The organism is Paraclostridium bifermentans (assembly GCF_964259345.1).
In the GTDB taxonomy this organism is placed as follows: Bacteria; Bacillota; Clostridia; order Peptostreptococcales; family Peptostreptococcaceae; genus Paraclostridium; species Paraclostridium bifermentans_B.
In genome coordinates, this window is sequence record NZ_CAXVJR010000002.1 from 57,672 (window position 1) to 115,342 (window position 57,671).

Annotated in this window: 52 protein-coding genes (2 of these 52 cut by a window edge); 43 read left to right on the forward strand and 9 right to left on the reverse strand. The window is 26.2% G+C overall.

Features of this window, described 5'->3' with window-relative positions; translation table 11 throughout:
* Together hpf and ACEXNK_RS04390 are read left to right on the forward strand one after the other, a co-directional pair.
* Positions 1-380: the 3' portion of a ribosome hibernation-promoting factor, HPF/YfiA family gene (gene hpf / locus ACEXNK_RS04385; RefSeq protein WP_373600996.1), read on the forward strand. The gene continues 160 nt to the left of window position 1, outside the view; 380 of the gene's 540 nt are visible here — the last part of the coding sequence; the start codon falls outside the window, past its left edge; the stop codon is at positions 378-380.
* Positions 381-506: 126 nt separating this feature from the next.
* Positions 507-1,397 (forward strand): potassium channel family protein, encoded by an 891-nt coding sequence (locus ACEXNK_RS04390; protein WP_373600995.1) that lies wholly within the window; start codon positions 507-509, stop codon positions 1,395-1,397.
* Here ACEXNK_RS04390 and ACEXNK_RS04395 read toward each other — a convergent pair.
* Complete coding sequence (locus ACEXNK_RS04395) at positions 1,387-2,703, reverse strand: HdeD family acid-resistance protein (protein ID WP_373600994.1); 1,317 nt, start codon at positions 2,701-2,703, stop codon at positions 1,387-1,389. The genes ACEXNK_RS04390 and ACEXNK_RS04395 overlap by 11 nt on opposite strands.
* Before the next feature lie 181 nt (positions 2,704-2,884).
* Between ACEXNK_RS04395 and ACEXNK_RS04400 the strand changes: the two genes are divergently transcribed.
* The 6 genes from ACEXNK_RS04400 (at position 2,885) to ACEXNK_RS04425 (ending at position 7,243) form a co-directional block, all read left to right on the forward strand.
* Positions 2,885-3,187 (forward strand): hypothetical protein, encoded by a 303-nt coding sequence (locus ACEXNK_RS04400; RefSeq protein ID WP_373600993.1) that lies wholly within the window; start codon positions 2,885-2,887, stop codon positions 3,185-3,187.
* Between the two features lie 136 nt (positions 3,188-3,323).
* Entirely contained in the window at positions 3,324-4,385 is a 1,062-nt protein-coding gene (locus ACEXNK_RS04405; RefSeq protein WP_373600992.1) for an efflux RND transporter periplasmic adaptor subunit, read from the forward strand.
* Positions 4,386-4,511: 126 nt separating this feature from the next.
* A complete protein-coding gene (locus ACEXNK_RS04410) occupies positions 4,512-4,970 on the forward strand; it encodes a hypothetical protein (RefSeq protein ID WP_373600991.1) in 459 nt (152 codons plus the stop codon).
* Between the two features lie 339 nt (positions 4,971-5,309).
* Entirely contained in the window at positions 5,310-5,495 is a 186-nt protein-coding gene (locus tag ACEXNK_RS04415) for a hypothetical protein (RefSeq protein WP_373600990.1), read from the forward strand.
* Positions 5,496-5,530: 35 nt separating this feature from the next.
* Positions 5,531-6,223 carry an iron-sulfur cluster assembly scaffold protein gene (locus ACEXNK_RS04420; RefSeq protein ID WP_373600989.1) on the forward strand — a complete coding sequence of 231 codons (693 nt, stop codon included), beginning with the start codon at positions 5,531-5,533 and terminating at the stop codon, positions 6,221-6,223.
* A gap of 21 nt (positions 6,224-6,244) precedes the next feature.
* Positions 6,245-7,243, forward strand: coding sequence for a GGGtGRT protein (locus ACEXNK_RS04425; protein ID WP_373600988.1), 999 nt, complete (start codon positions 6,245-6,247; stop codon positions 7,241-7,243).
* 90 nt (positions 7,244-7,333) lie between these two features.
* Here the strand turns inward: ACEXNK_RS04425 and rbr are convergent, their stop codons facing one another.
* Entirely contained in the window at positions 7,334-7,927 is a 594-nt protein-coding gene (gene rbr, locus ACEXNK_RS04430; RefSeq protein WP_373600987.1) for a rubrerythrin, read from the reverse strand.
* A 361-nt stretch (positions 7,928-8,288) separates the two neighbouring features.
* On the opposite strand from rbr, the gene ACEXNK_RS04435 reads away from it, so the two are divergent.
* The 3 genes from ACEXNK_RS04435 (at position 8,289) to ACEXNK_RS04445 (ending at position 10,775) form a co-directional block, all read left to right on the forward strand.
* A complete protein-coding gene (locus ACEXNK_RS04435) occupies positions 8,289-9,491 on the forward strand; it encodes a nitrogenase component 1 (RefSeq protein WP_373600986.1) in 1,203 nt (400 codons plus the stop codon).
* Positions 9,492-9,756: 265 nt separating this feature from the next.
* Positions 9,757-10,311, forward strand: a complete 555-nt coding sequence (locus ACEXNK_RS04440; protein ID WP_373600985.1) for a hypothetical protein — start codon at positions 9,757-9,759, stop codon at positions 10,309-10,311.
* Positions 10,312-10,556: 245 nt separating this feature from the next.
* A complete protein-coding gene (locus ACEXNK_RS04445) occupies positions 10,557-10,775 on the forward strand; it encodes an MATE family efflux transporter (RefSeq protein WP_373600984.1) in 219 nt (72 codons plus the stop codon).
* 61 nt (positions 10,776-10,836) lie between these two features.
* Here the strand turns inward: ACEXNK_RS04445 and ACEXNK_RS04450 are convergent, their stop codons facing one another.
* Positions 10,837-11,712, reverse strand: coding sequence for a vanadium-dependent haloperoxidase (locus ACEXNK_RS04450; RefSeq protein ID WP_373600983.1), 876 nt, complete (start codon positions 11,710-11,712; stop codon positions 10,837-10,839).
* A gap of 196 nt (positions 11,713-11,908) precedes the next feature.
* On the opposite strand from ACEXNK_RS04450, the gene ACEXNK_RS04455 reads away from it, so the two are divergent.
* The gene (locus ACEXNK_RS04455) at positions 11,909-12,730 is read left to right on the forward strand and encodes an N-acetylmuramoyl-L-alanine amidase (RefSeq protein WP_373600982.1); all 822 of its coding nucleotides are present in this window, start codon (positions 11,909-11,911) and stop codon (positions 12,728-12,730) included.
* Between the two features lie 113 nt (positions 12,731-12,843).
* On the opposite strand, the gene ACEXNK_RS04460 is transcribed toward ACEXNK_RS04455, so the two are convergent.
* Positions 12,844-13,263, reverse strand: coding sequence for a flavodoxin (locus ACEXNK_RS04460; RefSeq protein ID WP_373600981.1), 420 nt, complete (start codon positions 13,261-13,263; stop codon positions 12,844-12,846).
* A gap of 438 nt (positions 13,264-13,701) precedes the next feature.
* Here ACEXNK_RS04460 and ACEXNK_RS04465 point away from each other — a divergent pair, with 438 nt between their 5' ends.
* From ACEXNK_RS04465 to ACEXNK_RS04505, 9 genes are all read left to right on the forward strand, one after another.
* Positions 13,702-14,949, forward strand: coding sequence for a chloride channel protein (locus ACEXNK_RS04465; RefSeq protein ID WP_373600980.1), 1,248 nt, complete (start codon positions 13,702-13,704; stop codon positions 14,947-14,949).
* A 76-nt stretch (positions 14,950-15,025) separates the two neighbouring features.
* Positions 15,026-15,745, forward strand: coding sequence for a ribonuclease H1 domain-containing protein (locus tag ACEXNK_RS04470; RefSeq protein ID WP_373600979.1), 720 nt, complete (start codon positions 15,026-15,028; stop codon positions 15,743-15,745).
* 346 nt (positions 15,746-16,091) lie between these two features.
* Positions 16,092-16,454, forward strand: a complete 363-nt coding sequence (locus ACEXNK_RS04475; protein ID WP_373600978.1) for a DUF2089 domain-containing protein — start codon at positions 16,092-16,094, stop codon at positions 16,452-16,454.
* An 18-nt stretch (positions 16,455-16,472) separates the two neighbouring features.
* Positions 16,473-16,877 carry an SHOCT-like domain-containing protein gene (locus ACEXNK_RS04480; protein WP_373600977.1) on the forward strand — a complete coding sequence of 135 codons (405 nt, stop codon included), beginning with the start codon at positions 16,473-16,475 and terminating at the stop codon, positions 16,875-16,877.
* Positions 16,878-16,889: 12 nt separating this feature from the next.
* Positions 16,890-17,153 carry a hypothetical protein gene (locus ACEXNK_RS04485; RefSeq protein WP_373600976.1) on the forward strand — a complete coding sequence of 88 codons (264 nt, stop codon included), beginning with the start codon at positions 16,890-16,892 and terminating at the stop codon, positions 17,151-17,153.
* A 21-nt stretch (positions 17,154-17,174) separates the two neighbouring features.
* Positions 17,175-18,437 (forward strand): MFS transporter, encoded by a 1,263-nt coding sequence (locus ACEXNK_RS04490; protein ID WP_373600975.1) that lies wholly within the window; start codon positions 17,175-17,177, stop codon positions 18,435-18,437.
* Between the two features lie 44 nt (positions 18,438-18,481).
* Positions 18,482-19,744 (forward strand): MFS transporter, encoded by a 1,263-nt coding sequence (locus ACEXNK_RS04495; RefSeq protein WP_373600974.1) that lies wholly within the window; start codon positions 18,482-18,484, stop codon positions 19,742-19,744.
* Positions 19,745-19,881: 137 nt separating this feature from the next.
* Positions 19,882-20,103: a small, acid-soluble spore protein, alpha/beta type gene (locus ACEXNK_RS04500; protein WP_373600973.1), complete on the forward strand. Its 222-nt coding sequence runs from the start codon at positions 19,882-19,884 to the stop codon at positions 20,101-20,103.
* A 161-nt stretch (positions 20,104-20,264) separates the two neighbouring features.
* Positions 20,265-22,226: a sensor histidine kinase gene (locus ACEXNK_RS04505; RefSeq protein WP_373600972.1), complete on the forward strand. Its 1,962-nt coding sequence runs from the start codon at positions 20,265-20,267 to the stop codon at positions 22,224-22,226.
* A 52-nt stretch (positions 22,227-22,278) separates the two neighbouring features.
* Here ACEXNK_RS04505 and ACEXNK_RS04510 read toward each other — a convergent pair whose 3' ends face one another.
* The gene (locus ACEXNK_RS04510) at positions 22,279-23,631 is read right to left on the reverse strand and encodes an MATE family efflux transporter (protein WP_373600971.1); all 1,353 of its coding nucleotides are present in this window, start codon (positions 23,629-23,631) and stop codon (positions 22,279-22,281) included.
* Between the two features lie 213 nt (positions 23,632-23,844).
* Here ACEXNK_RS04510 and ACEXNK_RS04515 point away from each other — a divergent pair, with 213 nt between their 5' ends.
* The 8 genes from ACEXNK_RS04515 (at position 23,845) to ACEXNK_RS04550 (ending at position 36,125) form a co-directional block, all read left to right on the forward strand.
* Complete coding sequence (locus ACEXNK_RS04515) at positions 23,845-24,483, forward strand: nitroreductase family protein (RefSeq protein WP_373600970.1); 639 nt, start codon at positions 23,845-23,847, stop codon at positions 24,481-24,483.
* 1,165 nt (positions 24,484-25,648) lie between these two features.
* A complete protein-coding gene (locus tag ACEXNK_RS04520; RefSeq protein ID WP_373600969.1) occupies positions 25,649-26,362 on the forward strand; it encodes a LytR/AlgR family response regulator transcription factor in 714 nt (237 codons plus the stop codon).
* Positions 26,356-27,663 (forward strand): ATP-binding protein, encoded by a 1,308-nt coding sequence (locus tag ACEXNK_RS04525; RefSeq protein WP_373600968.1) that lies wholly within the window; start codon positions 26,356-26,358, stop codon positions 27,661-27,663. Before ACEXNK_RS04520 ends, ACEXNK_RS04525 begins: the two co-directional genes overlap by 7 nt.
* 119 nt (positions 27,664-27,782) lie before the next feature.
* On the forward strand, positions 27,783-28,364 hold the full coding sequence (locus ACEXNK_RS04530; RefSeq protein ID WP_373600967.1) for an accessory gene regulator B family protein: 582 nt from the start codon (positions 27,783-27,785) through the stop codon (positions 28,362-28,364).
* 182 nt (positions 28,365-28,546) lie between these two features.
* Positions 28,547-29,590 (forward strand): calcium/proton exchanger, encoded by a 1,044-nt coding sequence (gene cax, locus ACEXNK_RS04535; protein ID WP_373600966.1) that lies wholly within the window; start codon positions 28,547-28,549, stop codon positions 29,588-29,590.
* Positions 29,591-29,803: 213 nt separating this feature from the next.
* Positions 29,804-31,975, forward strand: coding sequence for an EAL domain-containing protein (locus ACEXNK_RS04540; RefSeq protein ID WP_373600965.1), 2,172 nt, complete (start codon positions 29,804-29,806; stop codon positions 31,973-31,975).
* 138 nt (positions 31,976-32,113) lie between these two features.
* Positions 32,114-34,324 (forward strand): EAL domain-containing protein, encoded by a 2,211-nt coding sequence (locus ACEXNK_RS04545; RefSeq protein WP_373600964.1) that lies wholly within the window; start codon positions 32,114-32,116, stop codon positions 34,322-34,324.
* A gap of 853 nt (positions 34,325-35,177) precedes the next feature.
* Positions 35,178-36,125 carry an SH3 domain-containing protein gene (locus ACEXNK_RS04550; protein WP_373599292.1) on the forward strand — a complete coding sequence of 316 codons (948 nt, stop codon included), beginning with the start codon at positions 35,178-35,180 and terminating at the stop codon, positions 36,123-36,125.
* A 52-nt stretch (positions 36,126-36,177) separates the two neighbouring features.
* On the opposite strand, the gene ACEXNK_RS04555 is transcribed toward ACEXNK_RS04550, so the two are convergent.
* On the reverse strand, positions 36,178-36,753 hold the full coding sequence (locus tag ACEXNK_RS04555; RefSeq protein WP_373599291.1) for a manganese efflux pump: 576 nt from the start codon (positions 36,751-36,753) through the stop codon (positions 36,178-36,180).
* Between the two features lie 309 nt (positions 36,754-37,062).
* Between ACEXNK_RS04555 and ACEXNK_RS04560 the strand changes: the two genes are divergently transcribed.
* The 6 genes from ACEXNK_RS04560 (at position 37,063) to ACEXNK_RS04585 (ending at position 39,745) form a co-directional block, all read left to right on the forward strand.
* Positions 37,063-37,194 carry a DUF3955 domain-containing protein gene (locus tag ACEXNK_RS04560; protein WP_373599290.1) on the forward strand — a complete coding sequence of 44 codons (132 nt, stop codon included), beginning with the start codon at positions 37,063-37,065 and terminating at the stop codon, positions 37,192-37,194.
* A gap of 122 nt (positions 37,195-37,316) precedes the next feature.
* On the forward strand, positions 37,317-37,595 hold the full coding sequence (locus tag ACEXNK_RS04565; RefSeq protein ID WP_373599289.1) for a hypothetical protein: 279 nt from the start codon (positions 37,317-37,319) through the stop codon (positions 37,593-37,595).
* A gap of 89 nt (positions 37,596-37,684) precedes the next feature.
* Entirely contained in the window at positions 37,685-37,834 is a 150-nt protein-coding gene (locus ACEXNK_RS04570; RefSeq protein ID WP_373599288.1) for a hypothetical protein, read from the forward strand.
* 275 nt (positions 37,835-38,109) lie between these two features.
* Positions 38,110-38,817 carry a TVP38/TMEM64 family protein gene (locus ACEXNK_RS04575; protein ID WP_373599287.1) on the forward strand — a complete coding sequence of 236 codons (708 nt, stop codon included), beginning with the start codon at positions 38,110-38,112 and terminating at the stop codon, positions 38,815-38,817.
* Positions 38,807-39,619 carry a sulfurtransferase gene (locus tag ACEXNK_RS04580; RefSeq protein ID WP_373599286.1) on the forward strand — a complete coding sequence of 271 codons (813 nt, stop codon included), beginning with the start codon at positions 38,807-38,809 and terminating at the stop codon, positions 39,617-39,619. The genes ACEXNK_RS04575 and ACEXNK_RS04580 overlap by 11 nt, the downstream gene beginning before the upstream one ends.
* A gap of 3 nt (positions 39,620-39,622) precedes the next feature.
* Positions 39,623-39,745, forward strand: a complete 123-nt coding sequence (locus tag ACEXNK_RS04585) for a hypothetical protein (RefSeq protein WP_373599285.1) — start codon at positions 39,623-39,625, stop codon at positions 39,743-39,745.
* An 86-nt stretch (positions 39,746-39,831) separates the two neighbouring features.
* On the opposite strand, the gene ACEXNK_RS04590 is transcribed toward ACEXNK_RS04585, so the two are convergent.
* Together ACEXNK_RS04590 and ACEXNK_RS04595 are read right to left on the reverse strand one after the other, a co-directional pair.
* Complete coding sequence (locus ACEXNK_RS04590) at positions 39,832-41,070, reverse strand: peptidoglycan-binding protein (RefSeq protein ID WP_373599284.1); 1,239 nt, start codon at positions 41,068-41,070, stop codon at positions 39,832-39,834.
* Between the two features lie 108 nt (positions 41,071-41,178).
* On the reverse strand, positions 41,179-42,381 hold the full coding sequence (locus tag ACEXNK_RS04595; RefSeq protein ID WP_373599283.1) for a DUF819 family protein: 1,203 nt from the start codon (positions 42,379-42,381) through the stop codon (positions 41,179-41,181).
* A gap of 240 nt (positions 42,382-42,621) precedes the next feature.
* Here ACEXNK_RS04595 and ACEXNK_RS04600 point away from each other — a divergent pair, with 240 nt between their 5' ends.
* From ACEXNK_RS04600 to ACEXNK_RS04615, 4 genes are all read left to right on the forward strand, one after another.
* The gene (locus ACEXNK_RS04600; protein ID WP_373599282.1) at positions 42,622-44,595 is read left to right on the forward strand and encodes a sensor histidine kinase; all 1,974 of its coding nucleotides are present in this window, start codon (positions 42,622-42,624) and stop codon (positions 44,593-44,595) included.
* Positions 44,596-44,785: 190 nt separating this feature from the next.
* Complete coding sequence (locus tag ACEXNK_RS04605; protein ID WP_373599281.1) at positions 44,786-46,081, forward strand: alpha-glucosidase/alpha-galactosidase; 1,296 nt, start codon at positions 44,786-44,788, stop codon at positions 46,079-46,081.
* 600 nt (positions 46,082-46,681) lie between these two features.
* Complete coding sequence (locus ACEXNK_RS04610) at positions 46,682-47,800, forward strand: WG repeat-containing protein (RefSeq protein ID WP_373599280.1); 1,119 nt, start codon at positions 46,682-46,684, stop codon at positions 47,798-47,800.
* Positions 47,801-47,920: 120 nt separating this feature from the next.
* Positions 47,921-48,268: a hypothetical protein gene (locus ACEXNK_RS04615; RefSeq protein ID WP_373599279.1), complete on the forward strand. Its 348-nt coding sequence runs from the start codon at positions 47,921-47,923 to the stop codon at positions 48,266-48,268.
* A 73-nt stretch (positions 48,269-48,341) separates the two neighbouring features.
* Here the strand turns inward: ACEXNK_RS04615 and ACEXNK_RS04620 are convergent, their stop codons facing one another.
* On the reverse strand, positions 48,342-49,220 hold the full coding sequence (locus ACEXNK_RS04620; protein WP_373599278.1) for a hypothetical protein: 879 nt from the start codon (positions 49,218-49,220) through the stop codon (positions 48,342-48,344).
* Between the two features lie 314 nt (positions 49,221-49,534).
* Here ACEXNK_RS04620 and htpG point away from each other — a divergent pair, with 314 nt between their 5' ends.
* From htpG to ACEXNK_RS04640, 4 genes are all read left to right on the forward strand, one after another.
* On the forward strand, positions 49,535-51,394 hold the full coding sequence (gene htpG / locus ACEXNK_RS04625; RefSeq protein ID WP_373599277.1) for a molecular chaperone HtpG: 1,860 nt from the start codon (positions 49,535-49,537) through the stop codon (positions 51,392-51,394).
* A gap of 436 nt (positions 51,395-51,830) precedes the next feature.
* Complete coding sequence (locus tag ACEXNK_RS04630; protein ID WP_373599276.1) at positions 51,831-53,873, forward strand: methyl-accepting chemotaxis protein; 2,043 nt, start codon at positions 51,831-51,833, stop codon at positions 53,871-53,873.
* Between the two features lie 500 nt (positions 53,874-54,373).
* Complete coding sequence (locus ACEXNK_RS04635; RefSeq protein WP_373601558.1) at positions 54,374-56,416, forward strand: methyl-accepting chemotaxis protein; 2,043 nt, start codon at positions 54,374-54,376, stop codon at positions 56,414-56,416.
* A 191-nt stretch (positions 56,417-56,607) separates the two neighbouring features.
* Positions 56,608-57,671, forward strand: partial view of an alpha-glucosidase/alpha-galactosidase gene (locus ACEXNK_RS04640; protein ID WP_373599274.1) — the 5' portion only. It continues 277 nt past the right edge of the window; the window shows 1,064 of its 1,341 coding nt (coding positions 1-1,064); it begins with the start codon at positions 56,608-56,610; its stop codon lies off the right edge, out of view.

Sequence of the window (57,671 nt, forward strand, 5' to 3'; positions counted from 1 at the left end):
TAGCACCAATAAAAGGACCTATAATAAGAGCTGAAGATAGTCAAAAGGACTTATACACAGCTATAGATGTAGTTTACGATAAGCTGTATAAACAACTTAGAAAGTATAAAACTAGAACTAAAAATAAAAGACATCACCATCAAAGTATAAGATTTGAAAATATTGAAGATTATAATTTTGATGATATAGTAGAAGAAAAAGATATTCACATAGAGAGAGTTAAAAAGTTTTCAATAAAACCTATGAGTAGTGAAGAAGCAATACTTCAAATGGAGCTATTAGGACATGACTTTTACATGTTTAGAAATTCAGAAAATGATAAAATAAGTACTGTATATAAAAGAAATGATCTAGGATATGGAATAATTGAAGAAGAGTAGATGATAAAGAAGCTGTATAAAATTATACAGCTTCTTATTTAATTTTACAAAAACAAAGTTTACATTTGACATTAATTATAAAATAAGTAATATAGTAGATAGTAATAAATATACTATGGAGGAATTATGGGAAGATTTATATTAACTATAGTAACAATACTGGCTTTAAGTGTTCTGTTAATTAGAAATAGAAAATTTGACAAGAGACTAAAAAAGTTAATTATTAAAACTATAAAAGAAATAAATAAAACATATATATCTTTGTTTACAGAAAAAAGGATGTTAACAAAGGTTATACAAATTATATTTATTGGATTTGCAGAATTTTCGAGTTTTATCACCATACATGCTAGCATTGTTAATAATTTGAAGTTGAATTTAATATCAAATAATATAGAATTTATATTGAAAATAGTTATTAGTATAGGGTGCTTTATAATAGTTCATTACTCTATTGGATATCTATTATATGTTAGTTCTAAGATACAAAGCTTTATACATAATGTTGAACATAAGAATTTAAAGATAGATTTTATATTGAGTTATTTTATGATAAGTACATATTTAACTGTACTAATATTATTTCCAGAGGAATTTACAGATAATGTTTTTATAGGATTAGTAGGAATGTTAATTTGTTATTACTTGAATATAAAGACTTTAATAACAATGATAGCCAATCCACACAATGTAAAATCTATAAAGAATGAAGATAATAGTTACTCAAGACTCATTATTGCATCTATACTTATATTAATAATGCTAATTATAAATTTATATTTAATAGTTTGTTTAGTGAATGGATTAGAAACTGGTGCGTTTTTGAATGCAAAAAATAACTTTGATTTATTCTATTACACTGTAATAACATTTACTACAATAGGATATGGTGATATAATTCCAAACACTATATTAGCTAAGACTACATCTATGCTAATATCAATTACAAGTGTTATATGCTTAAGTGTATTTTTAAGTAGTGTATTATCCTATAAAGATGAGTTGTCTAGAAAGTAGACAACTCATCCTTTTCATTAGAAGTATTTTTTAGATATAATCTTTTTTCAATAACAATAGTATTTTTTCTTTTAAATAATTCATCTAGATAGTTGTAATAAGTACCTGGTGTTATTATTCCGTTTATAGCTACTAAGTCTAGTCCGGCAGAACCCACTATTGTATCTGCTAATCTAACACAGTTAGAAGTTAAGGTGTAATATGTTTTAAAATAACCTGTCTTAAACTTATAAAAAGTACAGTTTGTAGCTAAATAAAGCAGGTTAGTTTCATCTGTATATCTTGAATTAGGATGCTTTTGCTGATCACATTTCCATTCATAGCAATTTGCTTTAATTTGATTTATTTTTGATTTTATAGAATCATATTGGTTTTTATTTAAAGCTAAAGTAAATCCTATCAAAGATCTATTGCACGTAGTATTTAAAAATTGTATATATTCTTTAGTATTAGCTTCAACTAATACTCCATCACTTATTAAAGTAAAAAATCTATTTGAATTACTATCATAAGTTCCGTAAGAATAAGTAGTATTATCAATAGATATATCTATATGGCCAAAACCATTAGCACAATCAGGTGCTAAATGAATAAATATTTCTACGGTAGAATAGTATTTATCTTCTAAAGAACTCTCCTTATTTTCTATAAATATGTTTTTTTCTGGGTTTAGTTTTATAGACTCATTTATTTTTTCTAGTAAGTGCTGAGGTATAAAAGCTGCATATAATAAAGGTAATCCTATTCTTATTTTTCTTTTTACTTTATCAGAAATTACATTAGTATACGATATCTCTTTAAAGAAATCAGATAATAGTGTAAGAGCGTATAATAATATATATATGCCTGAAATTTTAGCAACTGCATACATATATTGTTGTGGATGGAATAATAAAATTAGACTAAATATTAAAGATACAATGCTAACTATTATACCCATAAACCAACCATTTACTTTATTTTTATAAAGAACAATAGCGGCTATTATTCGAGCAATAAAGTTTAAAAAAGCATATATACCAATTATTCTAACTATAGATATACCTAAAAATATTGGATTAAACTTAATAAAAATAGCTAAAGCTAAGTACAATAACCCTATAATTAATTTACTTAACAATCGTTTTTCTTTATTAAAGATATATGTAATTATATCTGAAACTCCTAAAATCATAAATACGATAGATACCGTACTCAAAGTTACATTAGCTACAAAAGTAAAATTAAATAGCATTAATAATCCTAATAATAGAGATGTAAGAGCTGAAAATAGTATTGAAAATGGCGAAATAGTTTTAATAGTCATAAAAAAGTCTCCTTTGCTAGTTGATACATATGAATAAATTATAACATCAAATTGAAAATTATTATAAAAATATAAAATTATTAGTTAAGGTTTATTTAAGATAAATTTAAAGTTTAGTTTATAGACTATAAGTTGATATACCCATATAATAAATACATAATCATATATAGGAGGTAAGAAAATGACATCAAGATTTGAAGGTAATTTATTAGGATTAATAGGAGTTAACATATTAGCGGCAATAATAAGTTTTATTACATTAGGGATAGCTACACCATGGGCTATGTGTATAAAATACAGATGGGAAGTAGAAAATAGTATAATTGAAGGCAAAAGATTAAAATTTGTAGGGAGTGGAACGGATTTATTTTTTAAATATATAAAATGGTGGATACTTACTATAATAACTTTAGGTATATATGGATTTTGGTTATATATAAATTTAATAAAGTGGAAAGTTGAAAATACTGAATTTGAAAATTAGAGGATATTAAATATTCTCTTTTTTTATTTGATTAAAAATTATATTAAATTAAAATGATAGTTATATGACAACGTATACCTATATGATATATAATTAACTTATATGAGACAAAATAAGGTAATATGGGGGGATTTTTTTGAAAAAAAAGATTAAATTCAGCAAAAATAATATTATTATAGGGGGAATGATATTATTATTTGTTTTTATATTATTTTTTGTTGCGAAAAATAACATAAAAATAAATAAAAAAGATGATGTGGCATCAACTCATGATATATATATAGTTCCAGAAAAAGAAAAAATATCTATAAATGGGAAGGTTAAACCTATAAAGTCTGAGGATTTATTTATAGATATTGACAATGAAAAAATAGAGGGGATATTAGTAGAAGATGGACAAGTAGTTGAGAGTGGAACTCCACTTTTTAAATATATGAATGAAAAACTGATATTAGAGATTGAAACTTTGAAAGAAGAAATAGAGAAGAAAGAAGAGGATAATAACATAGAAAATGAAATAACTAATACAGATAATGAAAAAGAAAAAAAAGATATAAATGAAGAAATAGAAAGGTTGAATAATAAAGTAGGAAACTTAGAAAGTTTAGCATATACAACGACAAATGCACCTTTTACAGGAAAAGTATATTTAAATAATGAAAAACAAAATGAAAGTAAAAATCTTATTATGACTATAGAATCACAAGAACTAGAAATAGAAGGGCAAGTTAGTGAAAATGAGTTGTCAAAGATATGTATAAATCAAGAAGTAGAAGTGTTAGTAAATTCAACGAAGGAAAAATTAAAAGGTAAAGTTACATACATAGGAGAAAGACCATCAAAAGAAAAAAGTAAAAAAGATATGTCTTATTACGATATAAAAATAGGATTTTTAGAAAATCAAGACTTGCAAAAAATTAAAAATGGATTCCATGTGAAAAATACAGCAGAAGCTATAAATCAACAGATAAAAGTTCCGTATACAGCTTTATTACAGACAGATGAAAAAAGATTTGTGTATAAAATTATTGATGGAATTGTTTATAAACAAGAAGTAAAAACTGGTGAAACTAATGAAAAATATGCAGTTATAACTGAAGGTGTTGGAGAAAATGACAAAATTATAAAAAATGCAGATAATAAGAACATAAAAGAAGGAGAAAAAATCATTATAAATGAAGAATCAGAAAATAAATAGTAACAAATAAAATATAAGTAAAAAATTTGCACGAAATATAACACTTTGTAGAAAACATGCATATATATTATTAAGATATTGATATTTAAACATATCATATCAAAAATAATATAAAGGGTGAGATTTATGTCATGCAATTACAAATATAATAAATATAAAAAAATTAATCAAATATGCAATAAAGAAACATCAAATGATTGCTGTGAATGTAATAAATACCAACAATTATCACAAGAAAAATGTGAACAAGCTAACTATATTATAGAAAGAGCTAACAAAGTAGCACAACAAGCAAAACAAGCAGAAAAAAGAGCTGACAATTATAAGCAACAGGCGTTAGAAGAATGTTCAAAAGCTAACTGTTTATGGGATGAATATAAAAAACTATCTAAACAAGGCGAAGAACTTATGAAACAGGCAAAAGACTATATGGAAGAAAGCGTTAAATGCTACAAAGAATGTTATAGTGATGATTATGGATGCAATATGAATGATTATGGATACGAAAAAGATAAATGTGAGCAAAATAAACATTCATGTAATTGCAATCACAATTGTGGCTGCAATAAGTGTTGTGGGTGTTAAGACAACAAAAAAATAATAATGAATAGTTAAAAGTAGTATCTTATTTAGTTAGATACTACTTTTAAATTTATAAAAATAAATTTGAATAATGGATATATGAGGTATTAAATTAGAATGAAGAACTATTTTTTTATTAAATTTTAGTTAATAATATATTTTAAATTTAATAAATATATTAACGATAAGTCTTAAAAATAAGAAAAATTTGAATATTTAATATTATAAAACTAGGATTGATTTATTTTTAACGTAAGAATATAATAAGGTCATAATACATTTTCCTATATTTAACTTTTAATATTTATTTATATGGTAATCCTAAATATGAGGTGATTTAATATGAAGGAAAACAGTATCAAAAATAATATTAAAAGCAAGGATTTGCAAGAGAAAAAACAACGAATAAATTCAATTGTAAGTTCTATACTAGATGAAAGCACTAGTAAGTCTGATCCAGATGGACATTATACAGGATGTCCTAAAGGAAAACAAATAAGACCTATACAAGATGCGGATGATTTATAGGAAATAAAAAATTACACCTAGGAAGGAGCTTTCTTATGATTTACACAACAGAAATCACAAATATGTGTAAAATAAACAAAGGCCCTAATCATGGACCAGCACCAATACCTGAAGAAGGTAAGTGGGTAAAAGCAACACAAATAACAGATATATCAGGACTAACTCATGGTGTGGGTTGGTGTGCACCTCAGCAAGGAGCATGTAAACTTACATTAAACGTTAAAGATGGAATAATCCAAGAAGCATTAGTAGAAACAATAGGATGTTCAGGAATGACACATTCAGCAGCTATGGCTTCTGAAATATTACCTGGAAAAACTATACTTGAAGCATTAAATACTGACTTAGTATGTGATGCTATTAATACTGCTATGAGAGAGTTATTCTTACAAATAGTATATGGTAGAAGTCAAACTGCATTTTCAGAAGGTGGTTTACCAATAGGTGCTGGACTTGAAGACTTAGGAAAAGGACTTAGAAGTCAGGTTGGTACTATGTATGGAAGTCTTGAAAAAGGACCAAGATACTTAGAAATGGCAGAAGGATACATAACTAAAGTAGCTTTAGATGAAGATAGTGAAATAATAGGATATGAATATGTTCACCTTGGAAAAATGATGGAAATGGTAGCTAAGGGTATAGAAGCTAACGAAGCACTAGAAAAAGCTAAATCTACATATGGTAGATTTGATGAAGGTGTTAAAGTTATAGACCCAAGACATGAATAATAAAAAGGACGGTGAACTTAGATGGCTTTATTTGAAAGTTATGAAAGAAGAATAAATCAAATAAATCCTGTACTTGAAAAATACGGATTTAATTCTATAGAAGAATGTAGAGAACTTTGTAATTCTAAGGGATTTGACCCTTATCAAATAGTAAAAGATACTCAAAATATAGCTTTTGAAAATGCTTGCTGGGCATATACTTTAGGAGCAGCAATAGCTATAAAGAAAGAGTGTAAAAAAGCATCAGATGCAGCTGAAGCAATAGGAGAAGGATTACAAGCATTTTGTATACCAGGCTCTGTTGCAGATGATAGAAAAGTTGGACTTGGACATGGTAACTTAGCTGGAATGCTTTTAAGAGAAGAAACTAAATGTTTTGCATTTTTAGCTGGACATGAATCTTTTGCAGCTGCAGAAGGTGCTATAAAAATAGCTGAAAAAGCAAATAAAGTTAGAAAAGAAGATTTAAGAGTTATACTAAATGGACTTGGAAAAGATGCTGCATATATAATATCTAGAATAAATGGATTTACTTATGTACAAACTGAGTTTGATTACTACACAGGGGAATTAAAAGTAGTAAGAGAGAAGGCTTTTTCAAAGGGTGATAGAAGTAAAGTAAGATGCTATGGATGCGATGATGTTAGAGAAGGAGTTGCAATAATGCATTCTGAAGGTGTAGATGTTTCAATAACAGGAAACTCAACAAATCCAACAAGATTCCAACATCCAGTAGCAGGAACTTATAAAAAGGAATGTGTACAACAAGGTAAAAAATATTTCTCAGTAGCTTCAGGTGGAGGTACAGGTAGAACACTTCATCCAGATAATATGGGAGCAGGACCTGCTTCTTATGGTATGACTGATACTATGGGAAGAATGCACTCTGATGCTCAATTTGCAGGTTCATCTTCTGTTCCAGCTCACGTTGAGATGATGGGACTTATAGGAATGGGTAACAATCCTATGGTTGGAGCTACAGTTGCTACAGCAGTTGCAGTAGAAGAAAGTTTTAAATAAAATTAAGCTAAATTAGAAATATAAAATAAAAATGTGGTAGCTAAATTTAGCTATCACATTTTATTTTATATATAAATTCTATATTGATTACTAATTTTCAAATGGAGAGTCTGAATATAGTATGAAATATCCTTGAGGGTATTGACACACAGGGCAAGCTTTTGGAGCCTCTATTGAATTATGAACATGCCCGCAATTTAAACAAATCCATTTCTCTTCAGAAACACTTTTAAATAAGGTATTAGATTCAACTTTACTTGCATATCTAGAAAATCTATCTCCATGAACTTTTTCTATTTCAGCAATTTTATCAAAACTATTAGCTACAGCTATAAAGCCTTCTTCTCTTGCTGTTTTTCCAAATTCTTTATAAATTTTATCATGTTCTTCATACTCATGTTCCTTTGAAGTTTTAAGTGTTGTAAATAAATCATTATATACATCTACGGGATATCCTGCATCTATTGTTATGCTTTGACCAGATAATTCTTTTAAGTGATTGTAAAATATCCAAGCATGTGCTTTTTCTTGATCAGCTGTATAATTAAATAACCTATAAAGAACTTCTAAGTTTTGGTTCTTAGAAAGTGATGCACCAAATGTGTATCTATTTCTAGCTTGACTCTCGCCAGCAAAAGCCCTCATAAGATTATCTTTGGTTTTACTATCTTTTAATGAATTCATAAAAAATCCTCCTAAATTATATGTTAAAATACAACATTATTAATATTGTGTACTAAAATATATAATGTATGTAATAGAAATTATTGAGTAGTTATTTTTATATAGTTTAAATATATTGTCATCGTAAAAGTAGTTAAAAAAATATAAAGAAAATAAGTACAGTAAGACTAAATATTGTTAAAAATATGATGAAAAATAATATTTGAAATTTATGATAGAGTAAGAGCAATATTGGGTATAAATTAAAATAAACACTTAAATGATTAAAGAAAAGAATTTGATTATACGTAAATAAATAGCTATTATGAAAGATTTAATAAAAGTATTTGAAATTAAAACAACAATGTGGGAGGTATGGCACATGGAGGTTTATAAGTATTTCCCAGTAGCCAATGACAGAATGGGTATAATATGGACATTATCCTCTATAAAGGATGCCTGTGTTATCGAGTTTGGGCCAGCTGGAACTACTCACTATACAGTAGAAGGTATAAGAAGTTTAAATGGTAAATATGAAGCTAAAATATATTCTACATACATGGATCAAAATGATATAAACTTTGGGAAATATGATACACTTGAAGAAGTTATATTAGAAATAGATAAAAATATATCACCTAAGTATATATTTGTAACGGTATCGTCTAGTATAGGGGTAGATACAATAGATATATGTGAAATGTTAAAAGAGGATATAGATGCAAGATTAATACCTATAAACACAGGGGGATTAAAAGATGATTACAATATTGGTATTGAATATGCATTAGAAATGATAGTGAAAGAAATTGTAAAAGAAAATGCTAAAGATGAAAGTAGATATAATATATTAGGATTTAATATCGATAAATATAATTACCTATCAGATTCTCTAGAGCTAGAAAGAATAATGAAAGAACTTTTTAATAAACAATTAAATACAATATTTACAACAAATACTAGTATGGAAGATATTGAGAATGCAGCGAAATCATCATTAAATATAGTGGTAAGGAAAGAAGCCTTAAAAGCTGCTAAATATATGAAAGAAAAATATAAAATACCATATGTGTATCAGAATTTATATGGAATTAAAAATACTATAAAATTTGTAGAATCTGTAAAAAAAATTGATGGATATGAATTAGATGAAGATAAATATAATAAGGAAATACACTTTGTTAAGAAAAATTTATTTAATATAAAGAGAAAGCTGTATCTTTACGAAAAAACTAAAGATTGTGCTGTATTTGGAGATTACGATACAGTGGTTGGAATGAGTGACATGCTAAAGGAACTAGGGTTAAATGTAGATAGAAAGGAAATATTATATAAAACAACTTGTAATGATGAGTCTGTTTTAATAAATACTTCAGAGTTAGATAGGGTTAATTATTTAAATCATAAAGAACTATTAATGCTTTTAGGAGATGGACCAAGTATAGATATGTATCACGATTCTAAGATAGACATTCAAGTAAGTAACCCAAATTTAGAAACTATAAATATATATCCGTATACTCCTTTTATAGGATTTAGAGGGTGTGTATATATGATAGAAAAAATATTAAATATAAAGGCTTAGGAAATTTGACATGATGGAATCTTTATTAAAAAAGGAAGAGTAGTTAAAAGATTTGGTGAAGAATTTGAGCTTGTTCAAGTAATAGGAACAGATCATAAAATGAAATAATTTAGATAAAGTAGAAACTTACTGAAGGTTTCTACTTTTTTATTAAAAAAACAAATAAGAATCTTAAAAAACATGTCAACAAATACTATATTAAATCATAAATTATATTACAGAGTATAAATTCTCTGTAATAATAAAAGGAAGGATGATTAAATTTATGAGTTGTAAAAATCACGGATGGCATGATTGCGGAGACATGAATGACAAAAAATGGGAAAATGTATGCTTTTATAAATGTAAAGACCATGGCTGTGGTCATAAAAAATGCGGAAAAGAAATAGCTAAGACTAAAGGTCTTATTGATGATATAAAAGATAAAAATGATAAATTAGGGGACGATTTAAAATCTGCAAAGCAAAATCAAAAAGAAGCTAATGATGCTGTAAAATCTATAGAGGATAATGCAGATAATTTAGCTAAAAATCTAAAAGAAATAAAAGATGGATTATGTAAAGCATTTGAAGATTTACGTAAAATAATGAATGATTTAGATAACGCTATACCAGCTCAAGATAGAGCGTTAGATGATATAAAAGATGCTAAAGAAAAACAAAAAGATATAAAAGGACTTATAGATGAACTTGATAAAGAATTTGAAGATACAGTTAAATGCTTAAAGAGAAAAGAAAGTTATCCTGTATTAATACCTTGGGATGATTGTGATGGAAAACCAGAGAAACCATGTAAATATGAGCATGGATGCGATTGCTAATTGAATAAATATTAATTAAATTAAAACATGTATATTTAAAATATACATGTTTTTTTATTTTGAGAAATTTAAAGTAAAATAAACTATGCAATTTTAAATTATTTAATAAAAAAATTTTAGAAAAATTAAAATAAATATAGACTAAATTGTAAAATCCAAATATTATTATATAGCGTTATTTTGAGCTAAAGAAAATCAATAAATGAAAGGGGGAAAATAAATTGTAAGAGGTACTAAATGATAATATGTATAAAGTATGGTCAAAGTTTGTTATATCATCTGTTGTAGGTCAGGGGGGAGAAGCAGGCTTAGCTAGTATTAATGTTTGGTCATCAATTACTATTATTATAGGCATAGGACTTATGATAGGTATGGGAGCTAGTAATCTAATGGCTGTTTATATAGGTAAAGGAGAAAAAGAAAATGCACAAAAAATTTTAGGTACTTTTATAAAGTATTTCTAATATGGAAAATTTAAGCTTAGAAAATACTTAATTAAAAATAGAGCCGTTATCGGCTCTATTCTTAATTAAGCGTTAAAGAACTACACTTTGAATCTCTAGCAAAAGGAATGTATTGCTCTAGTGTATGAGGTATTATATTGGCATCTTTAAATATAGTGTAAGGTATATCAACTTGTAACCTATTTAAATAAGATTGATATTGAACTTCTCTTAATATAGCCTTAGCTATAGATCTACCAAGCTTTAAGCCCTCATCACAATCAAATCTATAATGAACGCCAGCGTATACTCTAGAATAAGAACATTGCTCAGCTAAGAAATCTAACTTTTCTTTTTCAGCAGGGAAGAAGTAAGATAATATTTCAGCCATACATGCAGCAAAAGTAGAATGACCAGATGGGTATGAAGGATGTTTAGGTGTACAAATAAAAGATGCGAAAGATCTATCATATTGATTAGGTCTTATAATATTCCATTTATATTTTAAATACCAGCAAATTATACAACTATCATTTAAAGCGCCATTTAATATATAATAGATTCTATTAGCTCTACAAGCGCTAACTCCATAAGTATCTATTAATATATCAGCTATTGGCATAAATTGTTTTGAAGGTGGACCATCGCTCCAATATTTTGCAATTTTTGCTTGGCGACAAGTAAGATTATTTAATGTATAATATAAAAAATTTACTTCACCTTCAAAATCAAATGACATATTAGGTTCTTTTATATCAAGTGGAATTATATTTCCAAAGGAATCTGTAAATAAATTATCATCATTTCTTTTAAGAAAGCATAGCGGCCAAAAAGAGGCGAATGGTTCTTCTCCTATAGGTGGTCTACACTCTCCAGCATAAGGAATTTTATCCCAACTCCTAAAAAAATTAAAATTACAATTGAAGTTAAAGTTATTATAGTTATATTGTGAATTCAAAATTATACCTCCTAAAATGTGATATTTAATATATACTATTAAAATATTTACAAAAAGTTGCTTTAAATAATAAAATTTATTTGAAGTTTATGTGAAGAACTGTTGTTTTGTGGAAACACATGTTGAAAAAAATAAAAAAACATGTATAATAGTCATTGAACAAAATATTACATAAAAGTTAAAAAGGAGGAATATTTTGAAAATTAAAACTATTAAAAGTACAGTAGCAGCATTAATTTTATCAGCTACATTTGCATCTAGTGTAAGTATAGCAAGTGCTCAAAGTTATACAGTATTTATAGATGCTGGGCATGGTGGGAGAGATAATGGTTCATCATATAGTGATAGAATAGAAGATAGAATAAACCTTCAGATAGCTAATAAAGTAGAAGAAAAGCTTGAAAAGCGTGGAATAGATGTAATAACTAGTAGAGAAGAAGATAAGTATGTATCTTTAAAGGAAAGAACTAGAAAATCAAACTTATCAGATGCAGATGTATTTGTATCAATTCATCAAAATGCAGCTGAAGATACAACTGCAAAAGGTATAGAAACGTTTTATTATAATGAAAGTGATAAAGATTTAGCTAAAGAAATGCAAAATAGCGTATTAGATTTAACTAATGGTCATGATAGAGGCTATAAAAAAGGAAATTTACAGGTCTTAAGAGATAATAAAGTTCCAGCTGTACTTGTTGAGTGTGGATTTATATCTAGTACAGATGAAGGCCATAAACTAAATACTAGTGAATATCAAGATAGTGTAGCAGATGGTATAGTTGAAGGGATAACTAATTATTTAAATATAGATAATAGTGTAAAGCCTAAGGTAGATAAAAATACTGCTATAGTTTTAGAAAATGGTGTAAATGTAAGAAGTGGTAGAGGGTCTATGTATAATTGTATAGGAAAACTATCAAAAGGTGAGACAGTTGAAGTTGTAGGTACAAAATTTGACTGGCACAAGATAAAATATAATGGTGGATACGGATATGTATCTAATGTATATGTAAAATAAATTATATAATAAAAATGGAGCTATTACAGTAGCTCCATTTTTTGAACATATTACTTTTAGGATACATATTATTGGCTTATAAAATTTATGACTTAATTTTATAACCTAAAAATTTATAATTTAGCGATAGTTTCGCCGTATTTAACACATCTATCTTCATCATCACCTTCAGGGGCTTCATTTACTATTACAGATTCTAAAGGAAGCTCAAAACCATAGCCTTTCATTTGTTCTTCCCAGTTTCTCATCCATTCTCCATCTCCCCATCCGTAAGAACCGAATAAACAAGCTTTCTTTCCAGATCCAATATCTTTTAAAGATTCTACAAAGGGTTCAAAATCAACTTCTTCTAAAACTTCATTACCCATTGATGGGCAACCTAATACTAATATATCTTCATTTTTTAAATCATCTGCACTTACTTTTTCGACGCTTAATATTTCAGCAGAATTTCCAGTGTTAGCCAATCCTTTACCTATAAGATTAGCCATTGCCTCTGTATTTCCAGTACCACTCCAATATATAACTTTCATTTTAATTACCTCCAATGTGAGATTGAAAATTGTTATCAATTAACTTTAATTTAATGATAATGGTTTTCAATAAAGATGTCAATAGGAAATTTAAAAAACTTAAAAGGTTATTTATAAAGAAGAACATACTATTAATTGAAAGTTGTTTTTTATGTTTATTTAATTGAAAATAAAAAAACAAAAAGGACTGTAATTTTGGGAGACAGTCCTTTTTGCTGCTTGTATGTTTTTAGGAAATATACAATATTTAATAATTTTAGGTTCATTATGAAATTACGTTGTTTGTACAAGTGATATTGATAATTATTTTCCCTTGCCTGATTTAATGATAATAGTTTTCAATTAAAAAGTCAATAGGTAAATTAAAAAATATTATAGAATATAAAATGATACATAGAGGAAACATGTATTTAACAGCTATACTAGGGAGGCGATGTATTGAACAAACTTGTAAAAATAGATTTTAAACTTATAGTATATAGTGCTTTTATGGGCGTATTTGTTGGATTTTTTACATGGTTATTTTTAGCTGTAGTTAATATAGGAATAAACTTTATATGGCATGATTTAAATAATTATTTTAATATGAAATATTGGACATTAATAGTAGCTACTATTGGTGGAATACTAGTGGGACTTACCCAAAAATATTTTGGAGAATATCCTAAATACATGGATCAAACGCTAGAAGAGTTTAAAGAAAATAAAAGAGTGGAATACCAATCGGTTAAAAAAGCTATAATAAATGCTCTTATAATTTTATTTTTTGGAGCAAGTGTAGGACCAGAAGCAGCTCTTACAGGAATTATTGGAGGAATAATAACATTTGTTGGAGATAAGATAAAGAACCGATTTAAAAGAAAAAATATAATAGATGAATACTCAAACATATTAATAGAGTATAGTATGCAAGCTAGTGCGGGAATTATATTTAATGCTCCTCTATTCGGATTATATACATTAAGTGGAGATAGTGAAAAAGATAAAAATATATTAAAAAAGATAAAGGTTATAGTTTATACTGTAACTACAGTAGCTGGTTTTTTAGCATTTACCTTATTATCTAAAATAGATAATAGAGAGTCTTTTATTGTTAAATTTGGAGAAAGTAATATAACTTTTATTGAAGTAGTTTGGGCAGTGCCATTAATATTAATAGCTATTTTATTTTCATATATATATAAGGTTTATGGAGTTGTATTACATAAAACATTAAAACCAATTGAAAATAAAAAATTACTAAAAGGAATAATAGGTGGATTATCAATTGGAATTATAGGGACATTTTATCCATATACTTTGTTTTCAGGAGAGCATCAGCTAAAAGATTTAGTAAATGAATGGAGTAATATGTCAGTTTATATGCTTATATCTTTATCATTATTAAAGTTATTATTAACAGAAATTTGTTTATCAACAGGGCATAGAGGTGGTCATATTTTTCCTATAATATTTTCGGGTAGTTGTTTGGCATATGGACTATCACATTTATTTTCAATAGATCCAGTATTTACTTTATCGATAGTAGTTACAGCTCTTACAAGTAAAATTATAGGTAATATGTTTGTAGCTATGTTTATACTTATATTCTTTTTCCCAGTAAATACCATATTACCGATGATATTATCAGCAGCTATAGGCAAAATGTTTAATGACTTTGAAAGTAATAAAGATAAAGAAATTTAAATTTATTTGATAAATATACTAATTCATAATAATATTAAAGTATAATATATGAAACTAAAGATAGGAGAATATAACTTTGAGTAAGAAATATTATGCAGTTAAAATAGGCAAAGAACCTGGGATTTACAGTACTTGGGATGAGTGTAAAGAACAAGTTAATAAGTTTCCAGGAGCTATATATAAAAGTTTTAAAACATTAGAAGAAGCTGAAAAGTTTGCAGGTATTAAATCAGTTAAAAATATTAATAGTGAAAAGAAAATAACAAAAATAAAAACTAGTACAAGTTGTAAAGATGGAGAATTAAAACCTATAAGAAGCAAAGCCAATGTAAAATATTTTGAAAATTACATAGACCCTGAAGATATAAAAGAAGATTTTGATCTTGTAGCTTTTGTAGATGGGAGTTATGATAGAGTATCAAAAACATTTGGATCGGGAATTGCTGTACTTGATTTTAAAAATGACAGTGTAGAGGAATTTAAAGTTGCAGGTCATGATAAATGGGATCAATGGAATATTGTGGGTGAAATAGAAGCTTCTAAACATGCGATAAAGCTTGCTTATGATAAAAAGCTAAATAAAGTTTGTATATATCATGACTTAAAAAACATAGCACTTTGGGCTAGTGGAAGCTGGCAGGCTAAGAATGAATATACACAAGATTACGTTAGATATGTAGAAAAATATAGCAAAGATATGGAAATTACCTTTGTAAAAGTAAAAGGTCATAGCTGCAATAAATATAACGATATTGCAGATAGATTAGCAAGAGAAGCAATAGAAGAATATTTATAATACCTAAAAGGTTTTTAAATGATAATAACAAAGATAAACTTATAAATTTAAAAAGCTATATCAATATGTAAAGAGAATGGTAATTTACCATCTACTTTATATTTGATATAGCTTTTTATTATTAAAGAATTTATAAAAGACTTATCTGTATATCGAATAATTAAATTAGATTTTGCTATATGAAAAACATTATATATAAAATTAAAGATATGTAATGTTGCAATTGAATAAATGAATAAAAATAAAGAATAAAATTAATAATATTAAAATAAAAATTAAATATTTTAAAATATATAGTGCCAAATATTAAAAATATGTATATACTTATATTAAAGGACGTGATAGAGTGTATAAAGTTTTAACTAAATGCCCAGTGTGCAGTGAAGAACTAAAGATTACTAAGTTAGAATGTAGTAATTGTAGTACTAAAATTGAAAATGATTTTTCTTTTTCAAAATTTGAAAAGTTATCTAAGGAGCAATTAAACTTTGTAGAGGTATTTTTATCTTGCAGAGGGAATATAAAAGATGTTGAAAAAAAACTTAATATATCTTATCCAACAGTAAGAGGAAAATTAGATGAAATTAATAATGTACTTGGATTAAATGCTAAAAAAGATAGTGAAAAAGAAAAACAACATATAATGGATATGTTAGAAAATGGAGATTTATCTTCAGACGAAGCTATAAAATTATTAAAAAATTTATAATAAAAAGGTGGTATTTATATGGAAGATAAAAAAAGAATTTTAAAGATGGTTGAAGAAGGTAAAATTAGTGCTGAGGAAGGCATAAAGTTATTAGATGCATTAGACAATAATAATTCTACACATGAAATCAAAAAAGTTCAAAGTATTAATGCGGATGAATTTTTCAAAATTGAGAAAGATTCTTCAAAAGGTAAAATGTTATATGTAAGAGTTATAAGTAGTGATGGAGAAAGAGTTAAGGTTAATATACCTGTAGAATTTTTAAAGATACTAGGTTCAAATAATTCTGTTGGGGGTGTTAACTTAGAAAAACACAATATAGATATGGATAGTATTTTAAATGCTATAGAAAATGGATTTGAAGGAAGAATAGTAGAAGTTGATAGTAATGATGGGGATAGAGTAATTGTAGAGATAGGTTAGGGGGAGTAGGTATTGAAAATACTTGTTAAAAGCAACGACCTTAAAAAAGATATCAACATAAGCTTGCCAATGTGCATAATAACCACTGTATTAAAATTTGTAAATGTATCAAGTACTAAACATTTTGATGATGAAAAAGTAGTAAATGAACTATTTAAAAATTGCGATAAAGATAATCTTATAAAAGGACTTAAGTACTTAAGAAAACATCATAAAGGACTTGTGCTTGTAGAAGTGGATAGTCCAAATGGTGAAGTTGTAAAAATACAAATTTAATATAAAAAGGTGGTATTAAAATTGGAGAATACAGAAAGTTTAAAAAGGGATAAACTTTGGAACAAAAACTTTTTTCTTTTATGGCAAGGTCAGTTAGTATCTTGCCTAGGAGATGCACTTTATTCTTTGGCATTAGGGTTTTGGGTGTTAGATAAAACAGGATCAAGTGCTATAATGGGAATGCTAATGGCAGCTGTTAGCATTCCAAGAATAATATTAGGACCATTTGCAGGAGTTTTAGTAGATAGGTTTAATAGGAAAAAGTTAATACTTTTAGGAGATTTTATAAGAGGAATAGGTATGTTATTTATAGGTTATGCAGCCTATAATAACTTTTTAGAAGTATGGATGGTAATGATAGTTGGTATAATATGTGGAATATGTTCAGCATTTTTTAACCCAGCTATAAGTTCAGTTATACCAGATTTAGTTTCAAGTGATAATATCGTAAAAGCAAATTCAGCTCAACAAATGGCAACGTCAACTACAAATCTGTTAGGTAGCATGTCTGGAGGATTTTTTTATTCAATTCTTGGTGCATCATTTATGTTTATATTCAATGGAATTAGTTATATAGTTTCAACTATAACGGAACTATTTATAGATATTCCAAAAGTAGAAAGAAAAGATACTAAAGTAACATTAAAAGAAGATTTTAAAGAAGGTATAAAATTTAGTTTTGGATTTAAGGGGCTTGTTATTTTATTATCAGTAGCTTTTGCATTGAATTTTTTATATGGAATATTTTTCTTACTTCTTAGACCTTTGTTTTTAATGGAGGAATCTTTAGGAGTGGAAAAATTTGGAGTTATATTAGCATTTCAAAGTGTAGGGATGATAGTAGGGAGTATAATTTTAACTAAAGTTACTATAAAGGCAAAAGACAGATCTAAAGTTATGCTACCATCAATATTTTTACAAAGTGTATTTTTCTTTTTAGGAGTTCTTGTAAATAATTTTTATATAATGTGTATATGCTTTTTTATGGGGAGTCTTTTAAATACTGCATCAAATACAGTAAGTATGTCTTCTATGATGGTTGTAATACCACAGGATATGAGAGGAAAGGTTATGAGTATTGTATTTACAATATCTATGGGGATTTATCCTATAGGAACTTTAATTGGAGGTATACTAGGAGATATATTTTATCCAAGGACTATAATGCTTGCATGTTTTTTGATAGGAATAATAGGAAGTATACCTATACTTTTTAATAAAAGTGTTAAAAAAGTATTAAATTACGACCCAGAAATACAAACTTTAGAAGATATAAAAGGTTAGTATTTTAATAGATAAAGCAATAAGCTAATAAAGGGGAATAAAATTTGGATAATACAAATGTGTTAAAAATAAATAAGTTATGGAATAAAAATTTCTTTTTATTATGGCAAGGTCAATTAGTTTCTTGTTTAGGTGATGCATTTTATTCTATGGCATTAGGATTTTGGGTATTAGATAAAACTGGTTCAAGTTCTATAATGGGGATATTAATGGCAACAGTAAGTCTTCCGAGGATAATATTAGGACCCTTCGCGGGGGTATTAGTGGATAGGTTTGACAGAAAAAAATTAATACTTATAGGTGACTTTATAAGAGGAATAGGTATGTTATTTATAGGGTATGCGGCCTATAATAATTTTTTAGAAGTATGGATGGTAATGATAGTTGGAATAATATGTGGAATATGTTCAGCATTTTTTAATCCAGCAATAAGCTCAGTTGTTCCAGACTTAGTACCTAGTGATGATTTAGTAAAAGCAAATTCAGCACAAGAGGGGGCTACCTCAACAATACATTTAATAGGTAGTATGTCTGGCGGATTTATATATTCTATTCTTGGGCCGCCATTGATGTTTATATTTAATGGAGTAAGTTATATATTATCCATGATAAGTGAGGTATTTATAGAGGTTCCTAAAGTTAAAAGAAGTAACACTAAACTTACCTATCGTGAAGATTTTAAAGAAGGTATAAGTTTTACTTTTGGATTTAGAGGTTTGGTAATATTATTAAGTTTAGATTTAATAGCAAACTTCTTATATGCTATATTCTTTATTTTACTTAGACCTTGGTTTTTACTGGATGAGTCTTTAGGAATTAGTCGCTATGGATTTTTAGCAGCTTTTGATAGTATGGGGATTATGGTAGCTAGTATTTTGATTACTAAGATTGATATAAAGTGTGAAAATAGGTCAAATGTAACATTGGTAGCATTAGTACTTCAAAGTGTATTTTTATTAATAGGAGTAATTACAAATGATTTTTATATAATGTGTATATGCTTTTTCATAGGTGGTTTTTTTAATGCTATATATAATTCAATAAGTTCTGCTGCTATTGTACTTGCAACTCCTCAAAATATGAGAGGGAAAGTTATGAGTATTGTTATGACTTTTTCTATAGCTATATTTCCTATAGGGGCTTTAGTTGGAGGTATACTAGGAGATATATTGAATCCAAGAAATGTAATTATAGTATGTTTTACAATTTGTATAATAACAAGTATACCTGTAGTTTTTAGTAAAAGTGTAAAGAAGGTATTAAATTATAATCCAGAAACACAAACTTTAGAAGATATAAAAGGTTAAATAAACTATTTCAAAATAGTTGAGGAAAATTACTGTTTTGAAATAGTTTTTATTTTGTAAAATTAACATTAAATACATAATAATAAAACTTTAATTCGTAAAAATTATAATTAAACATATATTAAGGAGGAATTAAAGTGGCAAAAAAACCTTTAGTGAATAATGCAAAAGAAGCTTTAAATCAAATGAAATTAGAAATGGCAGGAGAACTAGGAATACCAAGTTCTCATGTAGATGGAGCAAATAAAACTGCATATAAAAATGGAATGATGGCTGGAAGCTTAGGTGGAATGATGAGTAAAAAGTTAGTACAAATGGGAGAAGAACAGTTATTAAAAGAATATAATAGCAAAAAGTAAGTAAAAGCATTGAATGAAAAATATCATTCAATGCTTTTTATGATTGATAAATATATATAATTAATAAAATTTAGACAAATTAAATAAAAAAATTGATATAATCATATATATAAGGTAAAAAATGGATAAAACATTAGGAGAAATAATATTTGGGGGGAATTATGCAAAGATATTGTCATAAAATAATAGCAATATTTTATATTATAGTGTTCTGCTTTATACCCTTTGATAAAGCAAATGCACATAATTATGAAGATCGGGAACAAGTTTTGTACATAAGTTCATATAGTCCTAATTACGAAACATTTTCTGACCAATTAATAGGAATTAAAGACGGTATTAAAAAAGATGTAGATATACAAATGGAGTATATGGATTCAAAACAATTCTTTGATGAAGAAGATAATAGTAATTTTTATGAATTAATTAAATATAAGCTTAAAAATGATAAAAGATATGATGCTGTAATATTAGCTGATGATCAAGCCTTAGAGTTTGGGCTAAGATACAGAGATGAGTTATTTAAAGATACACCTATTGTATTTTTGGGCGTAAGTTCTGAAGAAAGAATTAAAGCTGCAATGAAAACAGAAAATGTATATGGAATTACAGAAAAACACTCTATGGTAGAAAACATAGACTTAATAGATAAGCTACATAAAAGTAAAAATATAAAAATTATAACAGATGCATCATCCCAACATTTATATGAACATTATAAAGATGAATTTATAAATGAAAAATATAATGATTTAAATATTGAAAATATTTCGCTAAGTAATATGACATTTAATGAATTTGAGCAGAAACTAAAAAGTTTAGATGATAATAATGTTATATTAGTTGTATACTCATATCTAGATAAAACTGGGAATCTAAAAACAATAAAACAATCTTATAAACTGATAAGAGAAAGTACTGATTTACCAATATATTCAGTTATGGATTATGGTTTAGAAAGTGGATTTATAGGAGGAAAAGTAGTTAGTCACTACATTCAAGGACAAAAATCTGGAGAAATAGTAAAGAATCTATTAGAGGGCAATACTCCCAAAGATAAAATTATCCGTGGAGAAGAACTAAATAATTTTGTTTTTGATTATGATAAATTAAAGGATTACAATATAAAAAGCAGTGATTTACCTAAAAACTCTACTATAATAAATAGACCGATGGATACATTATATAAATATAAGGAAATGATATATGCAAATGCATTATTATTAATTAGTTTATTGATAGCATTAATTACGCTTACAAGCTATACTATAAAAAAGCTACAATATGAAAAAGAGTTGATAAAGGCAAAAGAGTTTGCAGAAAATATGAATAAATCTCAGAGTAATTTTATATCAAATATAAGTCATGAATTAAGAACACCTGTAGCTGTAATAATGTCTTCTAATCAGATGCTAGATATTAATATAAATAGAGTTGAAAATGAATACACAGAAAGTAATAGCGAAAAAATAGATATAATAAAACAAAACTGCAATAGATTACTGAGACTTATAAATAATATAATTGATATAGCAAAAGTAGAATCTGGGTTTATGAACCTTAAATTAGTAAATATAGATATTATAAACTTATTAGAAAGTATAACAACATCAGTAATTCCTTATGCAACTAGTAAAAACATAGATATAGTATTTGATACTAGTCATGAGGAATTAATAATGAGCGCAGATCCAGATAAAATAGAAAGAATTTTATTAAATTTGATATCGAATGCTATTAAATTTTCAAAGGATAATATGTCTATATATGTAAATGTTTATGCGGATGAATTAAGTAATATATTAACATTTTCAGTAAAAGATACAGGAATTGGAATAGAAGATAGTTATTTAGAAAAAATATTTGAAAAATTTACTCAAGTAGATGATGTTATGGTAAGAAAAAATGAAGGTAGTGGAATTGGGTTATCTTTAGTTAAAACTTTTACAAACCTTCATGGAGGAGAAGTAGAAGTAAAATCTGAATTAGGAAAAGGCAGTGAATTTATAATAAAGATTCCTATAAAAATAGTGGATGAAGAAAATATACAAAACTCTCAACTAGATAAAGACGAGTCAAAAGGATTAAAAGCTGCTCTAGAATTTTCGGACATAGATTTTTAAAAACAAACAGTGTAGTTTAAAATAAATTATTTATTTTAAACTACACTGTTTTTTATATATTCATAGAATAACAATTAGAATTATCTATTGTATTTATTTTTTTATAGAACGTAATCATTAATGGAACTGATGCTGCTATCCAAGCCATAGGACCAGCAAGACAAACTCCAGTATATCCAATTACTAGAGGGAGAGTAAATGAAACTATAGTTCGTGCTAAAAGTTCATAAACTCCAGCCATCATAGGTACAAATGTATACCCCATTCCTTGAAGTGCATTTCTATATATAAATATTAAGCTAAGTGGTATGAAGAAAAATGATACTGTAGTTAAATATTTCATAGAATAGCCTATAACCTCAGGATTTACATCAGATATAAATAGTTTTACAAAATATTTTCCAAACAATACTAGTACAATTCCTCCAATTATACCTATACCTATGTTTATCATAGTGCATTTTTTAACTCCTTCTTTTATACGGTCAATATTACCAGCACCAAGGTTTTGAGCACAGTAAGTAGCCATAGTAACTCCAAAAGTTACACTAGGTTGCATAACAAGTTGCTCAACTTTAGATGCAGCAGTGTGGGCAGCTACAACTGTAGAACCAAAAGCATTTACAGCTCCTTGAAGAATAATAGCGCCAATAGCTGTTATAGAAAACTGTAGTGCCATTGGTATTCCTATATTTAAATGCTTTTTAAAATAAATAACATCATATTTAAAATGTCTTTTTTCAAGTTTTAGTATAGGGAATTTTTTAGAGGTATAAACTAAGCACAATAGCCCTGATATTCCTTGAGCTATTACTGTAGCATATGCAGCTCCAGCAACTCCCATTGAAAAATTAACTATAAATACTAAATCTAATATTATATTTAATATAGATGCAATAATTAAAAAATATAATGGCGTTTTACTATCTCCAAGTGCACGAAGCACACTAGAAATCATATTATAAAAAAATGTTGCAAAAATTCCTCCATATATAACTATTATATATGAGTAAGAATCATTTATAATATCACTAGGTGTATTTACTGCTTTTAAAAGTGGTTTTGCAGTAATAATACTAATTATAGTTATAATTATGGTCATTATAAATGATAAAACAGTAGCACTACCTACTGCATATTTTACCCCCTCGATATCGTTAGCTCCAAATTTTTGAGAAACTAACACAGAAAAACCTGATGTAAGTCCTAGAACAAATCCAATTATTAAAAAGTTCATTGAACCAGTAGATCCAACAGCAGCTAGAGCTTTTACCCCTAAAAACCTTCCTACTATTATAGTATCTACCATACTATAAAACTGTTGAAAAATATTCCCAATAAGTAATGGAATAGAAAAATAAAGAATTAGTTTTACTGGATTTCCAGTAGTCATGTCCTTTGTCATAAATTCCCCTTTCAAATATATAAAATTTAGTTATCTGCATATGATAGCATTATTTAAATTTGCATACAATACATTATATAAAAATTAATAAAAAATGAGATGAGATAAAATAAATTGATATAAAAATAGTTTGACATAAAACTATTTTTTATATATAATAAATTTCATAAGATTGACTTATAAAATATATAGCTTATAAAAGGAGAATGTAAAATGGCAAATTTAGATTTTATATATAATCGTCAAAGTATAAGAAAATTCAAAGATGCACCAGTTCCAAAGGAAGATATAGTTGAATTATTAAAGGCAGCTACTCAAGCTCCATCTCCAAAGCATCAACAAAACTGGCACTTTGTAGTACTTCAAAATAAAGAAATGATAGATGAAATGGCCGATATTGTAACTAAGAGCCATGAAAAAATAGGAGAGTTAGCAAAAACTGAAAAAGATAAAAAAATACATATGAGTGTTATAAACTATTATACATGTTTTAAAAATGCTCCAGTAGTAGTATTGGTTTATGGATGCCCGTATAAGATGATAGAGTATAAAATATTAAAAGAAAATGATGCTCCTAAAGAGGTACTAGATGTTTTAGAATCACCACAATCAGGAGCTCAAGGAATAGGGGCTGCTGTAGAAAACTTCTTATTAGCAGCAACTGAAATGGGATATGGAGCATGTTATATGACAGGACCTACTCATGCTAAGACTGAGATAGAAAAGCTTATAGGATTTGAAAAGCCTGGATATGAATTAATGTCTATGATAGCTTTAGGTGTAGCTGAAGATAATCAACCACCAAGTCCTCCAAGAAAACCATTAGAAGATGTTACTACTTTTATAGATTAATAAAATATATGAAATATATAAACACCAAGTGAAAAAATCGCTTGGTGTTTTTGGATGTAAAAAGTTATATTAAATTAAATATTGTTGTTAAGTTAAATAATATGGGTATATTAATACTAGGTTATAATTTGGAAAATTGATGTAGGTTATATTAATTGAGGTATAGTGTTTTTTATATTTAAAAATAAAATTATATATTAAAAAATATTATAAAAAATAATTTTTATATAAAAAAACAATTATAATCTAGATTTATAAAAATAAAAGTGTTATATTGTATACATAGACAACAAGATTAGACAAAAGATAACAAAGCATTAGGTAATTGACATAAAATAAAAAATACTCACTTATAAGATAAAGACATAAAAAAGAGGAGTTTGAAGACTCCTCTAATCCCCTTATAAACCCTATTAAAGTAAATTAAATATTCTAATGTAAAAGGCTATTAACAAGATAGTCTTTTACTAATTTAGTGAGAAAAATGAAAAAATATAGAATATTTTGAAAAAATAAGTTTTAACGGATTGTATATGGGTAAATAATTAATATAAATAATTACAATTAAGCCCTAAAAATATAAAATTACTAATTGTAATTATAGCACTTAAAAAGTGTTGAGTAATAAGAACTAAGTTGTTCTTATAAATACCATAACAAAATACTATCCCCTAAATAGTATTTTAAAATCTCCCCTTAAAGGACTGTGTATCGGAAACACAGTCTTTATTTTTAGGTTTATATAAAATTCAAATAATATATAAAAAATAATTTTTATTCTAGATTTGTATACAAAATTATGTTATATTGTATACATAGACAACAAGATAAGACAAAAAATAACAAGACATTAGGAATTGACATAATAATAAAAATTAAAGCACTTTAAATAAATATATTAAAATTTGAGTAATTTATTTTATAGATTACTCAAATCCCCTTTAAAATACTATCCCCTAAAAAGTATAAAAAATATTCCCTTAAAAAGACTGTTGAGAAAACAGTCTTTTTTGCGCTATTAAACTATATGATACTTTCGGTTATAGATAAAAAGTGAATTTTTGTAAAAATATTTGTTTTTTGAAAAATATTAGAATTAAATATATAATATAGATAGTAAAAATTACCAAAACATATAGGTGGTTTACCTAGGGAGGAAATAAATATGGTTTTATATGTAGGTGTTTGTGAAGATGATTTAATACATTCTAATATTTTAGTAAATCATATAAAAGATATTTTAATATTAAAAGAAATTAATTTTGAAATATATACGTTTAAATCTGGTGAAGAAATGCTTAGTAAATATCCAAATAGATTAGATATTTTATTTTTAGATATACAGATGAAAAATTTGACAGGTATGGATACAGCTAGAAAACTTAGAGAATTTGATAAAAATGTAGAAATATTATTTACAACTTCAGTTAGCGATTATGTATATGAAGGGTATGAAGTGAGGGCTTATAGGTACTTACTTAAGCCTTTAAATTATGAAGTTATAGAAAAGCACCTTGGTGAGTGTATTTCTAATATAATAGAAAAAGAAGATAATTATCTAATAATTAATAATAAAAATAATGTAATTAAAATTATGTTAGAAGATGTTTTTTACATAGAAACGCAAGGGCGAGAACTTATAATACATAAAAAGGAATCAGAGTATAGAGTGAAAATGAGTATGAGAAAAATTGAAAGACTATTAAAAGGTAGAAAGTTTTTTAGATGCCATAATAGTTTTATGATAAATTTAAACAAAGTTGATAGTATAGATAAATCTATAGTATACATATGTGATAATGAAATACCTGTAAGCAAACACAGGATACAAAGCTTAAAAAAAGAACTAACTAATTTATTAGGAGCTATAATATGTTAGAAAACTACATGTTTTGGGATCTAGTACACTTATTTACGCTAGGAATAGAACTAATAACTTTTTATATCTTATTTAATACAGTAAGCGAAAAAAGGACTTCTAAAAAAGTAAATAGAATAAGTTTCATAGTAATAATATTTATATTTTTTGCTTTTAATATGATAGAACTTAAAACTAATGTAAGATTTTTTATAGGTTTATTCATTAGCTATGCATTTTATAAAATAAACTATAAGGTGAGTTTTATTAAAAGTATAATAATTCCATTGATATTTATAACTATATTAGGTGGAGTAGAAGTTTTAAGTGCTAGTTTAGTTGCAGTTATAAACTCTATAAGTATATCTGAAGTATTATTATATAATGTATATAGGTTAGAGGCTATAATTTTATCAAAGTCGGTAGCATTTATTTGTGTACTTTACTTTAGCTATTTTAGATTAGCAGGTGAATTGAGTAAAAAAGAATATATTTATATATCTATACCGGTTTTTAGTAATATATTAATATTACTTACTATATATACCTATGCTATAGATTACATACCTAGTAAAAAAACGAGCAATTATATAATTATTTTTATTTCTTCATTATTAATGGTATCTAGTATATTTTTGATTATAATAATATATAAAATTTTAAGAAATAATAAAATGAGATTAGAACATAAGCTTATTAAAGAAAGAATAAATATGGAATGCAATTATTACATGAATGTAGAAAGTAATCAAGAAAAAATTAAACGTTTATACCATGATATGAAAAATCATATGATTTGTATAGCTAACTTAGATGATATAGAAAAAGTACACGAGTATGTAAAAAATATAAATTTAGAAATTAATAGTATGGATAATCATTTTAATACTGGAAATAAAATAGTTGATATTATAATGAGTGATAAGAAGTATTTATGTATAGAAAAAGATATAAGTTTAAATTCATTTTTAGACTTTTCTAAATTAAATTTTATAGATATGACAGATATGTGTATTATATTATCTAATGCATTAGATAATGCTATACAAGCATGTGAAAAAATAAAAGATGATAAAACTCCTAAGTATATAAATATAAAAGTTACATATGTAAAAAACTTTTGTGTTATAAATATAGAAAACAGTAAAGTTAATAATGTTTTAAGAAAAAATGGACGTATAATAAGTGATAAAAAAAATAAATTTATAAAAGGGATTGGAATTAAAAATATAAAAGATGTAGTAAGAAAGTATGATGGAGAAATAGATATAAATTTTGATAAAAATAAGTTTTTATTAACGATAATGATTCCTCTTAAATAATGCTACATTTTCCGATAATAATTTCCAATTATGTACATTTAATGACCAGTTTTGAAATATATATTGAATAAATAAATATAAGATGTTACTTTAAAATAAAAGGCTTTAAGGAGGACGGGATGGTTGAAGCACTTACTGATAAAGTAGCATCTTTTTTTATCTCTAAAAATTTCATAAATGAAGATAAACATAAAAATTTAAAAGTAAGAATTAGTTCTTTTATATATTTAGTAATTAGTGTTATAAGTGTATACATAGTAGGGGAAATATTTAATAGAGTAATTCAAGGCATGATACTTTTAGTATGCTATGTATCAATTAGAAAATTTGCAAGAGGGTATAAACCTCAAAAATACATTATACGATTAACAATGTTTATTAGTATGTTTTTGCTGACTATTTATCTATCAAATTATGACGACTTAATAACATATAAGGCGTTAGTTACAATATTTTCAATGTTAAGCTTTGGTGGAATATACATGTTAGCTCCAGTAGAGGATAGGAAAAAAATATTATCGTACAGAACTATAAAAAAACAAAAAATTATATCAAGAATAATATCTATAACTATATTAATTGTGACAATTGCATCTTTAAGCAATCAGCAATTACATGAATATGCAGCATATACATCTTCAGCTTTATTTTGGAGTGCAATACTATTAGTTATAGGGACAATAAAGAATTGTATAATATGAATAAATAAAAAGTAACTTATTAGATATAATAATATTTTTAAGTTACTTTTTTTATTGTTAAAAAGAATAAGAATATTTAAACTAAAAAATAATATATATTGAATCTAGACAAAAAAATATCATAGGAATATAATAAGTTAGAAACGAAACTATCAAAAATCTAAATATATAAGAGGTAGAATATGAAAATTTTAAAGTATTTACTGATTTTTATACCTATAAGTATTATAGGTGAATTTATACATTTACAACCTACGGTAATGTTTGTATTGGCTGCGTTATCTATAATACCCCTAGCTGGTATTATGGGAGAAGCTACAGAAGAAATATCTTTTTATACGGGGCCTAAGATAGGTGGATTTCTAAATGCTACATTTGGGAATGCTACAGAGTTAATAATTTCATTTTTTGCTCTTAAAGCGGGATTGTTTGATGTAGTAAAAGCCTCTATAGCAGGTTCTGTTATAGGAAATATACTATTAGTTCTTGGAGCTAGTATGCTATTTGGAGGTCTTAAGCATAAAACTCAAACTTTTAATAAAAAAGTTATTGAAGTATCTTCAAGTATGCTATTGTTTGCTGTTATAGGTCTTTGCATACCTGCAATATTTACACATACTATAAATCCAAATTTATTAAATACTAGATATGAAGGACTAAGCGTAGTGGTTGCTGTAATCATGTTTACTATATACATATTGAGTTTGGTATTTTCTTTTTATACTCACAAAGATATATATTCAGTTGAGCATGAAGAAGAGGGAAGTGCTAAATGGACTTTAAAAAAAGCAATATCAATACTGGCAATTGCTACTGTGCTAATAGCGATAGAAAGTGAGTTTTTAGTTAGTGGTGTAGATGCTATAACTGATACATTAGGATTAAGTGAATTTTTTGTAGGTATAATCTTAATACCTATTATAGGAAATGCAGCAGAACATTCTACGGCTATTGTTATGGCAATGAAAAATAAAATGGATGTAGCTGTTGAAATTGCAGTTGGATCAAGTTTACAGATAATATTATTTGTTGCACCAGTTTTAATTTTTTTAAGTTTATTATTTACTCCGATGAGTATAGTGTTTAACCCATTTGAGTTAGTATCTTTAATAGTTTCAGTACTTATAGTTAATAGGGTTGCTAGTGATGGGGAATCAAATTGGCTAGAAGGTGTACAACTATTATCCGTATATTTTATAATAGCAGCAGGATTTTTTATATTATAATGATAAAATAGGGTCTATATAGGCCCTATTTTGTGTTATCAAGGACCTTAAGTGAGGTGGATTTTTAAATATTTAAACAATTAGCATATATATTTACAATTAAATATTTTTAATATAATATGATTAATATCTATAAAATAAGGTCGGAGGCGGATTAGTATAAAGCGTACAATAAAAAATATTTTAATTGCTATAAGTGGATTAATAATAATTTTGATACTTATAAACTTTAGAAATAAAGATACTGGTTTAATCATAAACAGTATAGAAAAAAGCTATGAAAATGATTATAAATTAAGTACAGAGTTTATTGAGGAAGCTAAAGTGAAAGCCAATTATAATAAAAATAAAAATTCTAATGATTATTTTATATTAGGATATATCAATTTAAATACGTACAATAATGAAAAATTAGCTAGTAGCTATTTTAAAAAAGTTATAAAATATGCTAATGATAAAACTTATGATTTTGCAATGTTATATAGTTACAATTATTTAAGTAATTATGAAATCGATAACAAAGATATAGACAAAGCTATATATTATGCAAATAAAAGTTTCGATAGCATAAAGCCTATTGCATATGGAAGGTATAAAAAAATTATATGGCATAGTTTTAGAGATTTACTAGATTATGAAAAAGGAAGAGAAGTATCACTAGACAGTTATGATAGGATTATAAAATATTTAAATTTAATGGATGATGAGTCTAGGATATATGTATTAAAAAGATGGACTACTTTAAATACGATATTAGGTAAACACGTAAATGCTATAAATGGAAACTTACAAGTTATTGAACTTTCAAAAGAAGTAAAGGATAATGAAAATTTATATAGATCTATTATAGAATTAGGTCTTATTGCTAGAGAAATGGGGCAGTACGATGCAGCTATAAAAATAATTGACTACAAAGGTGATATGAATATAAAGAATGAAGAATTAACAGCTCAATTAAATTGTTATAAATATATAAATTTATCTGAAATAGAAATTATATTAGGAAATTATGATAAAGCTATAAACTATATAAATAAAACTGATATGTACGAAAAAAATCTAAAAAAAGAAGATTTAGATGATGTTAAAATTTTAAAAAATATAATAAAAGCGCAATATAATATAAAAGAAAATAATTTGGATTCAGCACAAGAATATCTAAAAAAAGCTAAGATTATGTTGGATGAAGATAAGTACACTTTTTTTGTAGATAAAAATATAGATTACTACTTAACATTAGGAAATCTTAATACTAAAGAAAGAAATTATGATGAGGCTATAAAAAACTATAATAAAGCAATAGAAATATCAGATGAAAGATTAAATGCTGAATATAAAGAAATTGGGTTAAAGTTATTAGTAAAACTATATGAGAAAATTGGAGATAAAGAGAGTAAATATAAGTATGAAGACAAATTACTAGAGGTTGAAAGTAAAGAAGATAAAACCTTCTCTGATAATTATTATGATAACGTTTTATATAGATATAAAAACGAGAAAACTATACATGAAACTAGCAATATGAAAATGAAAAATATGTTTTTAAAAGTTATTATAATAACTTTAACTAGTATATTGTTTATATTTAATATTTATCCGAATATAAGGAAGTACAAGTTGAAATCGAAAATAAGAAAGTATATAAAAGAAAATAAATATATATTGAACTATCAACCAGTAGTAAACCCTAAAAATAGTCAAATTGTTGGGTTTGAATCACTAATTAGGCTTGAAATAAATGAAAAATTGATAATGCCAAAGGTTATACTGAAAGAAATTGAACTATGTGACCTGACTGGGGAAATAGCTATTTGGATATTAAATAAAATTATTAAAGACTATGAAGAGATTAAAAAAATAGGTAATTTATCAAAAGATTTTTATATATCAATGAATATATCATTAAAAGACATAGAAGATAATGTTTTTTTTGATGAGCTTAAAAAGTCGATTGAAAAAATAAACATTCCTAGAAATGTTTTATGTATAGAGATTACAGAAAATAATAATTATAAAGACGAAAATATTGTAAGAGAAAGAATTTGTAAAATTAAAGAATATGGAATTTCTATAGCTTTAGATGATTTTGGGACAGAATACTCTAATGTTTGTATGCTAGGAAGGTTTGAATTTGATGCTATTAAAATAGATAAATATTTTATTGATCATATTAATGAATCTCCAATTAATAGTATGGTAATAGAAAGTGCTGATTACTTGTCTTGTTTTAGGAATAAAACTATAATTGTTGAAGGTGTAGAGACTAAAGAGCAAATGGAGGTTATAAAAAATACATTATCTAAAAAAGTTTATATTCAAGGATACTATTATAGTAAGCCTTTAAATCTTACACAGTTAAAAAGTTTTAATATTAATAAAAAATAGGACTAAATAATTTAGTTCTATTTTTTATTTCAAAATTATACAAATAATTACAATATATTCTAAATGTTAATTGACACTACATTTATTAATATATAGAATTAATTTAAAGGGGAAATACCGATATATGGGAGTGTAAATATGATCAAGAAAATTTTATACGGCATTATAATTAGTTTAATTATAATTGTTGTTTTTTGTAATGGCGAAAAAGAAAAAGAAAAATTAATAATAGATAATATAGAAAAAAATTATAATCAAAATGAAATGGTTGGAGAAAACCTTTTAACAGAAGCTGAAAAACATATTAAAAGTTATAATAATAATGCCAATAAATATTTTATTTTAGGATATATAAGCTTAGAAAAAGATAACAATATAGAACTAGCTAAATCATATTTTGAAAAAGTTATAAAAAACAAAAATAAAGATACTTCTGACTTTGCTTTTTTATATAGTTGTCAATTTATGAGTAATTATTTTGCAAAAGAAGGCGATATGAGTAAAGCTATCGATTATGCAAAAACAGGATTTAATACGTTAGATAAAAGTGATTATAACAAAAATAGATCTGTAATTTGGAATATGTTTAGACCTATTTTAAGCACGGAGAAAGGTCTTAAATTAGCAATTGATAGTTATAATGAAATAAATAGTAATATGAATTTTGCAAATAAGGATTCAAAACTTTACATAAGTAAAAAGTTAGCTGTTTTAGATATAATGGGTAATAAATATGTATATGCTATTGAAAATATTTTAAATGTAATATCATTATCAGAAGAATTAAATAGAAGCTATGATCTTCAAAGGGCTGTTATAGATTTAGGAGTAGTAGCTAGGCAATTAGGAGAGTATGATGAAGCTTTAAAAATTTTAAATTCTTGGAAAATGAATGATACAACTGATGAAGCAAGACAAGCAGATATAAATATTTATAGATATACGAATCTTGCTGAAGTAGAACAAATACTAGGGAATTATGAGAATTCAATAAAGTATATAAATGAAATAGATAAATATAAAAAATATTTAAAACCTGAAAAATTAGATGATGTAAATATATCTCAATATAATATTAAAGCACAATATTATATTAAAAAAAATAATCTGAAGCTAGCTAAAGAATATTTAGCTAAAGCTAAAAAGCTACTAGATAATGATGATATTGTTTTTTATGTGAATAAAGATATAGAGTACTATTGTGCATTAGGTAATTTAAATTTGGCAGAAAAAAACTATTCTGAAGCAGAAAAGAACTATAATAAAGCATTAAAAATATCAAGTGATGCAAAAGATAATGAATATATAGATATATGCTTAAAAAGTTTACATAATTTATATGTTAAAAATGGTGATGAAGAAAGAAGAATAGAAACTGAAGTAAATACTTTAAAGTTCAAGGAAAGTACTAATAAAGCTTTTGCTGAAAACTATTTTAAAAATGCAACTTATAAATTTAATGAAAGTAAAATAAAAGAAGAAAATGAAAATATAAAATTTAGAAATTTATTATTAAAAATATTAATACTATTATTATTTATTGTAATATTTATAATTAATATATATCCTCGTATTATGTGCATAATATGCAAGAAAAAGATAAGAGGATATATAAATGAGAATAAATATTTGTTAAACTATCAACCTATAATAAATCCTAAGAACAATAAAATAGTTGGGGTTGAAGCTTTAATAAGGCTGAAAATAAATGAAAAAATAATAATGCCAAATGTTATTATACAAGAAATTGAAAAATGTAATATGATGGGAGAAGTTTCTATTTGGATACTTAAAAAAATTATAAAAGATTATAATGAGATCAAAAACTTAAAAGGGCTATCAAATGATTTTTATATATCAATGAATATATCATTAAGAGAAATAGAAAATGATGAAATATTAAATCAGTTTCTAGAAATTTTTAAAAGTTCAAATATAGAAAGAAATGCTATATGCATAGAAATTACAGAAAACAATTCTTATAATAACCAGGAAAAAGTAAGAAAAAACATAAACCAATTAAGTAATACAGGATTTTTAATAGCATTAGACGATTTTGGAGTAGATTACTCAAATATATCTATACTAGAAAGGTTCGAGTTTGATACTGTAAAACTAGATAAATACTTTATAGATAACATAAATGAATCATCTATAAAGAAAACTGTTATAGAAACTGCTGACTACTTAGCAATTACTAAAAATAAATCTATTGTAATTGAAGGTGTGGAAGAAGCTTATCAAGTAGAAATTATAAAGAAAACTATATCAGACAGAATTTATATTCAAGGTTATTTTTATAGTAAACCAGTAGAAATTGAAAAGTTAAAAGATTTTAAAGTATATTAAGAGATAAGATAAAGAGCTACCAAAACAGGTAGCTTTTTTTATATTAAAGACGATAAGCTTGACGAAATATAAAAAATTATTAATTGTAGAAATATATAAATATTAATATAGAAGGAAAAATAAAAAAAATAATGAAATTTAAGGCTGAAACCAAGTGAATACAAAGGATTGAAGGGGATGGTTTGCTTTGTACATAGACATGACTAATATTATGGTTTAAGTACATAATTTATTATAAAAATATTTGTAGAAAAAGTAACAATTAACACAAATAGAAATAGATTATAATAAAAATATATGGGTGATAACTATATAGAGGTTAATAGTTGTATTAAAATAAAATTATTAGTTTATAGTTATAAGCATACGAGAATATATTTTTATAAAAACATATATATTAAGTTTTTAGATTAGTATAAAATTGCAAAAAATATTATGAAATGTATAGATTAAATTTAATCAAGAGTATAGAATAGTTAAAATTTGATATTAAAATTACTAAACTGTAAGAATGGTCTTTTTAGAAAGATAAATCTTACAGTTTTTTTGATATTTATACTATTTTTTGATTATTTACAAAAAGTTTTTTGAAAAATTTTTGTAAATTTTACTATTTGTAATAAACGTTGAAATTTCAATGCATAGAACTGTTCGCTAATTGTAACTCTTTTGTAACCAATTTTAACTTTTTTAGGTTCAAGGTGTTTACAAAAAGAAAAATCTGTATTAACATAAATGTACAACTTAAAAAAGTTACGAAAAAGTAACAAAATCACTAAACATGAATTTAAAAGACTATGAGAGTCAATAATATATAATTTTAAAAAATTTTTAATTGATATGGAGGAATTTTATGAGTTTGAATAAGAGAGCAAGGAAATCATTAGTATTAACATTAGGATTAGTAGTTGGGGGATTATACACATCTACAAATAGTATATATGCAGCAGAGAAAGAGATAGTAAAAGCTGATAGCCTAAATGTAAGAAAAGGACCATCAATAGAAGATGAGAGAATAGGATCTTTAGATAGAGGAATGGTTGTTGAGATATTAGAAACTAGTAATGGATGGAATAAAGTAAAACTTTCTGACGGAGAAGAAGGTTGGGTAAGTGGAGACTACACTGAAAAAGAAAAAGGTGAAGTAACTGCTACTAAATTAAATGTAAGAAAAGGACCATCAATAGAAGATGAGAAAATAGGATCTTTAGAAAATAAAACTACTATAGAAATATTAGAAGAACAAGATGGATGGTATAAAATACAATTAGATGATAAAGACAAGACTGAAGGTTGGGTAAGTGGAGAATTTGTATTAACAGAATCTCAAGCTTTAGAGCAAGCTAAAGAAGCTGCTAATAAAAAAGCTGAAGCACCTAAGCAAGTAGAAAAAGCAGTTGCTGCTCCTGTTAAAGAAGAAAGCACTAAAGAAATTACTACTGAAGTAAAAGAAAGTAATAATACAAATAATAACGTAGTTGAAAAAGAAGAACCAGTTAAAGAAGAAACTAACACTTCTAACAATGGAAACAGTGGACGTTTAATGACTGTAAATGCTAGTGCATATTCAGGGCATTCTATAACAGCTACAGGAACTACTCCTAAGTGGGGAACTATAGCAGTAGATCCTTCAGTAATACCTTACGGAACTAAGGTTTATATACCTAAGTTTGACATGGTATTCACTGCTGAAGACTGTGGAGGAGCTATAAAAGGAAATAAGATAGATATATTCATGAATAGTGAAGCTGATTGTATAAACTTTGGAAGACAAAACATAGAAATACAAATATTAGGATAATAATATAGGACGAACCTCTTTAAAGAGCGTATCGTCCTTTTTTAATATTGTTTTATATAAATATCTCATAAACACCTATAAAAGCTATTAGAAGGCCGGAAATGAGGTCTGAGTACTTGCCAAATATCTTGCTAAAGAACCCACTTCCCAATTTATCTCCAATTTCTAAAAACAAAGTACTTATAAAAAATGTAACTATACTAGTTATAAAAACATTAAGTCCAGCAACACTTGCTCCAAATCCTACTCCAAAATTATTTATAGTAAGTGCAAATGCTAAAGAAATAGATTCTTTAGGTTCGATAACTTTAGAATTATCTTTATCTGCACGAGATGGATTATTTATTAGATTATTATCAGATTTATTTTTAAAAAACTGATAACAGAAATATAGTCCTATAAAGATAAGTATAAAACTACCGATATTATTAGCTATTTTAGGGTTTATAAACTTTACAACTATAGCACCTACAGACATAGATATAAAAGTTCCTAAAGCTGATATAAAGCTTATTATAAAGTTACTAAAAAATTTAATTTTTATATTCTCCATACCATATCCGATAGACACTGTGAGATTATCTAAATTAGATGATATAGAAAATAATGCAATTGATAAAATATGCAAGTAAATCACTCCTCGGCTGATAAGTATTATATTAAAATAGTACTACTTTTTCACTTTAAATACAAAGATTAGATATACATATATTATAAGTAATAAATCTTTCTAAAACCTTTCTTAAATATTTAATTAAAATAAAACCTATGTTAAATCTTAACTATATTTAATATAGGTTTTGTTTTGTTTAAAATTAATTATTTATTGAAAAACAATAAATAATTATTGACTAAATCATGGGTATTATAATATAATTCAATTAAAGATAATAAAATTAAAATATTAAATATATAAAAGACATAGGGAGGTAGCAGTATGAAAAAATATATATTAGGCTTAATGCCATTTATTTTAAGTATAGGATGTTTTGTAGCATTTAATATGATAGGAAGTAAGGTTTTAGAAGATGGAACTTTATCAGAACCATTTTTCTTAATACCACTATGATTTTTATTCTTTTTAATAGGAATGATAGGTATATCAACTAGATTAGGATTAATGTTTATAAATCATAGAAGAGCTAAAAAGCAAAAGTAGTAAGTAGAAATTATAACAAAGGAGAGTTTGAATTGAACAGTATATTAATATTTTTAACGGGAATGATAATTTACTTAATAGGAGTAATACATAAAGAATGTGATAAAACATGTAAGCAATTTATAAGTAGGATATGTAATATTTCCTTATTATTATCAATAGTTATAATATTTGTTGCTAAAAAATTAAACTTTTCAGATAGAAGTTATTTAATAAGTGCATTAATTATAATAGGGACACCTATACTTATAGGATTTATAAAATTAAAATTAGAAAAAGGATACTTAAATAAAAAAAGTAAAAATAAATAGAATTTTCTTAGTATTTTTATTAAAGATTTAGCTTAAATGAGATGGGTATATATATTTACATAAATATATATAGAATGGAGAGATTTTAAGTGAGTAACAATTTAAAAGATAAAGAATATGAAAAAATAAAAAAAGATGAAGAAGAAAAAGATAGAGAACTATTTGGGAAAAAAATACTAGAGCAAGAGCATGAAGATTTTGAACTAGAAGAACAACTAGATCCATTAAAACATATATAATACTAAATTAAAAATCGCCTTAAATAATGCAAAATACTACATTATTTAAGGTGATTTTTATATTTGATTAAATTATATTAAAAAGTATAAAAAATTTATTTATTATATTAAGTTAATAAACAAAATATGTATAGGAATTATCAATAATCGTATGAATGAATATAGATAATTTCTATTTTAAGAAAAATGGCGAATATAGTAAAATTATAAAGGGAAAACGAATTTTAAATAATTTAAATTATCTATAAATTAAATAACAATTCAAGGAGGCAATTGTGATTAAATCAAAAAAGAAACTTCTAATTAAGCTAATCGTAGTTATAGCTATCATAAGTTTATATTTTTTTGTTCCAGCAGTAAAAATAAATGTAAATCAAGCTATATTCATATTAAACAATGTAGATGTTGGTATGGTTAAAAATTATATATTAAGTTTTGGAATGTTAGCACCTATAGTATCTTTTGTACTTATGGTACTCCAATCTATAATAGCGCCACTTCCAGCTTTTATAATTACTTTTGCAAATGCAGGTCTATTTGGATGGGTAAATGGTGCAATATTATCATGGACTAGTTCTATGGTAGGAGCAGCGCTTTGTTTTTACATAGCTAAATTTTTAGGAAGAGATGTTGTTGTAAAACTTACTTCAAATGAAGCTTTAAATAAAGTTGATAACTTCTTTGGAAGATATGGTAAATTTGCAATATTAATAGCAAGACTTTTACCATTTATATCTTTTGATATAGTTAGTTATGCAGCGGGGCTTACATCTATGAAATTTACAACATTTTTTATTGCAACAGGTATAGGCCAGTTACCAGCAACGATTATATATTCATATATAGGCGGTATGTTAACAGGTACTACGAAGACATTTGTAATAGGGTTATTATGTTTATTTGCATTATCTACATTTATAATGCTTTTAAAAGCTATAATGAAAGATAAAAAATCAGAAAGGGGAAAACAACTTGAAAAATAAGATTTATTTATTACTACTTATTTTAGTATCTACATTTTCTATATTATTAGTTGGATGTGATAAAAAAAGTAGTAGTAATCAAGAATTTGATGCAGCAGAGTATAAAAATGTAGACTATTTTATAACTCCACAAGAATTAAAGAAAATGTTAGGAAGTAAGGATCTTGTATTACTTGATTGTAATAAACCTGATATATATGAAGATGGGCATATACCAGGGGCTGTAAGTATAGGATTACATGCTTTTTCTGATACATCTAATAAAATAGGAGATCCAGGATGGGGAACTATTTTAGATAAGAAAGAGCTACAAAAGAAAATGGAAGCTGTAGGCATAGATAATACTAAAACTGTAGTATTTTACTCAGATGTTTTCAAAGGTCCTGGGGCAGATGGAAGAGCTGTATGGCAATCAAAAGTTGCAGGGCTTGATAATGTAAAGATGTTAGTTGGAGGATTAAGTTATTGGGAAGATTTAGGGTATGAAACTACAGATGAACCAGCAAAAGCAAATCCTACTACCGGACTTAAGTTAAAAGATTATAATGAAAGCTATATAGCGACTAAGGATTATGTAAAAGAAAACTTAGGAAAAGAAGTTATAATAGATGTTAGAACTAAAAAAGAATATAATGGTTCTCAAAATGCAGGAGAACCAAGAGGTGGACATATAAAAGGTGCAGTAAATATGCCTTGGTTAGAACTTTTAAATGATAATGGTACACCAAAAACAAAAGAAGAAATTAAAAAAATAATGGCTTCATATGGAGTAAAACCAGAAGATAACTTTGTTGTATACTGAACAATGGGTATAAGATCTGGCTATGCAGCTATGATTCTCAGAGCCGTTGGCTTTGACCATGTTAGAAACTATGAAGGTTCTATATATGAGTGGGGAGGAGATTCTAGCCTTCCTATGGAAAAGTAAAATATAAATAAAAATAAACTAGGGTATGTTTAGTAAAAAAACATACCCTAGTTTATTTTTATTTCAAATATTAATTTAACTTATACTTAAGATTCAGCTATTTTAGTGACGGCTACATAAACCCTAGATATTTCATACCAAGTTGCAAAATCTACTATACCACTTGAAGGAAGGCCAAATATTTCTTGAAATTTCTTAACACTAGCTTGAGTTGCAGGTCCATATATGCCATCTTCATCTACCTCAGGTATTGCAGGATAAGCATTATTTATAGCATTTAGTTGAATTTGAATAGTTTTAACATCAGATCCAGAATCCCATAAAGTAAGTGGATATCCAGGATAAGAAGAAGGAATTCCTTCTATCATATCAGTTCCTTGTAAAGCTAAATCATATCCATAAAAATATTTTAAAATATCTTCAAACATATAACCTTGATCACCTAAATATTTACTTCCCCATTGAGTCATTTTGCCTGGACATTGAGTTTGAATGCCATCACAATACTGAGCTAAAAGAGGTTGCTTAGCGGACTTTGGTCTTCTTATATATACATTAAATATATTATCAACAGCAATGCTTATAGTATCAAATATATTTCTGTTATATATAAATTTATGATCATAAGCAGTAGTTGAAGTTATTGTAAAGTTATATCCTTGAGATTTATACCACTCAGTATAAACTCTATTTAAAGTAAAAGATATAATAGCTACTACATTTGCATATATCGTCTGAGTAGGCCAAGTTGCATATATTTCAGAACTTGCAACATTTTTAATATAGTCTTTAAAAGGTATCCAATAATTTGGAGCACTTGAATCATTAGGCATACCATCATGAACAATAATATACTCAGGAACTACAACTTGAGATAATATTGTAGGTTCTGTAGGTTTTAAAGAAGGTTCACTTATCTTAGTTGGATAAATTTTATACAGCGTGTGGTCATCTATAGTAAATATTGATTGAGCATTTGCTGAAAGTGGAGTTATTTTAGACATTTGTATAGTTTGAATTGCTTCAACGTATGGAAGAATTTGAACACCTTGAATAACTACAGGCTGATATCCTTCTTTGGTTATTTTTATTAAGTACGTAGCATAAGCTCTATGTTGACTTGGTAGTTGGGAGTATACATAATTTGGAGCGTCTAATATAATTTTAATTACTTCGCCAGATGAATCTGTACATAAGCAATTATATAAAACTTTAACTTTTTTACATTCATCTTTAGGCATGGTGCAAATTTTAATTTTAGCACCTTCAATAGGATAGTTAGTATTTAAATCCGTAACTTTTACTGATAATAATCCCTTAAACAAAATTATCCCCCCTTATAATATATAGACTTAACTATTATATAATATGAAAAATAGAATTTAAGTTTCATTAATTGTATAAAAGTTTATAGAGGGGGACTTATTTGGATTTTACATCAATATATTTCCTATCAATAGCCCAAAGTAATTACCTATAATATAACCTAGAGTACCAACTATTAATATAGGACCAACAAGTTTATTCCAACCCTTAGATATAGCCATAGCTGCAGCTGTAGTAGGACCACCAATATTTGCATTTGAAGCAAGTATTGCTTCCTCTAAGTCAAATTTAAAAATCTTAGCTCCTATAAATGTAACCAACATATTAACAACAACCATAACTACACAATAAACTAAAAGTAAAGGAGATTTTTGTAATATAAGAGGAATAGACGCTGGAACACCTATAACAACAAAGAATATATACATTAAAAATGTACCGATTTCTTGAGCTGATTTAATATTACTAAATGTACTAGAAAAAAATGTAGCTAAAAGCATAGTTACAGTAGTTATTATTAAATAATGATTTGAAAGTAGAGTATTTAATATAGATAAAACAGCATTTGAAGTAGGAATTATTGCCTTGAATAAATTAGCTATTTCATTAGATACAGCAACTATTATAAATGCAAAAGAAATTGCAAATGCAATATCTTTAAGTGACATTTCTTTTTTACCCCAATACTGACTAGCTATAGTAGAATCAGAGTTTGATCCTACTTTCTCAACTTCATCTATGTGAGGATGATTAAAAGCTTTTCTAAAAAGAGCTATAGAAGGAATGCTTATAAGAACAAAGAAATAAAGTGCCATAAGTAGATTATCAGCTATAACTGCAGCAGAAACTAAATCTCCAGGAACTTCAAAAGCACTAGCTATAGCAGCAAAATTAACTCCACCACCTATATAAGAACCAGACATCATAGCAGCTACCATATTAAGGTTTGGAACAATATTCTTAAGTGCTAAAAAGCCTATAATTGCACCTAACATTGTACCTACAGAACTTATTAAAAATATTATTAACAACCTTGTGCTTTCTTTCCAAATCTTTTTTATATCACATTGAAATAATAAAAGTGTTATCCCAAGAGGAACAACGTAGCCCCATACTTGATCATAAGCAGGAGCTTGAGTTGGTATAATTTTGAGGTTTGATAGTACCATAGCACCAATTAAAGCTATTATAGCTCCAGAGACTTTTGATGCCCATGTATACTTTTGCTCAAGATAAATACTAAAAGCAGCCCAACCAGTTAAAAATGCCCATAAAACCCAGGTATTATCAGGGCTTATAAAACTATTCATAAAAATCACTTCCTTATTATAATATTTTTTAATATTTATGAAATTTATATTTAGAATATACTTATATATTACTAAGCATTACATAGGAATCCTTTAAAAAAATGAGAAAAGTTTAATAATTTACATAAAAACAAAACAAATGGTAAATTTTTCATAAAAAGAATGAAAAATGCAGAGGAAAACATACGTTTATGTAGAATTATATATACTTGTGAATGTTTTATTTGAGGAGATTTACTAATGATAATAAAAAAGGGAATAAAGATATATATCTTAATTTTTATCTTAAGCACTATAATTCAAAATTTTACTTATAATGCACATGCTTACAATATAAATCAAAAAGGTTTTAATGTTTTAGTATTAAACTCATATCATCAAGAGCATTATTGGGAGTCATCTATACTAAGTGGATTAAAAGATTATATAGATGAAAATGAGAAAGGTATAAATTTAAAGTTTGAGTTTTTAGATTTTAGAAACAATTATGAGGAAGAATATATAAAATCCTTAAAAAAAATGCTAAGGGATAAGTATCCAAAAGGAAGTATTGATGTTATATATACAGTAAATGATGAAGCTTATGAAGTTTTAGGAAATGAAGTATTAAATAAAGAAAGTAATTTTTATAAAATTCCACTTGTATTTAGTGGAGTAGATAATAAAATTAGTTCAGAGAAAAGTGAAAAAAAATATTCAGCAGGAATATATCATGGAGATGACAGTTTGACTCTTATGACATTAATAAGGGATTTAACACCAAATGTTAAAAATATGAACTTAATAATAGAAAACTCTGGGTATGGGGATTCAGTTCAATTTGAAATTGATAGAATAATAGATGAATATTTAAATGGAGATATAAAATTAAACTATATAAGGACAAATTACTCTCAAGATGTTTTCAATGAACTAGAAAAGAAGAAAGAACAAGATAATACTATAAATATTATAGCTGGAGAATTTCAGGATAAAGTATCTAAAAAATATGAAGATCCTAAAAACTTAATAAATGAAATTAAAAAATACACTAGTGCGCCAATATACTCTAATGATCCAACTTATATGAACGCTAAAATATTAGGTGGATACATGGATGATGGAAAAAAACAAGGTGAAACTATAGGTAATATGATAATTAAAATAAAAAAAGGTACGAGGGTTTATGATATAAAAAATGTATTTGAACCAAGAGCAGAGGCATATGTTGATTATGATAGTATATATGAATATAATATTGATCCATTATCAGTAGATAAAAATATAAATATAATAAATAAAAAACCTCATGAAATAGTAGCACCTAGATGGGTTAAATCTATAATAGTAATAACTATGTTTCTTATCATGATGTTAGTTCTATTTATAATCCAAACAGCAACATCACATAAAAAGATAAATAAAAAAAGATTAGAAGAAGAAGAAAAAGCTAAAGAAAGAGAGCAATTAAAATCTGATTTTATAGTAAATCTAAGTCATGAGCTAAGAACTCCAATAAATATAATTTTAGGAACTTCCAAGGTAATAGAAAATAGAACCTTCAAGGGGGATATAAGTGAAGAATATATATTAGAAAAATTAGAAAATATTAATACCAATTCTTATAGACTATTAAAAATATCAAACAATATAATAGATATTACTAAAGCTGAATCGGGAATGTTTAAGTTAAATTTAGAAAATTGTAATATAGTAAATATAGTAGAACCAATATTTGAAGAAAGCATAGATTTTGGGATACGAAAAAATATAGGAATGATATTTGACACAAAAGAAGAGGAAATAAGAACGGCTATAGATGTATATCAAATTCAAAGAGTTATATCAAATTTACTTTCAAATTCTATTAAGTTTACAAATTTCGGTGGAATTATAAATTTAGAAGTTTATAAAAATGTATCGGATGTTGTTATTGAAGTTAGAGATAGTGGAGTAGGGATACCAGAAGATAAATTGAATTATATATTTCATAAATTTTATCAAGTAGATAATTTATACACAAGAAAAAATGAAGGCAGTGGTATTGGACTTTGTGTAGTTAAAGAAATAATTGATATGCATAATGGAAAAATTGAAATAGAAAGTACTGTGAATAAAGGTACTAAATTTAAAATATATATACCTATAGTAATAGATGACACACTCTGCGAATATGATAATAAAGATAGTCTAGATATAAATAAAATTGTAGAGCTTGAAATGTCTGATATATAGATAATAAGTTTTTATTATATTAAAGTAATAAAAATAATTAAATATTATTAAAAGTAATTAGGATATCGTATAAGGTATCCTAATTTTTGATGTAGCAAAAGAATGTTTTATAATAATAGAAAATAAAAAACATAAATAAAAAAACAAATTATATATTTATAATATACGAATATATAATTTGAGGTGGATTATGAAAAAAATAACTTTTTTAGGGGCTGGAAGTACAGTATTTGCAAAGAATGTTTTAGGAGATTGTATGTCAACAAAAGTACTAAGTGATTTTGAAATTGCACTTTATGATATTGATTTGAAAAGATTAGATGAGTCATTTAATATGTTAAATACAATAAATAAAACTTGTAATGAATCTAGGGCTAAGATTGTAAAGTACTATGATAGAAAATCTGCATTGAAGGATTCAAGATACATAGTTAATGCAATTCAAGTAGGTGGATATGATCCATGTACAATAATAGACTTTGAAATACCTAAAAAATATGGACTAAGACAAACTATAGGAGATACATTAGGGATTGGAGGCATATTTAGAGCATTAAGAACTATTCCGGTTATGCTAGATTTTGCTAAAGATATAGAAGAAGTATGTCCAAATGCTTGGTTATTGAATTATACTAATCCAATGTCTATGCTAACTCTAGCAATGCTTCAAGCTACAAAGGTAAAAACAGTTGGACTTTGTCACTCAGTTCAAACTTGTGCATCAGATCTTTTATCAAAATTAGATATGGAAACTAATAATATAAATTATAAAATAGCAGGTATAAATCATATGGGATGGTTATTAGAAATAACTAGAGATGGTAAAGATTTATATCCAGAAATAAAGGAAAAAGCAAAATGTTTAGGAAAACATGATGATATGGTTAGATTTGAAATAATGAAACAGTTTGGATATTATGTAACAGAATCTAGTGAACATAATGCAGAGTATTTACCTTATTTTATAAAAAGCACGCATCCTGAATTGATTGAAAAATATAATATTCCATTAGATGAATATCCAAGAAGATGCATAGCTCAAATTGAAAACTGGAATAAGCGTAAAGCTGATTTAGTTAATAATAAAGAACTAACACATAGTAGAACACAAGAATATGCATCTTATATAATCGAAGCGATAGAAACAGGAGTACCTTATACTTTTGGAGGGAATGTATTAAACACTGGGCTTATAACAAATTTACCAAAGGACTGTTGTGTAGAAGTAACTTGTGTAGCTGATAAAAATGGAGTTACTCCTTGTTTTGTAGGGGATTTACCTATACAACTTGCAGCACTTAATAGAACTAATATAAATGTACAACAGCTTACAGTAAAGGCCGCTTTAACTAGAAAGAAAGAATATATTTATCATGCAGCAATGTTAGACCCTCATACATCATCACAACTTAGTATAGATGAAATAAGAAATTTAGTTGATGATTTGATTAAAGCGCATGAAAACTGGTTACCTAAATTTAATTAGATTTATGAATTTACATTGATTATTATATGAAGTTTTAAAGAATAGTATTGAAGAGATATATAGATAGATATAATATATAAATATTCCTAAACAAATGATACCTTTTAAATGTCACTAGATTTTTATCTAATATAAAGTGTTAAATTTAGTGAGTGATGAAAAGTAACAGAAATACTACTAGACGTTAAGATAAAAAAGTTCTCTATTAAAGAGGGCTTTTTTACGCTATAAGTATACAAAAAATTATATGAAATATGAATTTATGAAGCGATTAGCATTAAATTTCTTTAAATTAAAAAGGCAGGGTCCGTTTCCTGCCTTTTTCTCGTGGATTAATAATATTATAGTATTAGAAATATATGGTAGATGGATAAATATTATAAAAAATAAATTGAGCTTACAAATGAATTATTTCCAAATAAATTTATTTTAATACATAAAAATTAAATAAACTTTTCTATATTATACATTTGAGTGCAAATTTAGTGTATTTTACTCCAATTGTATTGAAAATAAATTTAAATTTGTTAAATTAAGTTATAAGGTAAAAAATGACAAATTAATTTATGGGGGAAATAATAAAGGAGTTAAATAATATTTATGAAAAAACTTATATATATATCAATAATAATAGCTACAGGTATATACATATTAGGGTGTGAAGGTAATCATATAATAATTAACAGAAATATAACAACAACTAATAATAGTAATACAATTAAAAACGAGGAAAATTTAAAAATTGAAAAAAGGTTTAAATCAGAAATAAAAGAGTTAAATAATGTTTTATATCCTTTCTATGATGAAAGCAGTAAAAAATTTGGTTACATCAATAAGTCAGGTAAAGTTATTTTAAATCCTCAGTTTGATTATGCAGAGCGATTTAGTAATGGTTGTGCTGTTGTAAGAAAAGGGGAGCAAATAGGAGCAATAAATAATAAAGGAAAATTTGAAATAGAACTTTCAAGTAATGAAGGATTTAAACAACCTGATAAGAGTATGAGGTTAGATGATTTAATAAATTTAAAAAAAGAAAATAAAAAATATAAATTAAAAGAAGATGGATTACTATATGGGATAGTAGATAATGATGGAAACTATATAGTTTCTCCTAAGTATGAAGAAATAAAATTTATGGGGAATATGCCAGATGAGCTAATATCATCATTTTTTATAGGAGCTGATTATCATATAGACTATGATATATTTGTAGGCAATTATGCAGTTGTAAACAATGGAGAAAAAGATATATTAGTTGATAAAAATGGTCATGAAATTTTAGATATACCATTTAAAAATTTAGATTTGAAAGATGAATTTATAATGGGGTTTGATAGTGATAGTGAAAAAGTTAGTGTAAATATAATTGATTTAAATAATTTAAAAAATAGTAAACAATATTTTGGAATAGTCAATATATCTAAGGATCGAGCGATTGCTAGTAATGAAATGGGTTATATGCTAATTGATAAAAGTGGAAAACCAATAACTAAAGCTTTTAAAGATTTTTATCCTACAATGTTACCTATATATGCATTTACAGATGGACACAAATCTTATGTATTTGATAGAGATGGAAATGAAATTACTAGGTTTAATAAAGTATATTCTAAAATAGAAATCTATAGTGAAAATTTGTATTTAGTAACTAATTCAGATGGAACTGGAGAATACATTAACAAAAATGGGAAGGTAATTAAATGTTATAAGTCTTATTAATAAAACTAAATAGTAGGTAATTGGATTATATAGAAGGTTGAACAACTAGTTTTATAGAAACTTAATAGGATATCGAATTATTTAGTTATATTAATAATAAAAATATACAGGGGGATTTTTATGATTGACTTATTTGAGATAATATTTATGTTTTTAAGCTTTATAGTATACTATTTATTTACTTATTACTTTAACATCAAAAAAAATATAAAAAATTATGAAAAAGAAACAAAGTCTAAAGGATGTTTTAATCAAAATGACATGGATAAACATAAAAAATATTTTAATGCAAGAGGTATAGCATCTACTATTATGTTTGTAGGGATTGTAATTGGAATTGAAGTGTGTGATTACTTTCAAGTTGAAAATATATTTATTGAGATTATGGCAGTTGCTATAATAGGAGGAATATTTGGTTTTATATCAAATATGTATGTAGATAAAAAATATAAGGATATAATAAAATGATGGATACAGAGAATATATATAAGGAGTATCAAAGTCTTATACAAAGATTTTGATACTCCTTATTTTAAAGGTATTACTTTTCTATACGAACAATATTTTTCATATCATTTAAAGAATTAATTTTATTTATATTATTTATTTCTGCGCTAAATACCCCTTGAGCAGAAGTTGAATTAATATAAATCTTTTTTAAATTATATTTAGAGTCTTTAAGTGCTTGTAGTATTTCATAAGAAGCTAATGAAAATTGATAACAATTATCATAAAGATATTCTTTAGTATCAAATTTACTAATATCTTTTTCTAGATATAACTCTAAAACTTGTACATCTTTATTCTTATAATTTTCTTTTAAATTATAGTCTATATTATAATCATCACCTGTATAAACAGATAATGTAGAAATATTTTTATGTTCAAGTTTAGTTTTTGATAAAATTTTATTCAATAAATCTGCTTCTATTTCTTGGTTTATAGACTCTATTTGATCATATTGATAATAATCGTGTATATAGTTATTTCGAGTATTATAAACAATAGCATAAGTTTCCTTGCTTTTTTTATCTACTAACAAATAGGTATAATCAAATGGATTTTTAATATTAGCAGAATGAAAATTATTTAAATAAAACTTGTCTTTGTAATACTTATCTATATATTTTTCAAGTATATTTTTAGATTTTAAATAAGATATAGGATTTCCTTTTATCACAAAATAAGAATCTATGCTAAATAATACAAAAAATAATATGCCTATAACACTCAAATATTTTTTAAATCCATGTATATGTAAAAATACATTAAAATATTTACCAGCAGTAGAAAGTAATACTAACCAAACTAAAGCTGTTGGTATTAAAATTATTTCGTATCCAAAATCCGGCATTAAAAAATTTGTTACTAAAATACATATACTGCCTATCAATATTGTAGTAGTCGACTCTTTATACATACACGATAATAAGAATGGGACTATTATAATAAAAGGAAAAGTCCCTATATATTTATCGGAATAAAATACAAGAGATGAAATTATAATTAAGATTGATATTATTATATATTTTAGCTTGAAACTTAGTTTTGTTGAAATAATATTACAACTCCTTTCTAAACATTATTTCCCCGATATATTATAACCTATTTTAGAAAAAAATAAAAATTAGCACTCAATTATTGACACTGCTAATAAAAATGATAAAATATATATGTAGGGAAAAAAGTTTTATCCCAATATTTATTTGAAAAATAAACTTAGGAGGCGATAAAATGGAAAATAAAAAAGGAAACATATCAATACATACAGAAAATATATTTCCAATAATAAAAAAGTGGTTATACTCAGATAAGGATATATTTATAAGAGAGCTTATAAGTAACGGGTGTGACGCAATAAACAAATATAAAAAATTAATATCTCTAGGAGAGATAAAAGACAATAAAGATCAAGAATACAAAATAACTGTAACTATAGATAAGGAAAAGCAAGCCCTTGTATTTGCTGATAATGGTATAGGTATGACAGCAGATGAGGTCGATAAATATATAAACCAAGTAGCATTTTCTGGAGCAGAGGACTTTGTTAATAAATACAAAGATAAAATGGGCGAAGAAAATGATATAATAGGTCACTTTGGATTAGGATTTTATTCAGCGTTTATGGTAGCTAAACAAGTTCAAATAGATACTTTATCATATAAAGAAAATGCTGAAGCTGTAAGATGGATAAGTGAAGGACAAACAGAGTATGAAATAAGTAAAAGTGATACACAAACTACAAGAGGAACTTCTATAACATTATTCTTAGCTGATGATAGCAAAGAGTTTTTAGAGGAATACACAGTAAGAAATATAATAGAAAAATATTGTTCATTCTTACCTGTAGATATATATCTAAAAGTAAGTGATAAAGAAGAAAAAGAAGAAGATAATAAGCCTTTAAATGATACAACACCATTATGGTTAAAATCACCAAAAGATTGTACAGATGAAGAGTATAAAGAGTTTTATAGAAAAGTATTTAAAACATTTGATGAACCATTATTCTGGATACATTTAAATGTTGATTATCCATTTAACTTAAAAGGAATATTATACTTCCCTAAACTTAAAAATGAGTTTGAATTAATAGAAGGTAAAGTCAAATTATACAACAATCAAGTATTTGTTGCTGATAATATAAAAGAAGTTATACCAGAGTTCTTATTATTACTAAAAGGTGTAATAGATTGTCCAGATTTACCACTTAATGTATCTAGAAGTTTCTTACAAAATGATAGAGATGTAAGTAAAATATCTAAGCATATAGTTAAGAAAGTAGCAGATAAGTTAAAAGCATTATATAAAAATGAAAAAGAAAGCTATGAAAAATTCTGGGATGATATACAAGTATTTATTAAGTTTGGATGCTTAAAAGATGAAGGATTCTATGACAAAGTAAAAGATATATTATTATTTAAGGATATAGATTCTAAATATTTAACACTTAACGAGTACTTAGAAAATTGCAAAGAAAAACATGAAAATAAAGTGTTCTATGTAAGTGACGAAGAACAACAATCTCAATATATTAAGTTATTTAAAGATTATGATTTAGATGCTGTGATATTAGATTCTAATATAGATAATCACTTTATGTCATTTATAGAATTTAAAAATCCAGGAGTTACATTTAATAGAATAGATGCAGATTTATCAGATGTATTAAAAGATAAAAAAGATGAAGAAAATACAGAAGAAAAAACAGCTATAGAAAATTTATTTAAAGATGTTGTAAAAGACAAAGTAAAAGATTATTCTGTTGAAAGCTTAAAGAGTGAAGATACTACAGCCATAATATTAGTATCTGAGCAATCAAGAAGAATGGCTGAGATGAAATCTCAATTTGCAGGAATGGACCTTGGAATGAGTTTTGAAGAAGAAAAAACTTTAGTTATAAATGATAATAGTCCTATAATTAAGAAGTTAATGAAGTTAAAAGATGATGAAAGTAAGAAAGAAGAGATATCTTTAATTTGTAATCAAATAGTAGATGTTGCTTTACTTGCTAATAAAGAATTAGATCCAAAAGAGTTAGATGAGTTTATAAAGAGAAATAATAAACTTATGAATATGATAATAAGTTTGTAGTATGATGAACTGACTTAGGGTGTAGCACCGCGAATGGTTGATATTTAAGTTTTGCTCCATACAAGCTGAGAAGATGCTTGTAAATGTCGCTAAAACTTAAATATTAACCATTCGCTATACCCTAGGTCAGTTTTTGTTTGAGGAGATAAGAGGAAGAGAAGATGCTTGTAAATGTCGCTAAAACTTAAATATCAACCATTCGCTATACCCTAAGTCAGTTTTGTTTGAAGATATAAGGGGAAGATAAGAAGATAAGTTTTATATGGAAATTATTAAAAAACTAATCATTTAATTTATAAATAATTAAAATATGAAAAAATTTTAAAAAATACTATAAATTTACAATTATTTGCCGATATATAGCCTTGTAAAGAAAAAATATATAAATTTACAAGGGAAGGAGTCGCTGACAAATAATTATAGGCGGATAGAAGAAATGTTTAAAAATATATTTAAAATAAAGAAAAGAGAAAAGACTATAAAAAAACAATTAGCAAGAATTGTTATAAGTTTAGTTGTTATTTCTAGTATTTTAATAGGAGTTACATCACTGTATTTAAACTATACAACAGCAAATAAAACACTTGAAAATAATGTAGTAGAGTTAGCGCATCAAGCATCGGAGAACATAAGCTCTAAGATAATCAATATAAAAAGTACAGCAGAAGAAATAGGAAGTAGAGAAAAAATTGCAGACCCAAAGGTTAAGGTTGAAGATAAAAAAGCAATAGTAGATAGCCAGGTTAAAAAATATGGGTTTAGAAGAGGAAATCTTTTAGATGCAAATGGAAATAGTTATTTTGATGGACAAAATTATTTGGATAGAGAATATTTCAAAGAAGCAATGAACGGAAATTCTTATATAAGTAGTCCAGTTAAAAGTAAGATTGATGGCAAGTTAACTTTTGTAATATCAGCTCCAGTTTGGGAAAACGGACAAGAAGGAAGTAATGTTATTGGAGCTGTAACTTTTGTACCAGATGAAAATATATTAAATGATATTGTGGAAGGTATAAAGGTTAGTGAAAATAGTAGCACTTACCTTGTTGATAAAACAGGAACTACGATTGCATATGAAGATCACAGTTTAGTTGGAGTTGAAAACTCTATAGAACAAGCAAAAACAGACCCATCATATAAGGAAATTGCAGATGTAGATAGAAAAATTATAGCAGGTGAAAGTGGTGCAGTGTCTTTAAAAGAAGATGGTGAAAGTTATGTAGTTGGATATGCTCCAGTTGAAGGTACTGATAACTGGGGAATAGGAGTTATGGCTTATAGCAATGACTTTTTAAAAGATTTATACAAATCAATGATAATAACTATAGTAATGATAGGTGCATTTATAGCAATAGGATTTATTATAGCTATAAAATTTGCTAAGAAAATTGGAGAACCTTTAAAAGATTGTAGTGAAAGATTAGAGTTACTAGCAGATGGAGATTTACATTCAGAAATTCCAGAAGTAGATGCTGATAATGAAATAGGATTATTAAAAAATGCAACAGAAAAAATAGTTGTAGATTTAAGAGATGTAATATCTACATTAGATTATGCACTATCTGAAATCAGTAATGGAAACTTAAATGTTGATATAAGTGATAAAGTAGATTTATTTAAAAATGATTTTGAGCCTATGATGGTTTCTATAAATAAAATAGTTGACAGTTTAAATTCAACTTTATATCAAATAAATGTTGCAGGAGAACAAGTTGCGAGTGGTTCTCACCAAGTTTCAAATGGAGCACAAATATTAGCACAAGGTGCAACAGAACAATCTAGTGCAGTAGAAGAACTTGTAGCTACTATAACTGAGGTTTCTGAACAAGCTAGCATAACTTCTGAAAATATTAAAAAAGCACAAAATATAGCTAATAAATCGTCAATAGCTACAGAAAAAGGTCAAGAACAAATGAAACAAATGATTATAGCTATGGATGAAATAACAACTACATCAAATGAAATAGGAAAGATAATAAAAAATATTGATGATATAGCATTCCAGACAAATATATTAGCACTTAATGCTGCGGTTGAAGCTGCTCGTGCAGGTGAAGCTGGTAAGGGATTTGCGGTTGTTGCAGATGAAGTTAGAAACCTTGCTTCAAAATCTGCTGAAAGTGCAAAGGATACTGAAATCTTAATACAAAAATCAATAACTGCTGTAGAAAATGGAATGGCAATTGTTCTAGAAACTGCAAAATCTTTAGAAGAGATTGTTGAAGGAGCAGGAGAATCATCAAATGTTATAAGTGATATAGCAAAAGCTAATAGTATGCAAACTGAACTTATATCTCAGTCAAACGCAGGAGTTGAAGAAATTTCGGCTGTTGTCCAAACAAACTCAGCTACATCAGAAGAGAGTGCTGCAGCAAGTGAGGAACTTTCAAGTCAAGCTGAGATGTTAAAAGAATTAATTGATCAATTTAAGTTAAAAGAAGAAAATAATGGAACTATAAATTTTAATGACAGCTTCTAAATTTATAAGACTTAGTTTCTTAAGTTGAAAGTATGATTATAAATTTTGAAAAGAGTATATTTTTAATAAAAGATACTTATTTTGAGTCGGCTTTATTTTAAAGAGAGTATTATATATGTAATTAAAACATATATAATACTCTCTTTTTAAATTGAAGGAAAATTTTGAAATGAACTTAATTTATTAAAGGAATACGGTTTTATAGATTGTTAAAAATTAATTAATTAAACAAAAAAGGAAAAAATGTAAAATTTTTTAAATTTTACCCTATAATATTAAATTATTTTGCCGATATATAATTCAAGTAAAATTAAATTGCATGCACAGTATACTAAAAATAATTTAAATTATAAAAAGTAGGATTAGAACGGTAAAATCCTAAAAGTTCGAACTATAAAATATTTTAAAGTCATATATGATGAAGTTTTAATGCATGAAGTTAAAGAGGAAAGGAGTAACTGTTTAAATAAATTAATTATTTAAAACAGTGAAGTGACGATTTGAAAAGAATATTAAACATGAGAAAAAAAGAAAAAACTATTAAAAATCAATTAGCATTTATAATAATGGGGTTAGTTATTGCTTCAAGTGTGTTAATTGGAGGAACAACTCTATATTTAAATTATCAAACAGCAAATGAAGTATTACATGAGACTATTTCAGAACTTGCAAAACAATCGGGAGAAAATGTAAGCTCAAAAATTGCAAATATAAAAAATGCAGCTGTTTTAGCTGGATGCAGAGATAGAATAGCAGATCCTAAGGTTAGCATAGAAGAGAAGAAAACTATAATAGACAAGCAAGTTAAGTTATATGGATTCAGAAGAGGAAATCTTTTAGATGCAACTGGAAAGAGTTATTTTGATGGACAAGATTACTCAGAAAGAGATTATTTTAAAGCGGCTATGAGTGGAGAACCTTATATGAGTAGCCCGGTAAAAAGTAAAGTTGATGGAAAAATGACTTTTGTAATATCAGCTCCAGTTTGGGAAAATGGAGAAGAAGGAAGCAAAGTAATCGGAGTTGTATATTTTATACCAGATGAAAATTTATTAAATAAAGTTGTTGAAGAAATACAAGTAAGTCCTAATAGTAGTGCTTATCTTATAAATAAAGAAGGTACAACTATTGCATATAAAGATCATAGTTTAGTTGGAGTTGAAAACTCTATAGAAATGGCTAAAACAGACCCATCAAGAGAAGCTTTAGCAGAAATAGATAAAAAAAATATTGCTGGAGAAAATGGAGCGGATGATGCAACTATTGATAATAAAGGATATATAGTAGGCTATTCATCTGTTGATAATACAGATCATTGGGGAATAGGGATAATGGCTGATAGACATGATTTCTTAAAAGAAGTTTATCAATCAATGACTATAACTATAATAATGATAATATCATTTATAATTATAGGATTTGTTGTTGCTATTAGATTTGCCAAGAAGGTTGGAGAGCCTTTAAAAGATTGTAGTGAAAGACTAGAGTTATTGGCAGAAGGTGATTTACATTCAGAAATACCAGAAGTAGATGCTGATAATGAAATAGGATTATTAAAAAATGCAACAGAGAAAATAGTAGTAGATTTAAGAGATGTTATAACAACTTTAGATTATGCTTTATCTGAAATTAGTAATGGTAATTTAAATGTTGATATAAGTGACAAGGTAGATTTATTTAAAAATGATTTTGAACCAATGTTAGATTCTATAGATAAAATTGTAGATAGTTTAAATTCAACACTATCTCAAATAAATGTTGCAGGAGAACAAGTTGCAGGAAGTTCATATCAGGTTTCTGAAGGTGCGCAGATATTATCTCAAGGTGCTACGGAACAAGCTAGTGCAGTAGAAGAACTTGTATCTACAATAACAGAGGTTTCATCACAAGCAAGTATAACTTCTGAAAATGTTAAAAAAGCAGAGGAGATAGCTAATCAGTCTGCAATAGCAACAGAAACAGGTCAAGAGCAAATGAAACAAATGGTTTTAGCTATGGATGAGATAACAGCTACATCAAATGAAATAGGAAAGATAATAAAAAATATTGATGATATAGCATTCCAAACAAATATATTAGCACTTAATGCTGCAGTTGAAGCTGCTCGTGCAGGTGAAGCAGGTAAAGGATTTGCAGTTGTTGCAGATGAAGTTAGAAATCTTGCATCAAAATCTGCTGAAAGTGCAAAAGATACAGAAGAGTTAATAGAAAGATCATTAAAAGCTGTTGAAAATGGAACACAAATAGTTTTAGAAACAGCAAAATCTTTAGAGTTAATTGTTGAAGGTGCAAAAGCATCAACTGAAGTTATAGATGCAATAGCTAAGGCTAATAATTTACAAGCTGAGCTTATATCTCAGTCAAATGCTGGGGTTGAGGAAATTTCAGCTGTTGTTCAAACAAACTCAGCTACATCAGAAGAAAGTGCTGCAGCAAGTGAGGAACTTTCAAGTCAAGCACAGATGTTAAAGGATTTAATTGATCAATTTAAATTAAAAGATGATAATAAAAATGATACTATAAGTTTTATGGATAACTTTTAATTAAGCATAGTCCCTTAGATTATTTCTAAGGGACTATTTTTTTACTATATTTACTAGACCATTAAAATTTATAAGTAAAGTTAAAAAGTATAAGTTTTCAAATAAAAATGACAAATACAAACAATACAAAATGCCATAAAATTATTAATATAGAAAGATATAAAAAATGATATAAACAAGGGGGATTAAATATGGGAAAAATAACTTTTTTAGGTGCAGGAAGTACAATATTTGCAAAAAATGTTTTAGGGGATTGTATGTTAACACCAGCTCTTAATGAATTTGAGATTGCCTTATATGATATTGACTTAGACAGATTAGAAGAGTCTTTTAATATGTTAGATACCATAAATAAAACTTGCAACGAGTCTAGAGCTAAGGTTGTTAAGTATACTGATAGAAAAGAAGCTTTAAAAGATGCTAAATATGTGGTAAATGCAGTGCAAATAGGTGGATATGATCCGTGTACTATAACAGATTTTGAAATACCTAAAAAATACGGTTTAAAGCAAACTATAGGAGATACATTAGGTATAGGGGGCATATTTAGAGCACTTAGAACTATACCTGTTATGTTAGATTTTGCTAGGGATATAGAAGAGGTTTGTCCTGATGCTTGGTTGTTAAATTACACAAATCCTATGGCTATGTTAACATTAGCTATGCTTAAAGCTACAAAAGTAAAAACAGTTGGACTTTGTCACTCGGTACAATCATGTGCGTCTGAACTACTTAAAAAACTAGATATGCCAACTGATAATGTAAACTTTAAAATAGCTGGAATAAACCACATGGGGTGGCTTTTAGAAATAACTAGAGCTGGAAAAGATTTATACCCAGAAATAAAAAGAAGAGCTAAAGAAGGACCTATAACAGGATGCGATAGAAGAACTAAGGAAGAATTTACTCTTGAAAAACATGATGATATGGTTAGATTTGAGATAATGAATCAATTTGGATATTATGTAACAGAATCTAGTGAGCATAATGCTGAGTATTTACCTTATTTTATAAAAAATACTCACCCAGAACTTATAGAGAAGTTTAATATACCACTAGATGAATATCCAAGAAGATGTATAGAACAAATAGATAGTTGGAATAAGCGTAAGTCAGATTTAGTTGACAATAAAGAACTTACTCATAAGAGAACTAGCGAGTATGCATCTTATATAATGGAAGCCATGGAAACAGGAGTACCTTATACTTTTGGAGGAAATGTATTAAATACAGGACTTATAACTAATTTGCCTAG

Excerpts from the sequence above, each read along its gene's own strand:
- ACEXNK_RS04420 (WP_373600989.1), top strand. The coding sequence starts at position 5,531 with ATGATTTACACAACAGAAATCACAAATATGTGTAAAATAAACAAAGGC.
- ACEXNK_RS04525 (WP_373600968.1), top strand. The coding sequence starts at position 26,356 with ATGTTAGAAAACTACATGTTTTGGGATCTAGTACACTTATTTACGCTA.
- ACEXNK_RS04415 (WP_373600990.1), top strand. The coding sequence starts at position 5,310 with ATGAAGGAAAACAGTATCAAAAATAATATTAAAAGCAAGGATTTGCAA.
- ACEXNK_RS04480 (WP_373600977.1), top strand. The coding sequence starts at position 16,473 with ATGGAAGATAAAAAAAGAATTTTAAAGATGGTTGAAGAAGGTAAAATT.
- ACEXNK_RS04515 (WP_373600970.1), top strand. The coding sequence starts at position 23,845 with ATGGCAAATTTAGATTTTATATATAATCGTCAAAGTATAAGAAAATTC.
- ACEXNK_RS04595 (WP_373599283.1), bottom strand. The coding sequence starts at position 42,381 with ATGAATAGTTTTATAAGCCCTGATAATACCTGGGTTTTATGGGCATTT.
- ACEXNK_RS04410 (WP_373600991.1), top strand. The coding sequence starts at position 4,512 with ATGTCATGCAATTACAAATATAATAAATATAAAAAAATTAATCAAATA.
- rbr (WP_373600987.1), bottom strand. The coding sequence starts at position 7,927 with ATGAATTCATTAAAAGATAGTAAAACCAAAGATAATCTTATGAGGGCT.
- ACEXNK_RS04545 (WP_373600964.1), top strand. The coding sequence starts at position 32,114 with ATGATCAAGAAAATTTTATACGGCATTATAATTAGTTTAATTATAATT.
- ACEXNK_RS04460 (WP_373600981.1), bottom strand. The coding sequence starts at position 13,263 with ATGAAAGTTATATATTGGAGTGGTACTGGAAATACAGAGGCAATGGCT.
- ACEXNK_RS04630 (WP_373599276.1), top strand. The coding sequence starts at position 51,831 with ATGTTTAAAAATATATTTAAAATAAAGAAAAGAGAAAAGACTATAAAA.
- ACEXNK_RS04605 (WP_373599281.1), top strand. The coding sequence starts at position 44,786 with ATGAAAAAAATAACTTTTTTAGGGGCTGGAAGTACAGTATTTGCAAAG.
- ACEXNK_RS04510 (WP_373600971.1), bottom strand. The coding sequence starts at position 23,631 with ATGACAAAGGACATGACTACTGGAAATCCAGTAAAACTAATTCTTTAT.
- ACEXNK_RS04520 (WP_373600969.1), top strand. The coding sequence starts at position 25,649 with ATGGTTTTATATGTAGGTGTTTGTGAAGATGATTTAATACATTCTAAT.
- ACEXNK_RS04425 (WP_373600988.1), top strand. The coding sequence starts at position 6,245 with ATGGCTTTATTTGAAAGTTATGAAAGAAGAATAAATCAAATAAATCCT.
- ACEXNK_RS04560 (WP_373599290.1), top strand. The coding sequence starts at position 37,063 with ATGAAAAAATATATATTAGGCTTAATGCCATTTATTTTAAGTATAGGA.
- ACEXNK_RS04600 (WP_373599282.1), top strand. The coding sequence starts at position 42,622 with ATGATAATAAAAAAGGGAATAAAGATATATATCTTAATTTTTATCTTA.
- ACEXNK_RS04550 (WP_373599292.1), top strand. The coding sequence starts at position 35,178 with ATGAGTTTGAATAAGAGAGCAAGGAAATCATTAGTATTAACATTAGGA.
- ACEXNK_RS04400 (WP_373600993.1), top strand. The coding sequence starts at position 2,885 with ATGACATCAAGATTTGAAGGTAATTTATTAGGATTAATAGGAGTTAAC.
- ACEXNK_RS04440 (WP_373600985.1), top strand. The coding sequence starts at position 9,757 with ATGAGTTGTAAAAATCACGGATGGCATGATTGCGGAGACATGAATGAC.
- ACEXNK_RS04390 (WP_373600995.1), top strand. The coding sequence starts at position 507 with ATGGGAAGATTTATATTAACTATAGTAACAATACTGGCTTTAAGTGTT.
- ACEXNK_RS04615 (WP_373599279.1), top strand. The coding sequence starts at position 47,921 with ATGATTGACTTATTTGAGATAATATTTATGTTTTTAAGCTTTATAGTA.
- cax (WP_373600966.1), top strand. The coding sequence starts at position 28,547 with ATGAAAATTTTAAAGTATTTACTGATTTTTATACCTATAAGTATTATA.
- ACEXNK_RS04610 (WP_373599280.1), top strand. The coding sequence starts at position 46,682 with ATGAAAAAACTTATATATATATCAATAATAATAGCTACAGGTATATAC.
- ACEXNK_RS04620 (WP_373599278.1), bottom strand. The coding sequence starts at position 49,220 with ATGTATAAAGAGTCGACTACTACAATATTGATAGGCAGTATATGTATT.
- ACEXNK_RS04530 (WP_373600967.1), top strand. The coding sequence starts at position 27,783 with ATGGTTGAAGCACTTACTGATAAAGTAGCATCTTTTTTTATCTCTAAA.
- ACEXNK_RS04435 (WP_373600986.1), top strand. The coding sequence starts at position 8,289 with ATGGAGGTTTATAAGTATTTCCCAGTAGCCAATGACAGAATGGGTATA.
- ACEXNK_RS04585 (WP_373599285.1), top strand. The coding sequence starts at position 39,623 with ATGGGTATAAGATCTGGCTATGCAGCTATGATTCTCAGAGCCGTTGGC.
- ACEXNK_RS04395 (WP_373600994.1), bottom strand. The coding sequence starts at position 2,703 with ATGACTATTAAAACTATTTCGCCATTTTCAATACTATTTTCAGCTCTT.
- ACEXNK_RS04505 (WP_373600972.1), top strand. The coding sequence starts at position 20,265 with ATGCAAAGATATTGTCATAAAATAATAGCAATATTTTATATTATAGTG.
- ACEXNK_RS04445 (WP_373600984.1), top strand. The coding sequence starts at position 10,557 with ATGTATAAAGTATGGTCAAAGTTTGTTATATCATCTGTTGTAGGTCAG.
- htpG (WP_373599277.1), top strand. The coding sequence starts at position 49,535 with ATGGAAAATAAAAAAGGAAACATATCAATACATACAGAAAATATATTT.